The organism is Haloplanus rubicundus, assembly GCF_003342675.1.
In the GTDB taxonomy this organism is placed as follows: domain Archaea; phylum Halobacteriota; class Halobacteria; order Halobacteriales; family Haloferacaceae; genus Haloplanus; species Haloplanus rubicundus.
The window spans coordinates 500007-556086 of record NZ_CP031148.1 but is presented as its reverse complement, the minus strand read 5'-3'; the positions used below and the strand labels follow the sequence as shown (position 1 = coordinate 556086).

Sequence of the window (56080 nt, the reverse complement as noted above, 5' to 3'; positions counted from 1 at the left end):
GGCGTGATCACCTGCGTGACCGCGCGGTCGACGAGGCCCGACGCCGCCTCGGGTCGTTCGACCTGTTCCGCGACGGCGACGCGGTAGCCCGCGTCCAGCAAGCGTTCGACGTACGTGGCGGCGTTGTCGACGGGGATGCCCGCCATCGGGTAGGTGCCGGTGCTGTCCTCGCGCTGGGTAAGCGTGAGTTCGCACACCCGCGCCACCTCCTCGGCGGCGTCGCAGTAGGTCTGGTAGAAGTCGCCGTTCTGGAAGAGGAGGAGGGCGTCCTCGTACTCCGCACAGCGCTCGAAGTACTGACTCAACATCGGCGTCAGGTCGTCGCGGGCGTCGACCATGCCGTCGGGTGGGCCGGTGACGGCGCTCGCGTTCCCGTCGGCGTCGGCGTCCGTGTCGGCGTCCGCGTTCATACCCGCTACCGGGCGGTCGAGAGATAAAAACCGTCAGGGTCGGGGCGACTCCCCGCCGCCGCGAGTAATAAGTGCATGTACGTCTACGTGTAGACGTATGGGGACGAAGAGCCTCACCATCACCGACGAGGCGTACGAGCGGCTGAAGGAACACAAGCGGGACGGCGAGAGCTTCACCGACACCATTCTCCGCCTCACGGGGAGCGAGCGCGACCTGCTGAAGGGGTTCGGATCGATGGCGGGCACACCGGGATTCCGCGAGGCTGTCGAGGGGACGCGAGCGGAGTTGGACGACGACCTTCGGAACCGAGCCGAGCGATGATCGCCCTCGACACCAGTTTCCTACTGGACTACCTCGACGGTGTCCCTGCCGCCGCGGCGTATTTGCGCGAGAACGCCGACAAACCCTTCTTCGCGCCGTCGCTGGCGCTGTTCGAGGTGTATCGGGGCGCCGCACGCACCGACGGTCGAGAGGGAATCGACCGCGCTGCCTCCGGCCTCGACTGGATCGAACCGCTCCCGTTGACGGAGCCGGCGGCCCGTGAAGCGGCGCTCGTCGAGGCCGAACTCCTCGATGCGGGCGACCGAGTCAATCTCGGTGACACGCTCATCGCGGGCGTCTGTCGTCACAACGGCGCCAGCATCGTCACGCGCGACGATCACTTCGACCGCGTCGCCGACCTCGAAACGGTCGAGTACTGAGCTACCCGAACAGCCGTTCGAGCAGCCCCCGATCCCGTTTCCGCTCGGCCAGCAGGACCGAACAGTCCACGTCGTTCACCACGTCGAGGACGAGCGCCCCCCGGACCAGCCGGGAGAGCAGGCCGCGTTCGGTCGCGCCGATGATGAGCATCGTCGCGTCTTCGGCCTCCGCCTCGATGGCGGCCTCCACGTCGCCGGAGCGGACGACGAGTTCGGCGCCTTCGAGGTCGTTTGCGGCCGCCCACTCCTCGAGGAACGCCTCGCCCTCGGCCACGTCGTCGGCGACGTGGAGGACCCGCACCTCGGCGTCGTTGGTCAGACGGAGGAGCGCGGCCACCTCCGCGGCGAGTTCGGAGTCGGGACCGCCCGCGGTGGGAACGACGATCCGCGAGGGGTCGAACCCGCGGTCGTTCAACACCAGCATGTCGCAGGGCAGGGAGCGGACGAGTTCGTCCATCGTCCCCTCGACGCGGCCGGGGGCGCCGTGGGCGCCGGGACTCCAGCCCATCACCACGAGGTCGGCGTCGTGGGTGTGTGCCGCGTCGAAGATGGCCTCGTAGGAGCGGTGCGAGAGGATGGTGTGGGTCTCCACCTCGACGCCGAACGTCTCGGCGTCCTCGCGCGCCCGGTCGAGCAGGTGTTTCGAGGTTTCGTCGATTTCGTCGGAGCGGCCCTTCGCCCGCTCCAGCGCCGTCTGGTCCGGCACCGTGATGATGTGAGTGGCGACGACCTTGCCGCCGCGTTCCTTGGCGACGGTGCTCGCGAGCTCGATCAGGTCCCGCTCGTGTTCGGGGTTGGCGAGTGGCACCATCACCCGATACTCGCCGCCGTCGGGCTGAACGCTCGTCGCGGCGTCGACGGCGGCGGCGGGCATCCGCTCCGCGCGGTCGAGGATGTACTCGGAGAGCACGCCCTGCTTGGTGGCGCGGGAGCGAGCGTAGCCGAAGTACCAGACGACCGCGCCGGCGACGAGGACGGCGCTCAGTGCGATCACCAGCGGCGCGATGAAGACGATCAGCCCCAGCGCCGTGAGCGCCCCGAGGATCGGGACGACCGGGTAGAGCGGAATCGTGTAGTCCGGATCGTAGTCCGAGGGGTCGGCTTCGCGCATCACGATCAGGGCGACGTTGAGGAGGGCGTAGATGACCAGGTGGAGGACGCTACCCATCGCGGCCAGCGTCTCGACGGTCCCCGCGGCGATGAAGAGAACGATCAGGGCGCCGGTGATGGCGATGGCGCGGTAGGGCGTGACGAACCGGGGGTGGATCTCGTTGAGCGACTCGCTGACGATGCCGTCCCGCCCCATCGCGAAGTTGATGCGCGAGGAGGCGAGGATCGAGGCGTTGGCGCTGGAGGCTGTGGCCAGCAGGCCGCCGAGCAGCATGGCGATGGCGCCGGCGGGACCGAGGAGGAGCCGCGCAACCTCGACGACGGCGATCTGTTCGGTCGGGAGCGCGTTGATGAACCCCTGTTCCACCGCGGCGGCCATCGTCACCAGCACGAGCGCGTAGATGACCGTCACGAGGAGGACGCTCCCGATGACCGCTCGCGGGAGGTTCCGACCGGGGTCTTTGATCTCCTCGGCGACGCTCGTAATCTGGACGAAGCCGAGATAGGAGACGAAGATGATGCCGGTCACGGCCATCGTGTCCGTGAACGTCGCCGCCGGCGGTAGGTTCGCCGGATCGGCTCGGAGCGCGCCGTACGCGGTGAAGACGGCGAGGATGCCCACGAGGACGATGACGATGACGTTCTGGAGGCGGCCCGTCTCCTTCGCGCCGACGTAGTTGATGGCGATGAACAGCACGGCGCCGACGAGGGCGATGATCTTCACCGGATCGAGCGCGATCGGACCGATCCCCACCGTCCCTGTGAGACCGAATATCTGCTGGATGTACTGCCCGAAACCGACCATGTAGAACGCGGAGGCGAAGGCGAGACCGAGCCAGTTGGCCCACCCCGCGACGGAGCCAAAGAGCGGCCCGAGTGCGTGGTTGACGTAGTAGTACGCGCCGCCGGATTTGGGCATCGCCGTCCCGAGTTCGCTGGCCGAGAAGGCGGTCAACAGCGCGATGGCGCCGCCGAGGACGAACGCGACCACCGCGAAGGAGCCGGCCTGACTGATCGCCGTCCGGGGCAACACGAAGATGCCCGCGCCGATCATCGTCCCGACGCCGATGGTGAGGGCGGCGAGCGGGCCGAGGTCCTTGGCGAGTTCCTCGTCGCTCACTGGTCGTCCTCCGCGCCCGCGCCGTCGTCCGTCTCGTCCGGCAACACGACCACCGGCCGGTCGCTCTCCGCGATCAGCCTGTCGCGCACGTCGCCAGTCAGGAGGTCGAGCAGCCACGACACACCGCGAGGGTGGAAGACGATGGCGCTCGCGTCGGCGTCGGCTGCCGCCGCGACGATGGCGTCGACCACGTCCGTCCCGTATCGAACCTCCGTCTCGACGTCGAGGCCGTAGTCGGCCGCGCAGTCGCGGACGGCGGCGAACGCCTCCTCGGCCGCCGCTTTCCGCTGTTCGACCGACGCCTTGTCCGGGGCACCACCCGCCTTCTCGATGACGTGGACGACCACCGGCCGGCCGCCCGCGGCGGCGATCCGTGGGAAGGCGGTCCGACAGGTTTCGACGGCGTCGTCCTCGCTCGCCACCGGCACGAGCGGCCGCGACAGGATACCGGGCGGGTCTGTCGAGTCAGTCACGGGCCAGCCTCCCGATCGTTCGACGGAGCCGCGTCCAGTGCACGTTCATTATACGGCCTGTAACGGCGGACGACCATCACCCTTCCCCCTGACGCCCACGTTACACCTGTGTTACCCATGCTCGGTAGTCGTCGTCGAGACCGAACGTGACCTGCAGGGCACGGTCCGCGAACTGCCCCAGTCGGTTCGCGTCCGACCGGGCGGTGATCCGGACGTTCGCCCCCTCCGCCTCCTCGGGCCGTTCGATCCGCTCGATGCGACACTCGGGGAAGTCGTCGAGGAGGCCCTTGAGGCGGTCGAGCTCCGCGTCGGTGCAGTCGAGGTTGAACGTCTTCTCGGCGAACTGAATCCAGGGAACCGGCGCGGGCTCCTCGTCGTCGGCGTTCACCCCCGGTGCGTCCGCGGGGTCGACCTCGATGGTGCAGAACTGACTCCCGCGATTTCGGTGGGCGAGCACCGCCTCCGCGAACAGCTTGCGGCGCTCCGCGGTGTCGGCCGCGTCGAAGCGTGTCATGTGTCGGGCTTGGCGTCCAGCGGGAAAAAGCCGCGCGGCTTCGCGACGACGCCCATCGCGGGCCCTTTAGTCCTCACGGCCCAAGCCCCGCCGCATGCCATCCACACTGTTCGTCGTCAGCGAGGAAGGATACTGGGGAGAGGAGTGTATCGAGCCGCTGACCACGCTCGATTCGGCGGGCGTCGACGTGACCGTCGCGACGCCGACGGGCGAGCCGCCGGTCGTCGACGAGCGGTCGGTCGACCCCGCCAACGTCGGCGAGGAGATGGCCGAGCGCGTCCGCGAGGTCCACGAGTCCGACGAGCGGCTGAACGATCCGACCCAGATCACGGAAGTCGACGCCGCCGACTTCGACGCCGTCGTCTTCCCCGGCGGCCACGGCACCGAGTGGGACGTGAATCAGGACCGCCACGCCCGCGACCTGCTCCGCGAGGCCGTGGAGGGATCGGGGAAAGCGCTCGTCGTCTGTCACGCCGTCGGCATCCTCGCCTTTACCCGCGATTCGGCCGGCGATTTCCTCGTCGCCGGCCGGAACGTGACCGGCTTCCCGAACGCGTGGGAGGAGGGCATCGTCGACGAGCGGGATCTGATGCCCGACGGTCGGAAACTGCCGTACTGGGTCGAAGACGAGGTGAAAGCGGCCGGCGCGAACTGGGACGCCGAACTCGACGCCGACACCTCGGTCACGGTGGACGGTGACCTCGTAACCGCCCGCGGCCCCGGCTCCTCGGCCGCGGCGGCGCGGACGCTGCTTTCCGAACTCGGTGTCGAGCACCCCGAGGCGTAGACGGTATCCGAACGCCTTTTGCCGTCGCGGCCTTCGCTCGGGTAGATGAACACGCTGCTGTGGGTGCTCGTCGGCGTCCTCGTCTACTCCCTCGTGGCGAAGGCCCTCCAGATTCGCGGCTACCTCCCCGACGCCGTGCGACTACAGGGGCCGATTGCGACGATTCACACCCGTCGTGGGCGCGCCCTCCTCACCCGTCTCGCGCGGCCCAGACGCTTCTGGCGCGCGTACAGCAACGTCGGCGTCGGCGTCGCCCTGGTCATCATGGGCGGGATGTTCCTCCTGCTACTCGTGCAGGCGCTGAGCATTCTGCAGAATCCGCCGGCGCCGTCGGCGGTCAACCAGCCACAGAACTTCCTCGTCGTCCCCGGCGTCAACGACTTCCTCCCGCTGGCCGTCGCCCCCGAAATCGTCTTCGGCCTGCTCGTCGGCCTCGTCGTCCACGAGGGCGGCCACGGCCTCCTCTGTCGCGTCGAGGACATCGACATCGAATCGATGGGCCTCGTCTTTCTGGCCTTCATCCCCATCGGAGCGTTCGTCGAACCCGACGAGGAGAGTCAGCGGAACGCCAACCGCGGCGGTCGCACCCGGATGTTCGCGGCGGGCGTGACCAACAACTTCGTGCTCACGGCCGTCGCCTTCGCGCTCCTGTTCGGGCCGGTCATCGCCGCCGTCGGCGTCGCCCCCGGCGTCGCCGTCGACGGGGCGTACGCGGGGTCGCCCGCCTCGGCCGCCGGCGTCGACCACGGCGACCGCATCACGGCCGTCGCGGGCGCCAACGTCACGACCGAACGCGACCTAGACGACGCCCTCCTCGCTACGGAGGAGCGGACCGTCGCCGTCGAAATCGACGGGGAACGGACGGTTCGAGTCGAGCGCTCGCTCACGGTGGTCGGGAGCGTCGGCGGCAACCCCGCGAACCTGACCGTCGAGGACGACCCCATCGAGGTGACGGCGGTCAACGGCACGCCGGTCCACACCCGCGGCGAGTTCCGGGACGCGGTCGCCGGCGACGAGTTCGCCCGCATCGAGACGACGGCCGGCGAGCGCACGATTCCGGTGGGGGCGTACATCACCGGAGTCGCCCCCGACGGACCGCTCGCCAACGCCAGCGCGCCGACGAACGCCACGATGATCGTCACGGGCATCGACGGCGAGCGGGTCACGTCGTCGACGGACTTGGCGCGAGTACTCGACGGCTACCGAGAGGGTGACCGCGTCCCCGTCCGCGCCTACGTCGACGGCGAGTTCGAGACGTATCAGGTGACCCTCGGCGAGAACCCGCGGGACGGCAACGGCTTCATCGGCGTCGACATCTTCCCCGGCACCAGTGGGCTCCTGATCACCGACTTCGGCGTTCGATCCTACCCCGCCGGCACCTACCTCGAACTGCTCGGCGGGTCGGGCGGCGAGGGTGGCGCGGCCTTCGGCGGCCTGACCGACTCGGCGTTCGCGCTGGTCTACGTCGCGCTCGTCCTCCCGCTCGCCTCCATCGTCCTCGGGATTCCGAACTTCCCCGGATTCACGCCCGCCGTGACGAACTTCTACGTCGTGCAGGGACCGCTCGCTCCGCTCGGCGACGGCGTCTTCATCCTCGCGAACACGCTCTTCTGGGCGGCGTGGGTCAACCTCCAGCTCGGCCTGTTCAACTGCATCCCCGGCTATCCCCTCGACGGCGGGCGCATCCTGCGGATGGGCGCCGAGGCGGTGGTGTCCCGACTTCCCGTCTCCGACTCTCCCCGCGTGGTGCGGACCATCACCACCAGCATCGGGCTGACGATGCTCGTCTCGCTCATCCTGATGATCTTCGGGCCGCAGCTCCTGTAAACCGACCTTTTACTGCGGTCGCTCGCTCCGCTCGCTCCCTGGTAAAAGCTCGATCAAAAGCCGACGGGCCTCCCTGCGGTCGGCCCTCGGCCCGCTCGCCGTCCCCACACTCATCCCTCCGCACCGTCCTCCAGCGGTTCCTCGCAGTACTCGCACGTACTGTCGACGGGCGTCCGCGCTCCACACGACGGACAGTTGACGCGCTCGGCGGTCGACTCGCCGCCGTACAGCGCCCGTACCTTGGCGAACTGGAGGGCGATGGCCGCGAGGGCGAGGAGACAGACTGCGAGGAGGAGCGCGGCTTGGGTGACGGGGGTGAGGCCGACGCTCGGCAGTGACACGAAATCACGTGGGCCGTGATACCGCATAAAACGGCCGTGTGCATCGGCGACACGCAACTCCCATACCCCACCAGTCCCAACGAAGGGCCATGCGCGAACCACCCCAGACGGACGAAGGCTGGTACGCACTGCACGACTTCCGGCGGATCGACTGGGCGGCGTGGCGTGACGCCCCCGAACGGGAGCGCGACCGGGCCGTCGAGGAGGGGGTCGAGTATCTCGACACCCACGAGGCGGTTGCCGACGTCGAGGACGGCGCCTCCGCCGTCTTCGCCATGGTCGGGCACAAGGCGGACCTGCTGATCGTCCACCTGCGACCCACCCTCGACGCACTGTCGACGGCGGAACGGCGGTTCGACCGCACGGCCCTCGGCGCCTTCACCGAGCAGTCCACCTCCTACGTCTCGGTGACGGAGGTGAGCGGCTACGTCTCCGACGCCTACTTCGCCGAGGACGAGGAGGAGGTCGACACCGGTCTCAAACGGTACATCGAGGGGAAACTCGAACCATCGATTCCCGAGGACCAGTACGTCAGCTTCTACCCGATGAGCCGGAAGCGGGGCGAGCAGGACAACTGGTACGACCTCCCCTTCGAGCGCCGCCGGGAGATGATGGAGGAACACGGCGAACACGGCCGCGAGTTCGGCGGGCGAGTGAAACAGATCGTCGCCTCCTCTGTCGGCCTCGACGACTGGGAGTGGGGCGTGACGCTCTTCTCCGAGGACCCGACGGACCTGAAAGACATCGTCTACGAGATGCGCTACGACGAGGCGAGCGCCCGCTACAGCGAGTTCGGGCCGTTCTACGTCGGCCGCCGGTTCCCGCCGAGCGACCTGCCCGCCTTCCTCGCGGGCGAGTCGGTGCCGACCGACGAGGAAGGTGAGCATCCCCACGGCGAGGGTGGTGCACAGCACGGTGGCGACGCGCACGGCGGCGACGGTGACGCACATCACGGCGGCGAGGCGCACGGCGACGACGCGGACGACGACGCGGACGCCGACGCGGACGACGACATCCGCGGCGAACTCGCCGACCTGAACATCTACGCCGGAAAACCCCACGGCGAGGACGTGTACGCGACGGTGCTCTACTCCGAGGCCGACGCGGACGACCTGTTCGACGAGGTGGACGGCCTGCGGTCGAACTTCGATCACTACGACACGCACGTCAAGACGGCGGTGTACGACGCCCTGGAGCGGGACCGGCGGGCGGTCGTGAGCATCTGGGACACCGCGAGCGCGGCGGACACCGCCGCCGGCTTCCTCGCCGAACTCCCCGGCATCGTCAGCCGAGCGGGCGAAGAGTCCGGCTTCGGCACCATGGGCATGTTCTACACGGTCAAGCCGGAACACCGCGAGGACTTCGTCGAGAAGTTCGAGACGGTCGGCGGCCTGCTGGGCGAGATGGAGGGCCACGGCGAGACGGATCTGATGATCAACCGCGAGGACGAGAACGACATGTTCATCGCCAGCCAGTGGCGCTCGAAGGAGGACGCGATGAACTTCTTCCGCTCGGACGAGTTCTCGGAGACCGTCTCGTGGGGGCGTGACGTGCTCGCCGACCGGCCGCGGCACGTCTTCCTCGCGTAACTCTCGCGCGCGGACGACGCACACCCGAACCCATTTTGGTGCCCGTTGCCTAGCGGGGCTGCATGACGAAGCGACACGTCTCGCTCCCCGCGGAGGCCGAGGACGGCGTCGGGGAGTTCATCGACTACGTCGACGAGCGACTCTCCTCCGACGAGGATACGTGTAGGGTGGTACAGGACGTGCTGGTCGACCTGTTCGGGGACCGCGAGGCGTACGAGCGCTGGCAGGACGGCGGCGACGTGTCCCCTGCCGAACGCGTTCGCCTGCAGGGGTACGACCCCTGTAACGCGACGTTAGAGAGCGAGTACTACGCCGAAAAGGACGAAGAACGGTTCGAGGAGTCGAAGTACCTCCAGTGGCTCTGGCGGCAGTTCGACGCCACGCCCATGGCCGACAACGTCGAGTTCGCGCTCCGGTTCCGGCGGATGCTCGCCGACCACCTCTTCGCCGACTGCGGCGACGGCTGTCGCTTCTTCAAGGGGATCACCTTCACCTACGGCCACAACATCGCCGTCGGCGACAACGTCGTCGTCCACGACGACGTCCACCTCGACGACCGGGGGCAGTTGACCGTCGGCGACCGCGTCTCCATCTCCGACGGCGTCCACGTCTACAGCCACGACCACGACATCGTCGACCAGACCGAGGTGCGTAACTACCACACGATCATCGAGGACGACGCCCGCGTCACGTACGATTCGATGGTCAGCGCGGGGACGCGTGTCGGCACGAACGCCGTCGTCGGCGCCCGCGCCGTCGTTCAGGGCGACGTGCCGGACCACCACATCGCGGTCGGGATGCCGGCAAAGAGCGTCCGCGTCAAGCCCGGCTGGGACGCAGTGGCCGAACCGCTCGACGCCGGCGGCGAGAACCGGAAAGAATCCCGCCGACTCGACTACGACCTCCCCGAGGACCTCGACGTCTTCGACGAGTTCGGGCGGGACCGCTCCCCCCCGAAGTAGGCTTTTCACGCTCCAGTCCTACCCCCCAGTATGGACCGACGACGCTACCTCGCGGCCCTCGGGGCCGCGGCGGCGCTCGGCGGATGTGCCGGGCGGTCGGGGGGCGGCGACGGGGACGGGACCGCCGGTGCCGGCGAGGACGGAGACGGCGCTACCAGCACCGACGCCGCCGACGGCGGCGTCGCCGTCGAGACGCTCGCCACCGGGCTGGAGGTGCCGTGGGGCGCAGCCTTTCGCGACGGGATGCTCTATCTCACCGAGCGACCGGGACGGATCGTCCGCCTCGCCGACGGATCGGTCGAGACGGTCGTCGAATCCGTCGAGGGCGTCGAGGGCGTCGGCGAGGGCGGGTTGCTCGGCCTCGCCTTCCACCCCGCCGAACCCTACGCTTACACTCACCAGACCTACGAGACGAGCGACGGCCTCGCGAACCGCCTCGTCCGCCACGACCTGACGGACGGCTGGGCGGGCGAGCCACTCCTCACCGGGATTCCGGGGGCGCACATCCACGACGGCGGGCGCTTGCTCGTCCACGACGACGCGCTCTACGTGACCTGTGGGGACGCCGCGGAGGCGGCGAACGGGCAGGGACGGGACGTTCTCGCGGGGTCGGTACTGCGACTCACGCTCGACGGCGACGTCCACCCCGACAACCCGTTCGACTCGCCGGTCTACAGCTACGGCCACCGCAACCCGCAGGGCCTCGCCGTCCGCGACGGGCGCCTCTACAGCACCGAACACGGCCCGCACGTCGCCGACGAGATCAACGTCCTGCGGGCGGGCGAGAACTACGGCTGGCCCGAGGCAAAGGGACCGAGCGACGACGACCGGTTCACCGACCCGCTCGCCCACTACTCCCCCACCATCGCCCCCGGGAGCGCGGCGTTCTACGACGGTCCCATCGAGGCGTGGCAGGGCGACTTCTTCTTCGGGACGCTCAAGGCCGAACACCTCCACCGGGTACGGTTCGACGGCGAGAGCGTCGCCGACGAGGAACGCCTCTTCGAGGGGGCGTACGGCCGCCTCCGGACGGTGTTCACCGGGCCGAATGGTCACCTCCACGCGGTGACGAGCAACCGCGACGGCCGGGGGTCGCCCGTCGGCGCGGACGACCGGGTGTTCCGGTTTACGCCGGAATGAGCCGGGCCATCGCCATCAACGTCGGCGCCAACACCACGCTCCCCGGCTTCCGCGGCCCCGTCACCCCCGACGGTCGGTTCGCGTACGTCCCCATCCCCGAACGGGAGCCGACGGCCGAGTCGGTACCCACCTACGGCGACCTCTCGGTGCCGCTCGGCGTGGACGTGAGCGACGTGGCCGACCGGCGGGTCCACCTCGACCCGGAGTTCGCCGGCGTCTACGGGTCGACGACCTACACCTACGGCGACGAACACGGCGTGAAGGCGGGGCCGCTCTCGACGCTCGACCCCGGCGACTCGCTCTTTTTCTACGCGACGCTCTCGCTACGGGGCGACCCCGCCGAGGCGCCTGCCTTCCCGCCCGAGTGGGGCGCCTACCTGATCGGAGAGTTTCGGGTCGAACGCGCCATCACGGGCGAGACGTACCGCGAACTCGACGCCAGCGAGCGGGCACGGTTCGCGAGCAACGCCCACGTCAAACGCGCGGACTTCGACGCGAAGGTGCTGGTCGCCGGGGGTGAGGGCTCGCGACTGCTGGACCGGGCGGTGCCGCTGAGCGCACCCGAAGCCGGGGCGACGGCCGGGCCCCTCGTCACCGACCTGTCGAGCGACTCGGGGAAGGGACCGTGGTGGCGGCGGGTGCTCCGGTACGACGCGGACGCGACGGCGCGGCTACGGGCCGTCGTCGACGAGGGGCAACCGGATAGTAGCGATCGAAAGTCGGTACACAGCTGATCGCAGTGCGGCGTACGGTCGGCCGTGCAAACAGTTTCAATCGCCACGATAGCGCAGGCGGTCGATCCGGTCGCCGAGCGCGACGGTCGTCGAGAGCGGGTTCGGGACGCGACGCCGGGTCGGCTCCAGCGCGTGCACCTCGGCGTAGCGGTCGAGGGCGTCCGCGAGTGTGTCGGCGCCAACCCGGTCGGCGGCCCAGTCGTCGGCCGCCCGCACGCCGCGACGGGTGAGCCAGAAGCCGACGAGCAGCGTTCCGAACGCCGCCCCGAGGAGGAGCCATCGCCGTCCCGTACCGCTCACCGCGGCGACCAGCGGGACCGCCGTGGCGACGACGGTCACCACCCGGAGGGCGTCGACGCGCGCCCGAACGGTGCCGGCCTCGGCCGCAAGCAGGGCCGTCGCCGCCTCGTCGTCGAAGCGGTCGAGGAACGTCGTCGTGACGAACAGCCGGCGGTAGCCCGGCGGACCGCGGACGTAGACGGCCGCCGTCTCCTCGTCGTCAGTGTCGAACACCAACTCGTCGCGCACGTCGAGGCCCGCCCGGTCACGTCGGCGCTCGATGCGCTCCCGGGTCGACGCGTCGGGCGTCACCGTCGAGCGAAGCGCGGCGACGAGCCACGGCGCACCGACGAAGCCGGCGACGAGGAGGGCGGCGAAGACGCCCACCAGGCCGAGCGGCGTCACCCCCGGGCCGAGGCGGAGCGGCGCGAGGACGGCGGTGACGACGGCGCTCACGCCGACGACGTAGCGCGCCATCCGAGCGAGCGCCCGGCCGGTCGACAGGTCGACGCCGCGGACGGCCCGCACGCCGCGTATCGTCGGCGCGTAGGCCGCCAGCCCGACGACGCTCGCCCCGAGGAGGGCGGCGAAGTCGGTGAGGAGGGTCGCGGCCGGCCCGCTGGTGCGCCCGAGGACCGCGGCGGCGACGGCGCCCCCGAATCCGAGGAGCGCGAGGACGGCGAACGCGAGGAGGGCGAACGGGAAGAGGACGGCCGTATAGAGGAGCCGGTACTTGCCGACGGGGTTCGACAGGCGACGGGCGACGGCGCTCCCGACGGCACCGAGGGCGAAAGCGAAGACGACGAACGCACCGAGGGCGAAAAGCGCCGGGGCGAGGTCGGGCGGGGCTGACTGGAGGGCGGCGGCGAACACGTCCGGCGGTCGGTCGCGGCGGTACTAAAATCGTGGCGTCGGACGTCCGAGTGCGCTGTCCGGGAGTCCCGTGAGCGAAGCGAACGGGACGTCGGACGGCAAACGACCGCAGGGGGTGCGCTGTCCGGGAGTCCCGTGAGCGAACGGAGTGAGCGAGGGGGACTACGGACGGCAAACGACCGCAGGGAGTGCGCCGTCCGGGAATTGAACCACGGTCGTTCCGCTCGCGTTCGCTCGCTTCACTCCCTGATTCAATTCCCGGGGCGATGATGTCTCTCACTACGTTCGAGACAATCATGCGCCGTCCGGGAATTGAACCCGGGCTAGTGGCTTGGGAAGCCACTGTCCTACCACTGGACCAACGGCGCGCGTGGCGTTCGGACAAAGGCCCATGAATCGTATAAATACATCGGATACGAGGTGCCGACGGCCGCCCGCCACCGCTATCTTCGTCGACATGGTATCGTCTCACATGAAGCTGCGGCGCTGGACGCCGCTCACCTTCCTCGTTCCCGACCGGTACGTCGACCGGGACGAGTGGTGGCGGACGTTCGACTTCGAGGGGTGGTCGCGGTCGACGTACGAGTGGACCGCGGACCCGTGGAACGGGTTCCGCGACTTCGCCCGGCACCCCCGGGACTGCGTCGAATCGGGACGCGGTGACTGCGAGGATTACGCGCTCGTCGCCCTCGCCTGGGCGGTCGCCCGGGACCGCGACGGCGTCGGCATCGCCTTCTGCTGGGAGTTTCCGTACCCCTGGCCGACACACGTCATCGCGTTCGACGACGCGTGCGTCTACTCCTCGGGCGACATCGTCGAGACGAGCGTCGACGAGTGGGTGCGCGACTCGAAATACGACGGCGCCCTCCGGCGACGACTGCGGTCGTCACCCTGATACGGATTATTGTAACTGTGTACCGGTGGGTTGCCGGACCATCTCGGCGGCCCACCGGGACGGACTGACAGTAAACCGTACGAGCCGCCGTCGCCGAAGAATTATACTGCGCCCCGTCGTAGCTCGGAGTTGACATGAGCACCAACCAGTCATACGCGCTGTACCTGACCGACGAGGTGAGCGCCGACGTCGGCGGCGACCCACTCCGCGCCGACGCCGTCGACTTCTACGACTCGGGCGTCTGGGTGACCCACGCCGACGGCCGGGACTTCTTCCCCTACGAGCGCGTCCTCCGAATCCGGGAGGGCAGCGAGGACCCGGCCGGGGCGGCGACGGAGTCCCCCGAACACGAGCGGACGGGCGAGCGACGCGACGCGGCCAGCGGGACGACGGGCACCGTCGACGAGACGACACTCGACGTGGAGTGACGAACTGTCGGTTCGCGCGGTTTAGCCCTTCCTGCGCGAACGCGCGTTCACCGTACCCCGCGAACGGGAGGGTATTTCAAACTGGCAGCCGTACACGAGGTCGATGAGCGACGAATCCGTCATTCTGGAAGAGTCGGCCCCGCTCGACCTCCGCCTCTCGGAGGCGGAACTGGCTGCGACGCGGGAGCACGTTACGGCGTTCGTCGAGTCGGTCGTCGAGGACGCCGGCGCCGACGGGGCGGTGCTCGGCCTCTCGGGCGGCATCGACAGCACGCTGACGGCCCACCTCGCGGTCGAGGCGCTGGGGACCGAGCGCGTCCACGGCCTCGTGATGCCGAGCGACGTGAACACGGCCGACAACATGAGCGACGCCGAACGCGTCGCCCGTGACCTCGGCATCGACTACGACGTGATCGACATCGGCCCCATCTTCGACGCCCTCGTCGAGGCGTTCCCAGAGGAGGACGCCGGCGAGCGGATCGACACCGACCCGCTCCGAACCGCGGCGGGGAACGTCCGGGTCCGGATTCGGGGCGTCCTCAACTACTTCGTCGCCAACGCGGAGAACCGCATCGTCCTCGGGACGGGCAACCGGAGCGAGGCGCTCACCGGCTACTTCACGAAGTACGGCGATCAGGCGGTCGACTGCAACCCCATCGGCAACCTCTACAAACAGCAGGTGCGGCAGCTGGCGGCCCACGTCGGCGTCGACGACGACCTGGTGACCAAGACGCCGTCGGCGGAGATGTGGATCGGACAGACCGACGAGGCGGAGATGGGGCTGGGTTACGACACGCTCGACGCCATCCTCGCGCTCCACGTCGACGGCCCGCTCTCGAAGTCGGCGACGGTGCGACAGCTCGACGTGACGCCCGAACAGGTCGACCGCGTCGTCGACCTGTACGAACGGAGCGCCCACAAGCGCGCGATGCCGCCAGCGCCCGATCCACTGTATCGATAACCGACGGCGCGACGTCCGATCCGCCGCGCTGGGTGCCGTTTCCAAAGGCCTTTGCCCTTCCCACCGCTACCGATGAATAATGGACAACGCCGTACGGGCTCGGCGTGCCGCCCGCGACGCGCTCGCCGACATCGAACCCGAACGGCTCCGCGAGGTGCTTCGCGACCGGCTCGCGGACGCCTCGATGACGCCCAGCGTCCTGACGTTGGTGAGCGCCACGGCGCTCGATGCCGCCGTCGACGCCGACCCGCTCGCCGAGCGCGCCGCCGGTGTCCAGCTCATCTACGAGGGGCTCCGCCTCACGCGAACCCTCGCCCACGACGAACCCTGGGCCGAGGGCGAAGGCGAGGCCGCCCGAGGGGCCGACCTAGACATCCTCGCCGCCGACGTGCTCGTCTCCCGTGGCTTCTACCTCCTCGCGCGCACGGAGACGGCCGACCGCGCCGTCGAGGTGGTCCGGGCGTTCGGCCGGAATCAGACCCGGCGCCGCGAGGCCGACGCCGACCGGACAGCGCTCGACCGCGCCCTCGAAGCGGACGTGTTCGCCCTCGCCGTCGCCGCCGGTACCACCGCCGTCGACGTCGACCCGGGCGAGGATCTCCTCGACTACGCGGCCGACCTCGCCCGCGAGTTCGAGGGCGACCTCCCGCCACCCGACACCGCGCTTCCCGAAACGGCGGCCGACCGCATCCTCGCGCTCGCCGGCGGCGACGCGCCCTCCGCCGCCGACCCGTAAATCGAAACGCCTAAAGACGATTCCGGCCAAGCGGTGTACGCGTGCCTGGGTAGCTTAGCGGTAAAGCGCGTCCTTGGTAAGGACGAGACCCCGGGTTCAAATCCCGGCCTAGGCTTGCGCCTGCGGCGCAGACTGTCCTCGTTTCTACTGCTCGTCGTCAAGTAACTCTTTCACGCTCTCGACCGGCGCGTAGTATCCTCGATGTTTTCGCCATCCATCGAGCCAGTCGTCAGCCGTTTCGCTAGCAATCGTCCCGCGTTCGACACCCAGCACGAGCAGTCCGACCGAACCCGTGACGGGGACCTCCCTACTCTCGGCGACTCGACGGGCCGCCAGGTCATCCGTCGCTACCGTTCCGCCGTGTTCGAGCGCACCCAGTATCGACTCCGCTTCACCCGCGTCGAGTCGGTCGCGGATGTCCGAATGGTCGGCTTCGGACGGTACCTCTCGAACAGGTAGCGACTCGGCGAGCGCATCGACTACCGCATCGAGATACTCGTATCCGGCACGCTCCCCGCGTTCGATCTCCTCGCGAACGGCAGGCACGACGACCGGCGAGTCGAGCACCGTCGTGAGCAATCCGATTCCGTCCGTGCTGGCGAAGTTGCTGACGACGGTCGTGTCGAGAAACACCGGTTGCGGATGCCGTTCCGCCATTTACTCGCCGAGGTCCTGGGCGGTGTCGAGTTCCGCTTCCAGCTGGTCGTCCGTTCGCGGCCCGTACAGTGCCTCGAAACCGGCATCCCGAAGCACTTCCTCGAACTCCCAGCGGGACATCCCTGCCGCCTCGGCGGCCTTCCCGAGGGAGATCTCACCGAGGACGTACTGGCCGACGGCGGTCGCCAACTCGTCGGTGGGTTCGGAACTGGTGGACGACGCCATTACATCCCTATCTCCGGCCTCCCTACGTAAGAATGTACCCGCCCGGGCGTTGAACCGGGAATCGGCGTGAACAGCTCCCTTCTCAGTCGGTACAGCCCGCTAAACCACGACGTGTGACCGCCAGAGGCGGCGACGAGAGCCCCGGTGTTCCAAATCCCGCCTAGGCTTTCTGTGAACTCAACCACCGAGTAGCGATGGGTGCCGGGTGAACGAAAGACCCGTGGAGTCGAACCAGACGAAGGGGCTTGGTCGCGGGCACGCTCAGAGAACGTCGTCTTCGACCGTCTCCGGGACGACCTTCGCGTCAGCGAGCGGTCGAATGTTGATCTCGACGCCGTGTTTTCGGTTCGGTTGGTAGCCGGCGGTCGTGATCTCCGAGAGCGCTCGGTCCGCCCACTCGGCGGAGATGTCGCTCGCGACGGCGTCGCACGCCGCGGCGATGCCATCCGCGAGGTCCTCGTACTCGTCGAGTCCAGTCGCCAACTCGGAGAGTAAGCGTTCACGTTCCGAAACACCGCCGTCGCCGAGCCGATCCCGCCCGGTGTCCTCGAACGTTCCGAAGTAGTACGTCGTGAACAGAATCCCGTTGCTCGCGTAGTGTGTCGAACCGACGAGGTCGTCGTAGTACTCGAAGAGGTCGTAGCGGTGTGCCTCGACCGGCACGGACCCGTCGGCCGCGTAGGCCTCGAAGGCAGATTGGAGATCGTCGAGCGCGTCGAGCCACTCCTCTCGGTTCTCCTGCACCGTCTCGTAGAAGGACGGGCTGAACAGGGCGTCCATCTCGACGTCGTCGCGGTCGGCCAGTTCTTCCAGCGTCTCCAGACGTGCCGCCGTGTCCTCTCTGAACTCGGCCACCGACTGCACGGCGTCCGCCGCGATCCGCCGCTTCTCCTCGGGCCACTCGCGCGGCGACGGGCGAGCTAGCTCGGCCAGTCGCTCCTCGAAGACGGCAATCTGTTCGAGCCCGCTCTCACAGCGGGTGTACTCGTCTGCCGCGGCTTTCTCGCACGCCGAGAGCGAGTCGTCGCCACGCCGCCGGTTCGCGGCGCGCCGTCGCTCCCGAAGGAGCGCCTTGCGCGGTTCGAGGTATCGGTTCTGCAGGCGGTCGAAGACGCCCGAATCTAGCTGGTGGTAGTCGACGAGACAGGCGAATCCCTCACCCTCCGGGTCGGAGACGAGTCGCTCGGTCGTGAGTCGCCACAGGATCGGCGTGCGGTCGAACGTGGAGACGTGGGCGTCGAAGAGATCGTCTTCGAGCCACGCGCGGAGGTTCGGATACGCCGCTTCGTCCGCGGTTCGGCTGCCGAGGACTCGGTCGACCTCCGCGAGGCGAGTGGGGGCGTGGGGCCCCCAGATGCGCTCGAACTCGCGTTCGAGCCGAGCGAGGAGGTCCGGCTCCCCACCGACGTCCGAAATCGGGACGATGCCGTCGTCGGCCTCGTGGACGATTCGGTGCGTGAGATGGAGCAGGAGATGGGTGACCATCTCCGGAAGGTCCCCTCCGGGGTCGGTGATGGATTCCGGATCGGCCGTGTCCCGTTCACAAGGGGTCTCGTTCGTTCGAAGCGCGACTTCCGTGCGTATCTCGTCGACTGCCGCGTCACCGAGATCCAGCGCTCGCCGGATCGTTCGCTCGATGTCGTCGAACGAGGCCTCCATTCGGCCCCGGAGTCGGGCTTCGCGTCGTCTGTGTGCGGCCCCCAACTCCCTGATCGGCGTCTCGACCGAGACGCGTTCGACCCGGTCCGGGACGGCTATCTCTCGCGTGAGTCGACGATGGGGATGGGTCGTGTAGACGTCCGGGACCCAGCCGTCCCCGAGTCCGTCGAGAAGCGGGGGACCCTCGTAGTGCGGTGACGCCGGATCGTACTGCCGCGTCGCGAGCATCGCGCCCGCGATGTGTTCGACGGAGTCCACGATGCCGTCGGCCTCCGCGAGGCTACTGGGCCACGGGAGCTTCGAGACGTTCCCCACCTCCCAATGTCGCTCCGGCGTCTGGCAGAGCATGAGATACGTCACCAGATGACTGTTCGCGTACGCGAGCGCCTTCCAGGTCTCCCGGTTCGGGACGAACACGTTCCCCGCGTGGCCGAAAATCGAGGACGGATGCAGATAGCCGAACCGGCGCCCGCTCGATTTCATGTACGTGTAGGTGAGAGCTTCGCCGAAGTAGTACTGCGTATTCTGGGGTCTGGACCCACAGTATCGTTTGATTTCGGTGCCGTCATCACCCCACAGAACGCTCAGGTCGATCGACGGCAGCGTCCACGCGTCTTCACCACCCTTTGCGAACGGTCGCCACGAGTCGTCGTGAGTCTCCCAGAAGTGTCGGGTGAACCGCGCGTCGTCCGCCGTGGCGAGGCCCTGTTTGACGACCCCGAGACTGTCCCGGTCGACGTTCCCGTTTTCCGCGTCGAACACCGTCTCGGCCTCGTACAGTGACCGGAGTTCGGTGGAGGCCCAGTAGGAGAGCGGGCTGCCGGGGATGCGCTCGAACTCGCGTAGCTTGCGTCGGTACTGCCGCTGGATCTCCCCCGTCGTACTGGTGAACGCGGATCGAAGGAAGGCGTCCTGTTTCTCCCCGGGATCCGGATCGTGAAGGCGGTAAAACAATCCTTCCACATCCTCGGCGACGTTACGCCCCGTTCTGATGACGGTCCCGGCGGTTCGAACGGTCGCCTTGTCGAGGACACCGATCCCGTACTCCGCGAGGAAGTCGAACGCGCCGAGTTGGCCGATGAAGTCCTCGCGGAACTCCCGAAAACTGCGCTTGTACATGAACGACCGCTGTACGATCATCCCGAGACGACCGTTCCGCTTCGAGAGCCGATCACAGGCTTCGACGAAATTGACGTAGTATTCCGGACCGTATCTGTAGTGCTCCTCGACGTAGTCGGTGACGTCGCTCGGCATCCGGCCCCGCGCCCCGTAGGGCGGATTCATCAACGCGACGTCGTAGTCCTGCGTCAACACCACCAGCAGATGCAGGAAGCTCCGGAGGTGCTGCTCGTCGAAGGAATCGGCCGTCCGCTCGTCGACGGCGTCCCGGAGCTGTCGCAGGACCCCGTTCAACGGCTTCTGCGCGTCGCCGCCCCACTCCACGGCGTCCGTCCCCTGTGCGACGAACGCCTCCGAGAGGGTCCCCTGTACGTCCAGCAGACTCCCGAGCGCCGGCGTCGTCCGGAACGCCTCGACGATCTCGTCGAGTGCCTCGCGCACCGCCGTTCCGTCGCCCGCGATCCGGTCGAGGACGTCGATGGCCGCCTCGACGTCGGCGACCCGAGCGTCGGCACAGACGATGCCGACGTTCGGCATCTCGAACGCCCCGCCCTCTTTCTCGGCCCGGGTTCGCGCCTTCAGATAGAGGTTGAACGCCGAGAGCTTGCAGGACCGCAGGTCGATGTCGACCCCGTAGAGGTTGTGTTCGAGGATCTTCGCCGGAATCTCGCGTCGGTCGAGGTCGGTTTCGGCCCACCAGATCCGCTCCAGAATGTCGAAGGCGTAGAGCAGGAAATGCCCGCTCCCACAGGCGGGGTCGAGGACGCGAAGCTCGGAGGGGTGGTCGAACGACGGGGCGTCCCCGCCGTCCCCGTCGGGGATGAGATAAGTGCAGAGTTCGGCGACGGTCGGTGCGTCGTCGGGCGTGACGAGGCGTTCCTTTCGTGCCTCGGGCGAGAGGGCGTCGGGCTCCGGAACGGCGTCTTCCCGCCCGGTCGCCTCGAGATAGAGCTTCCCGAGGCTGTTGTCGGCGAGCATCCGAACGACCCAGTGAGGCGTGTAGAACTGGTTTGCCGGGCCGACATCGTCCGGTTCGAGGGTGTTCCTCGCGTCGATTGCTTCGACGACGGGACGGTTGTAATACTCGTAGACCCACCCGAGTACGTCGTCCGCGCGCCAGACTGCGTCCGGAACCTCGTCGAGCAGCCCACACAGTTCCTCGAACGTGTCGGCGTCGGGATCGACCAGGCTGTACGCCGACTCGCGGTCGAAGAGAATCCCGATCTCGTCGGCCAGATCGTCACAGGCGTCGTGGTACGCTTCGAGAGTCGCCTCGTCTGCCGGCAGGAACGCCTCGTGGACGAGCCGTTCGGCGGCGGGCGTCAGCCCGTTCGCTTTGAACACGGTCACCGCCTCGTCGACGAACTCGCGAACGTCCAGACAGCGCAACGCGGCCAGCCGGTTGACGACGGTGTACCCGACCCCCGTGACGTACTGCTCGAACGCCTCGGTCCACGTGTCGCCGTCGGCCCGCTCTAGCTCGATGGCCTCGACGAGCGGCGCCAGATCCGCGTCCAGCGATGCCGAATTCACCGGCTCGTCGTCCAGACCCTGCCGCGTCAGTTGATATCGGACGTTGTCCTCGGCCCGTTCGCGGAGCTTCTCGACGACTGCGTCGAGATGTTCACGTTCGGCCTTGTCCAGTTGTGCCGTCCGTCGGGAGCGTGAATCGCCTGCCATGGACCGTGATCCAGTATGCAAACATCGACCGACAGGAGCGTCTTTAATCTTGGCGAACGGCCGGCCTAGCTCTTGATCGGGACGGCTCGGTCGATGTCTTCGGTGAGCGTCGAGATGCCGGGATTCGACCGCGTCGACACCCCAGCCCGGTACCCGGCCCCGAGAGCGTGTCGCCGGACCGCCGGCTAACGCGTCGCCGAAGACGGCGCCGTGGGGGAACGGCGCCGAGCACCGAGGTGCCAGTGGGGTGTGCCGGGCGCGCGGGTGGGGAGGATGGGAACTGAAGCCGGTGGTGCGCGCCCAGGCGTATCCTGACCATGCCCGATTATAAAGGTGCGTCAGACAGGGGTATGCCGTCACGCGATATGCCTCGGGCAAGGCTCTTTGCTCGGCCCCGCGGACACCCCTCGTGACCTGGGCCGACCTCTTCGCGCGCGCCGAGCGCTACGACCGAACCGAGGCGGACGTGATCGACGCGCTCCGCCGGCACCGTGACGATGCCGACGACTGAGCCCTCGCCCGCACGGGTCACCGCCGACGCCGACGTCCTCGCCGCGGACCTCCTCGTCGGCGGCCCCGCCCGGACGGCGCTGGATCACGTCCGCGAACACTCGTGGGTGACCCTCGTCGCCAGCGACCCCCTCCTCGACGACGCCGCGGCCGTGATCCGGTCGCTCGGCGACGCCGACCTGGCGCGGGACTGGCGCGCCCGGGTCGTCGAGGAGTGTGAACTCGTCACCCACCCCGACGACGACCACCCGGCGCTCGCCGCCGCCTACCGCGGCGGCGCGATGCATCTCCTGACGCTCGACGACGCGCTCCTGTCGGCGTCGGCGGGCGCCGCGCTCCGGGGACGCGTCGAGACCAGCGCCCGGCATCCCCGGGCGTTCGCGTCGCTGTTCGACGCCGAGAGCCTCTATCGCGAGGTGGTGGACGGGGACTATCCGGGGCCGGACCGGGACCCGCGAAGCTAGCGCTGGGCGTACCACTCCGCGAACTTCCCGAGCGCCCGGCCGCGATGGGAGACGGCGTTTTTCTTCGCCGGCCCCATCTCCGCGAACGTCGTCCCCTCGTGTTCGAACACGGGATCGTAGCCGAACCCGGCGTCACCGCGCGGTTCGACGAGGCGCCCCCTGACGACGCCCTCGAAGAGTTTGACGGGGAGGTCGGCGTCCGAGTCCTCCTCGTCGACGGCCGCCGCCGCGCTCCGGTCGCCGCGGTCGATGGGGTCGGGACTGGCGTCGAACGGATCGCCGTCGCAGTACGCGAGAACGCACTGGAAGGCAGCGCGTGCCGGTTCGGGGTCGGCGACGTCGCGGGCGAGCGCACTCACCCGCTCGATGCCCAGTGTCTCCTCGGCGTACGCGGTGTACGGGCCGGGGAAGCCGTCGAGGCCGTCGACGAACAGGCCGGCGTCGTCGACGAGGACGGGTTCGCCGGCGTGGCGGTAGGCCTCGCGGGCGCCGCGGGCGGCGATGGGTTCGAGCGTCGGCGCCTGAATCTCGGTGTAGTCGAAATCGAGTTGCGAGACCGAGCCGTCGGAGAGGTACTCTTCGGCTTCGCGCACCTTCCCGGCGTTCGTCGTGACGTACCGGAGCATGGCGGGCGTGGGGTCGGTCGGGGCAAAGAGGCGTCGGTCCGGTCGTGACTCCGCGGACACTCCCACGGGCGTCCGGGCGGTCCCGACGCTCGAACGCGAGTATATGCGTCGGCAAACAGCAACTTTATCACCGGCAGGGAGCGAAATTCCTCCAAGATTACTCTCAATGGCGACGGAAACACACCAGCAACCGGAGGTGAACATCGGCCTCGTCGGCCACGTCGATCACGGCAAGACGACGCTGGTCCAAGCCCTCAGTGGGTCCTGGACCGACCAGCACTCCGAGGAGATGAAGCGCGGCATCTCAATCCGACTCGGGTACGCGGACGCGACGTTCCGGAAGTGCCCCGGCGTGGAGGAACCGGAGGCGTTCACCGTCGACGAGACCTGTCCGGACGGTTCGGAGAGCGACGTGCTCCGGACGGTCTCCTTCGTCGACGCACCGGGTCACGAGACACTGATGGCGACGATGCTCTCGGGCGCGGCGCTCATGGACGGGGCGGTGCTGGTCGTGAGCGCGACCGAGGACGTCCCGCAGGCCCAGACGGAAGAGCACCTGATGGCGCTCGACATCATCGGCGTCGAGAACATCGTCATCGCCCAGAACAAGATCGACCTCGTCGACCGCGATCAGGCGGTCCACAACTACGGGCAGATCGAGGAGTTCGTCGAGGGCACCGTCGCCGAGGACGCACCGATCGTCCCGATCAGCGCCCAGCAGGAGGTGAACATGGACCTCCTCATCGGCGCCATCGAGGAAGAGATTCCGACGCCCGACCGCGACGAGAGCAACGCCGCGCGCATGTTCGCCGCCCGGAGTTTCGACATCAATCGCCCGGGGACGACGTGGGAGGACCTCAACGGCGGCGTCGTCGGCGGGAGCCTCGTCGACGGGACCCTCGAGGTCGGCGACGAACTCGAACTGCGGCCCGGCCGCGAAGTCGAGGAGGAGGGCCAGACCGAGTGGCGCCCGATCACGACCGAGGTGCGGTCGCTGCAGGCCGGCGGCCGGTCGGTCGAAGTGGCCCGACCCGGCGGACTGCTCGGCGTCGGCACGGGGCTCGATCCCTCGCTGACGAAGGGTGACGCGCTCGCGGGGCAGGTCGCCGGCGACCCCGGCACCCTCCCGCCGACCTACGAGTCCTTCGAGATGGACGTCGAACTCCTCGACCGCGTCGTCGGCGAGGAGGGCGAGGAGATCGAGGAGATTTCGACGGGCGAGCCGCTGATGCTCACCGTCGGCACCGCGACGACGGTCGGCGCGGTGACGAGCGCTCGCTCCGGCGAGTGTGAGGTGTCGCTCAAACGTCCCGTCTGCGCGGAGACGGGGGATCAGATCGCCATCAACCGCCGTGTCGGCGCGCGCTGGCGACTCATCGGTATCGGCACCCTCAAGTGACAGGACCACCCGTCGCCATGGACACCAGCGCGCTCATGATGCCGGTCGAATGCGACGTGCGCGTGTTCGACGAGCTCGACCGCCTGCTCGGTGACGTCGAGTTCGTGACGCCCGCCGCGGTGATCGCGGAACTCGACCGGCTGGCGACGGGAGCGGGCGAGGAGGCCACCGCCGCGAGCGTGGGCCGGGACCTCGCCGACCGATGTCGTGTGGTGGAGACCGACACGTCGTACGCCGACGACGCGCTCGTCGAACTCGCCGACCGGGGCGAGTGTGCGTACGTCGTGACGAACGACCGCCCCCTGCGTGACCGCCTGCTCGAACGCGGCGTTCGGGTAATCGGTTTAAGGGGTCGGAACACACTGACCATAACACAACCTTAACATGTACAAACGGGTTCGACTCAAGGATACGGTCGAAGTGCCGCCGAGGCACCTCGCCGACGTGACGCCCGAGCGGGTGAAGCGCCTGCTCCAGGACAAGCTCGAAGGACGGATGGACGAAGAGGTGGGAAGCGTCGTGAGCGTCATCAACGTCCACGACATCGGCGACGGCGCCGTGTTGCCCAACCGCCCCGGCGTCTACTACGAGGCCGAGTTCGACGCCATCACCTTCGATCCACAGATGCAGGAAGTCGTCGACGGGACGGTCGTCGAAGTCGTGGAGTTCGGGGCGTTCATCGGCATCGGTCCCGTCGACGGCCTGCTCCACGTCTCACAGATCTCCGACGAGTATCTCGCCTACGACGGCGAGAACCAGCAACTCGCCTCGACGGAGACGAACCGAACCCTCGGCGTCGGCGACGAAATTCGGGTGCGCATCGTCACCAAGAGCGTCGACGAGCGCAACCCGCGTGACAGCAAGATCGGGTTGACGGCGAAACAGCCCGGCCTCGGCAAGCACGGCTGGCTCGAAGAGGAGCGCCAGAAACGCGAGGCACAGATGGAGGGTAACTGATGGCCGAGGACCGCCTCGCCTGCCGTGAGTGTCACTTCATCAACGATCCCGACACGCAGACGTGTGCGAACTGCGGATCGTCGAGCCTCACGGAGGACTGGGCGGGCTACGTCATCATCACTCATCCCGAACGCTCGGAGGTCGCCGAGGAGATGAACGTCTCCGCACCCGGCGGCTACGCGCTCAAGGTCCGCTGACCGTGCTCGAACTCCCCGACGACCTGCGGGGAGCGTTCAAGGACCCACTGGGACCGGTCTTCACCGATCCAGACTCGTTGCTCGCGGCCGACGACGCCGGGCGACCCCTGATCGCCGTCGGCGACGTGGTCACCGCTCACCTCCGCGACGCCGGTCACCCGCCGGACGTGGCGGTTATCGACGGCAAGACCGAGCGCCACGCCGTCGACGAATCGATCAGCCGCTCGCTCCCCGCCCCCGACATCGAGGTGACGAACCCGGCCGCCACCCTCTCGCGTGCCCTCCTCGATGCGCTCGTCGAGGCGCTCGGCCGCGACGGCCCGACGACGGTCGGCGTCGACGGCGAGGAGGACCTCGCGGCGCTCCCGGCCATCCTCGCCGCGCCACTCGGCGGCTGCGTCGTCTACGGCCAGCCCGGCGAGGGGATGGTGCTCGTGCCCGTGACCGACGAGACGCGCTCGCTCGCCCGCGATCTCCTCGGTCGGATGGACGGCGACACCGACGCCGCGTTCGCGCTGCTCGGCGGCCGCTGATCCCGCGTTCCGCGCTTCGTAATCCTTTTGTCCAGTTCGAGACCACGTATGGGTAACTGAACGATGGATATCGATATCATCGCGGAAGACGAGAACCCCATGTTGCACCGGACGGACGTTCGATTCGAGATCACGCACGACGAGGCGACGCCCTCGCGGCTCTCCGTGCGCGACAGTCTCGCGGCCAAACTGAACAAGGACTCCGCCGAAGTCGTCGTCCACGAACTCGACACGAAGTTCGGGATGCGAAAGACCGTCGGCTACGCCAAGGTGTACGAGAGTCCGGACCACGCCCGCGACGTGGAACAGGAGCACATGCTCGACCGGAACAAGATCAGCGCCGACGGCGAGGACGCGGACGAAGCCGACGCGGAAGCCGAAGAAGCGTAACGCCGGATGCGAGTTCTCGGCATCGAGGGCACCGCGTGGGCGGCCAGCGCCGCGGTCTTCGAGTACGACCCCGACGACCCCGCGCCCCTCGACGCCAACCCACCAGTCATCGAAACCGACGCCTACCAGCCCGAGAGCGGCGGCATTCACCCGCGCGAGGCCGCCGAACACATGGGCGAGGCCATCCCCGCGGTGATCGAGTCGGTCCTCGACGCCACCGACGGCCCGGTCGACGCCGTCGCCTTCTCCCGCGGGCCGGGGCTCGGTCCCTGTCTCCGCATCGTCGGTACCGCCGCCCGCGCCCTCGCGGGCACCCTCGACGTGCCCCTCGTCGGCGTCAACCACATGGTCGCCCACCTCGAAATCGGCCGGTACGGCGCCGGCTTCGACTCGCCGGTCTGTCTCAACGCCAGCGGCGCCAACGCCCACCTCCTGGGCTATCACGACGGCCGGTATCGCGTCCTCGGCGAGACGATGGACACGGGCGTCGGCAACGCCATCGACAAGTTCACCCGCCACGTCGGCTGGTCACACCCCGGCGGGCCGAAAGTCGAGGACGCGGCGAAAGAGGGGGAGTACGTCGACCTCCCCTACGTCGTCAAGGGGATGGACTTCTCGTTCTCCGGCCTCATGAGCGCCGCCAAGGACGCCTACGACGCGGGGACACCCGTCGAGGACGTCTGTTTCGCCCTGCAGGAGACGATATTCGCCATGCTGACCGAGGTGAGCGAACGCGCCCTCTCCCTGACGGGGGCGGACGAACTCGTCCTCGGCGGTGGCGTCGGGCAGAACGCGCGCCTGCGGGAGATGCTGGCGACGATGTGTGCCGACCGCGGCGCGCAGTTTTACGCGCCCGACCCGCGCTACCTCCGCGACAACGCGGGCATGATCGCCGTCCTCGGCGCGAAGATGCTCGCCGCGGGCGAGACGCTCGCCATCGACGAGTCGGCGGTCGACCCCAACTTCCGCCCGGACGAGGTGGCCGTGACGTGGCGGGCGGGGGAGGCGTCCGTCTCCTTCGCCCCCGAGGAGACGGCCGAACGGCAGGGCGCGGAGGCGGTGGTCACCGTCGGGAGCGACCGCGTGATCAAGCGGCGGCTACCCAAGGCGTACCGCCATCCGGCCCTCGATGCCCGCCTGCGCCGCGAGCGAACCGTCGCCGAGGCACGCCTCACGAGCGACGCGCGGCGGGCGGGGGTGCCGACGCCCGTCGTCCGTGACGTGGACGTGGCCGAGGCGACGCTCACGTTCGATACGGTGGGGAAGCGTGACCTCGCCGCCGCGCTCACACCCGAGCGCGCCCGGACCGTCGGCGAACACCTCGCACGCCTCCACCGTGCGGGCATCGTCCACGGCGACCCCACGGTCCGGAACGTCCGGGTCGGCGACCGGGTCTCCCTCGTCGACTTCGGCCTCGGCTACCACAGCGGTCACGTCGAGGACCACGCGATGGACTGTCACGTCTTCGGCGGGAGCGTCCGCGGGACGGTGGCCGAGGCGGACGCCGACGCGACGCTCTCGGCGTTCGAAGCCGGCTACGCCGCCGTCGGCGACGACGACGTGCTCGGGCGGTTGCGGGAGATAGAGGGACGGGGACGGTACGCTTAACAGTCGGCGCGCGATCCGTCGTCGAGCAGCGTCGTCCACGCCGACCAGTAGCGGTGCCAAGCGTCGACGTAACGCTGGACCGGCGGCGAGGGGCAGTCGTCGGGCACGCGTCGCTCGTCGACGACGCTCCGGCAGTCGGGACAGCGGAGGCGTCGGCGGTCGCCGACGGTGCGGACGGTCCAGTCGCCGTCGGCGGGGCTGGCGTGGCCACAGGCCTGACAGAACAGGGTGGCCTTGCGCTCGCTCGCGTCGTCGGTCGACGGGGACGAAACGGGGGCGGAACTCATGGGTTCTCTCTACGTGGCCGAACGGGATAATTCTGGCGTTAGACAGTCTGAACCGGACGATAATGAACGATACGAGTCAGCACACGTCGGGGAGTCCCACCGAAGACCTATGTGCGAACGCGCCCTGTCCGACGCCGTGAGCGAACCGATGGACGTCGAGGCGGCGGCGGGGGTCTGTAGCGACATCGTCGACCGGGTGAGCGAAGCCGTCGTCGCCGACCGGACCTTTCTGGAGACGGTACTGGCCGGGATGCTGGCCCGCGGGCACGTCCTCGTCGAGGACGTTCCCGGCACCGGCAAGACCCTGACCGCCATCGCCTTCGCGGACGCCCTCGGCCTGGAGTTCAACCGCATCCAGTTCACCCCCGACCTCCTCCCCAGCGACATCACGGGCACCCACGTCTACGACGAACACGAGGGGACCTTTCGGTTCCAGCGCGGCCCCGTCTTCGCCAACGTCGTCCTCGCGGACGAAATAAACCGCGCGCCGCCGAAGACCCAGTCCGCCCTGCTGGAGGCGATGGACGAGGGGCAGGTGAGCGCCGACGGCGAGACGTTCCCCCTCCCCGACCCCTTCTTCGTCATCGCGACGCAGAACCCCGTCGAACAGGAGGGGACGTTCCGCCTGCCGGAGGCCCAGCGCGACCGCTTCGTCGTCGAAGTGTCGATGGGCTACCCCGACCGCGCGGGCGAACTCGAACTCCTCGAACGCCGGAGCAACCGGACGACGACGAAACCACAGGTCGACGCCGTCGTCGACGCCGCGACGGTGAGCGACCTCCGGGCAGTGCCGGAGACGGTGACCGTCGAGCCCGCGGTGCGGGAGTATCTCGTCGACCTGGCGCGGGCGACCCGCGAGGACGACCGGGTGGCGGTCGGCGTCTCGCCCCGCGGCATCCAGCGGTTCTACGAGGCGGCCCGCGCCCGCGCCGTCGTCGCCGGGCGGTCGTACGTCGCGCCCGACGACGTGAAGGCCGTCGCGCCGGTGGTACTGACCCACCGCCTCGTGTTGACCGACGAGGCGTCCATCCGCGGGATCGACCCCGCGGCCGTCGTCTCGGCCGTCCTCGACACGGTCGAGGTGCCGGCGGCGACGGCCGACTAGGCCCGCACCACCCCGAGCAGGATCACCGCCGCCGCGACGGCCGTCACCGCCCCCACGAGTACCCCGTCGGAGAGCGCCACCGCGCCGACGAGGCCGAGCGACGCCCACGCTACCCCGACGCCGACCGTCGCCGTGGCGACGCTCCCGACGGCGTGGACGGCTTCGAGACGCCCCGCCGAGCCCGAACCGAGATCCGCCCGCACCGCCGCCCCCTGATCGCTCACGTCCCACGCTACGACCCCGAGACCGACGAGGACGAACGTCGCGAGCGACGACGCCGATCCGACGCCCAGAACGACCGCGCACGTCGACAGCCCCGCGCCGGCCAGCGCGCCACCTCGCTCGCGAGCCGGGACGAGGTCGATCCGGAGGGCGACGAAAAGCGCCGTCAGCGCGACCAGCAGCGCCACGAGGGCGGCGACCGCGGCACCGAGGGCGACTCCGGTCGGCGACAGGGCGTCGAGCAGCTCGACCGCGACGGGACGAACCGTCGGCGGAAGCCCCGCGACGGCGGTCCGGATCTGGCCGCTCGCACCGACGGCGACGAGGACGACGAGGACCCCCCCGGCCGTCGCGGGGAGCAGGCGGCCGAGCGTCGACGCGGTCGTCCCCGCCATGGCCCGGAGGAGGCGGGCGGCGAGCGCGAGCGCCGCGGCGACGGCCGCGACGGAGAGCAGGAGGAGTCGCGGGCCGGTCGGGGTGAGAAGCGCCGCGACGCCGACGACCGGCAGCGCCTCGCGGACGGCCGGAATCGCCGTCGGGAGGCTCGCACTCGCGGCGATCACGCCGTATTTCATCGCCACACGGCAGTCGGCGTCGAGGCGGTCGACCGCCCGCTCGGCCGCCTCGCGCCGCGCCCGCGGGAGCAGTTCCGTGATCGGAAGGGTCGACAGCGCCCACCGACAGGCGAGCGCCGCGGCGACGACGAGGCCGAAGAAGGTCACCAGCGCCACCGTCGGCCCGCCGGGCGACAGCACCGGATCGAGGAGCGCACCCGGCGACAGCGTGGGGACGGAGACGGCGTCGAACCGCGCGGCGAGAAGCGCCACGAACGCCAGTCCGACGACCGTCAGCGTCGCGGCCGCGGACCGGAACACCCGCCGGACCGCCCGCTCGTCGATCCCCTCGCCGAGCGTGCCGGTCGCCCCGACGGCCGCCACGCCGGCACCGACCGCGAGGGCGACGGCGGGGAGGGCCGCCACGAGTCCGCCGCCGAGGACGCCGCGCTCGGCGGCGACGAGGACGACGCCCGCGACACCGCCGAGGGCGACGAGTGGCGCCAGCGCCGCGCCCGTGGCCGCCGCGGCGGGACCGTCTCGCGACCGGACGAGCGCCGCGGCACCGAGGGCGATGCCCGCCGCCGCCGTCAGCGCGATGCCCGCCGCGGTCCCACCCGTCACGCCCGCGACGATCAGGCCGACGCCGACGGCGAGGGCAACGGTCAGGCTCGCCGGGCGAGCGAGACGGTCGGCGAGCGACGCGCCCGTCATCACCGCCGCCCTCCCCGAAGCACCCGCGACAGCGCCACCGGCAACTCCTCCTCCCGATCCCAGTCCACGACGGCCGCGCCGACCGACGCGCCCGTCGATCCCGTCATCGGTAGCTCCCTCCCCGAAGCACCCGCCCCAGCGCCACCGGCAACTCCTCCTCCCGGTCCCAGTCCACGACGGCCGCGCCGACCCCCCGCATCCGGTCGAGTCGAACCGCCCGCTCCAGCGCGAGCACCCGACCGCCGACGGAGTTCGGCGGCACCGACGGCGAGAGGACCGTCGTCTCGTGGCCGTGGGCGCGGATCGACTCGACCATCGACGCCGCGGCGTCGTCGAGGGCGGGCGTGCAGTGGATCACCTGTGCCGTCGCGGGGAGGCCGGCGAGCAGGCGGCGGCAGTCGGCACCGCCGCCGTCGGCGCGGGCGTCCTCAGCGGCCGTCGCCGTCACCGACTCGCCGGAGCCAGTCGCGGCGGCGTTGCAGACGGCGGCCGCGTGGGTCGCGAAGGCGTCGGCGTCCGGCGGCACCCACGCCGGCCGCCGGTCGGTGAGCGGGTCGGCCACCCCGAAGGCACCGACGCCGACGTGGTGCCCGTCGTCGCGGAGGACGCGGGTCGCGAGCGTGGCGGCGTACGCACACAGCGTCGCACCGGTCGGGAGCGACGCCGCGCCGGCGACGTGGCTCGGCTCCCGGGCGTCGATCAGCACCGCCACCCGCGCGGCGCGCTGTTCGCGGTACTCGACCGTCGAGAGTTCGCCGGTCTTGGCGTAGCGCCGCCAGTTGATCCGGTTGACCGGGTCGCCCGCGCGGTAGTCGCGGGTGGCGTGGAACTCGACGCCGACGCCGCCGGTGTCGGTCGCCAGCGACCCCGAAAACGCCGTGGTCCGTCGCCGGAGCGGCACGTCCGCGGCGTCGATGCGGCACTCGAACCCGTCGGCGCCGTCGGCTTCGCGGGTCGTCTCGGCGACGACCGTTCCGCTCACGGTCGACGCGCGGAGCCGAACCGGACGGAAGGCGTAGCGCCCCCGGTTCGCAGTGAGCGTGTACGTCGCCGTCGCCGACTCGCCAGGGCGGAGCGCGGTGCCGACGCTCGACGCTCCGTCCCGGACCGACAGCTCCTCGGGCACGCCGTCGCGCATTCGGAGGTCCGGGAGCACCGAGGCGCCGACGTTCGTGGCCGTCAGCGTCACCTCGACGGACTGGCCCGGCAGCGGCGCCTCCGGCCGCAGCTCGCGTTCGACCCGTACCCGGTCGTCGAGGGGGGCGAGCGTCGACAGCGCCCCGTGGACGACGAAGGCGAGCGGGACGACGCCCGCGAGCAGGAGCGCCGGCGTCCCCGACGCGACGCCGACGGCGACGAGCAGGACGGCCGCCGCCGCGAGCCCACCGTACCGCCGGACGCGACGGGTCACGACGATCCCTCCAGCGCCGCGCGGAGGGCGTGGAGGCGCCCTCGGGGCGACGACGACGGCGGCGGCTCGTACCCCGACAGCCGGTCGGCGCACGTCCGCTCGACGGCGGCGAGCGTCCGGTGCACCCGGCGCTCGTAGGCGCGGCCGGGGTAGAGCCACGCGTACAGCCGATGGTACCACGGATAGTCCACGTCGGCGGTGGTCGATAGGAAGGCCGCCGCGTACCGGTCGTCGGTCCACGCCCCCCGGTCGACGTAGTCCGCGGGGTCGTCGGCTGCGACGCTCTCGACGACGACGGCACGAAGCCGTCGCCGGATCGGATCGGCGGCCACGTCGTCGGGACCGCCGCTCTCGACCGACCGCTCGTACCGCGCGGAGAGGTCGGTGCCGGCAATCGGCGGGCGCCCCCCCGACTCCCCGGCCGACCGCTCCGACAGCGGCGCCGCGGTGTCGGGCTGTGTGAGCCACGAGTAGAGCAGGCCGATCACTCCGGCGACGGCACCGGCGAACGCCAGCGCGAGACCCGAGTCGGTATCGAGAGCGTCGAGGGCATCCCGAATCGGAGCCGGGAACGTCGCCGGCGCGTAACCGTACCAGACCGCGAACCCGACGCCAGCGAGTGCGAGGCCGACCGCCGCCCGGCGCCAAGTGAGACGGCTCACTCCGTCCCTCCCCCCATCGCCTCGCGGACCGTCCGAAGCGCCTCGCGGGCGCGAGCGAGGCGGTCCGCGTCGGGGGCGAGCCGTCCGTACTCGGCGTCGCGATACGCCTCGGTCAGCGCGTGAATCGGGGGCGCCGGCAGCCCGCGCTCGATGGCGTAGCGGGCGATCTCCCCCGGCGTCCGGGTCGTCACCCGTGGTGGCGCGACGACGGCGACGAACTCGCGCCAGAGGTCGCGGATCGTCGCCGTCGACGCCTCGTCGTCGTCGGCGGTACCGGTCGCGCTCGGTGGATTGACCCCGGTCGAGTCCGCGGTTGCCGTCGCCGCCGACTCGGCACGCGCAAGCAGGCCGGCGAGCCACCGCCGGAGCCACCCGACGAGCGCACGGGGATCGAGCGCCGCGAGGGCGGCGAGTCCGCTGGTCGCCAGCCGCCCGGGGAGGCCAGCGAGGTGTCGAAGCCCGCGTCGGAGCGCCCGACCGGCGGCGACGAGGCGGTCGGCGGCGCGGACGCAGGCGGCCGCCGTCCACGCGACGAGTCGGGACAGCCACGTCGCCGCCGCCCGCCCCGCGCTCCGGGGCGTGAGGCCGCGCCGTCGCGCCGCACGGCCGAGGAGGGCGAGGCCACCCAACGCGACGGCGCCGACGACGCCGGCGTTGCGCGCGAGCGGGAGGGTCGTCCGCGCGCTCGCCCCGTCCGGGGCACGGGCGACGACGGCGGCCGACCCCGCGACCGGCAGCGACACGCCGAGCGTGCCGTTCTCGGCCGTTTGACCCGACTCGGCGCCGCCGACGGTCACCCGCGCGTCCGCGACGGGCGTCCCGTTTCGCGTCGTCGTCACCGTCGCCGACCCGCCGGGCAGCGGGAGCAGCGGCGCCGACACCGAGAGGTTCACCGGCGGCGGCGCGGCGGGCGTCGGGGTGGTGCCCGCGGCGTAGACGCGAATCGTCGTCGTCGCATTGACGGCCTCGCGACGCGCCGCGAGTCGGTAGGTGCCGGGAGAGACGTCGGCGAGCGAGACGCCGAGGCGGCCGTCCGGTCCCGTCCGGCCGACGCGCTCGCCGTCGAGGGTCACCGTCGCCCCGCGAACGGGCACGTCACGGATCGTCGCCCGGACGGTCGTCCCGCCGCCCGCGACGGGCGTCCCCTCGACGGCGAGCGTGACGTTCGTGTCGCTCCGGTAGGTCCGCGAGGAGCCGTTGGGTGCCGGGGCGGCGCGCTGTGGGAGGGCCGGCGACGCGGCGCGGTCGGCGTGGCCCGCCGTCTCGCCACGAGCCGGGAGCATCGGACCGCCGGCCCACCGGTCGGCAGTCGTCTCGTTCGCCCCGCCGTCGTACTTCGTCGCCGCGTCCGGGGGTCGCGCAGTGACCGTGAACTCGGCGGCGTATGGGAGTCGCGTCGTCACGGTGCCCTCGGCGCCCGTCCAGCCGACGCGCTCGCCGTTGATCTCGACCGGCGCGCCGACGACCGGCGATCCGTTCTTGGCGACGCTGATGGAGACGGGCGCCCCCGCCACCGCCGAGCGGTTGAGCGAGATGTCGTACGGCGGCTGTGGGTTCTGCACCGGGAGCCGCCCCGAGCCGGTCGGATCGAAGCGCACCCAGCCGGTCCCGGGGAAGAACACCTCGACCCACGCGTGTCCCCGGTCGGCGGTGACGAGATACTCCTCCTCGCCCACCCGCTCGCCCGGCGCGTAGCCGACGACGTAGCGGGCCGGAATCCCCTGCGTCCGCAGCATGGCGACCATCGAGGTGGCGTAGTACTGGCAGTAGCCCGACTCCATCTCGAAGATGAACTGGTCGGCGACCGGCTCGCCCGCCTCGTGGCTGGCGTTCAGGGAATACGGCTTCTTTTTGAGCCAGTCGCGAACCGTGACCGCCTCGTCGTACGGCGTCTCGTCGCCCGCGGTCAGGTCGTCGGTGAACGCGCCCACCCGATCCGGCGTCGCCTCGGGCAGTTGCGTGTACCGCTCCGCGATGCGGTCGGGGTAGTCGGTGCCGGCGGCCCGGAGCGTCGACGGGTCCGAGGGCGGCGCCGCGCTCCGGGCGAGGTAGTCCGTCCCCGCGGGGAGTCGGGTCGTCGCGCGGACGCCGCCGACCGTCGACGCCTCGACGCCCGCGCTCGCGTTCGGCAGTTCGACGCCGCTCGGTTGCCAGGCGGTCGGGAGCGACGACGACGGCACCAGGAGAGTGACGCGGTAGTCCATCGCCCGCCCGTCGACCGTCCGGGCGTCGTTGGGGACGCCCTCGGCGATGGACCGCCACCGCGGCGAACTCGCCCACGACGACCCGGTGTACGTGGCGTACGCCGTCTGTCGCCAGTAGGTGTTCTCCGGGCCCTCGACGACGAACTGCGGGGTCTGGGCGAGTTCACCTTCGAACCCCTGCGTGGAGCCGATTCGCGTCCGTTCGGGGGGCTGTGAGAGCGGGACGCCGCTCGGCGAGCCGCCGGGTAGCTGGCCGCCGGCGGAGGCACCCCCCGGACGCTCGCCGCCGCCCTCGGGCGTCGCCATCGCTCCGGGCGTTCCGGTCGCCGCTGGCGTCCCCCGCTCGCCGTCGTCCATCCCGCCGCCGCCGAGGCCGGCGCCGGGGAGGAGCGCCGCGGCGACGACGAGCGCCGCGACGGCCGCGAGCGCGAGCGCCACCTCGCCGTACTCGGCGCCGCCGGAGCCGTCGGACTCACTCATTGCGGATAATGTGAATCGGCCGTCAGCAACAATAACGCTGTTCCCGCGAGCGATACCTCGGAGTCGAAACCCACCTGCCGGCGGCGTCCGTACGGGTCGTATGGACAAGGCGACGCTCCGGGAGCGCATCTGGGACGACCTGGAGGCGAGCGGCGAAGCGCGGTTCCCGTTTCCACCGCACGACCGCATCCCCAACTTCGCGGGTGCGAGCGAGGCGGCCGACCGCCTCGCCGAAACCGACGAGTGGAAGCGTGCAGAGACGATCAAGGCGAACCCCGACGCCCCGCAGTTGCCGGTGCGGCGGGCCGCGCTCCGGGCGGGCAAGGCGCTGTACGTGGCCGTCCCGCGCCTGCGCGACGAGCGGTGTTTCCGGCGGCTCGACCCCGACGAGGTGGATGATGTCGACGCTTCGACGACGGTCGGCGGCATCGACGAGTACGGGACGCCGGTCGGTCCCGACGAGATGGAACGGATCGACCTGATCGTCAGTGGGAGCGTCGCTGTGAGTGAAGGTGGCAGCCGAGTCGGGAAAGGCGAGGGGTACAGCGACCTGGAGTTCGCCGTCCTCCGGGAGTTCGGCCTCGTGGACGACGGCACGACGACGGCGACGACGGTCCACGAGCGACAGGTCGTCGACGACGCCCCGCCGCCGGACGACCACGACGTGCCGATGGCTCTGGTCGTGACGCCCGAACGGGGCGTGCGGACGGGGGCGGCGGGGAAACCGTCGGGGATCGACTGGGCGAAACTGGGCGAACGGGTCGCGGAGATGCCGGTGCTGGAGCGACTGCGGTCGGAGTGATCGACGCAGGCTATTTGCCGGCGCGGGTGGATGTGCGTCCGTGCGACTCGTACAGGTCATGGTCCCCGCGGGCAAGCGCGAGTCGATCCTGCGGGCGCTCGACGACGAGGGCATCGACTACGTCGTCACCGACGAGACCAGCAGCCGCGAGTACACCGCGACGGTGACCTTCCCCCTGCCGTCGGCGGCGGTCGAACCGGTGTTGGAGCGGCTCCGGGAAGCCGGTCTCGACCGGGACGCGTACACCGTCGTCCTCGACGCCGAGACGGTGATCTCGCGGCGGTTCGACGACCTCGTCGAGCGCTACGAGGAAGGGGAGGAGAACGGTGACCGGATCGCCCGCGAGGAACTCGCGGCGCGGGCACGTTCGCTCGCGCCGACGTGGCGGACGTTCGTCGTCATGACGGCGGTGAGCGCCATCGTCGCCACCGCGGGCCTCCTGCTCGACTCCGCCGCAGTGGTGGTGGGCTCGATGGTCATCGCGCCGTTGATCGGCCCCGCGATGGCGACGAGCACCGGGTCGGTCGTCGACGACCGCGAACTCCTGCTCCGCGGGGTGAAACTCCAGGTCGCCGGCGGGGTGTTGGCCGTCGTCGCCGCCGCGGGCTTCGCCGCGCTCCTGCGGACCGCCCACATCGTCCCCCTCGAAGCGGCCGACGTGTTCGCCATCGACGAGGTGCGCGAACGCCTCGTCCCCGACGTGCTCTCCCTGGTCATCGCGCTCGGCGCGGGCGCCGCGGGGGCGCTCTCCCTCTCGACCGGCGTCTCGACGGCGCTCGTCGGCGTCATGATCGCCGCGGCGCTCGTTCCGCCGACGGCCGTCGTCGGCATCGGCCTCGCGTGGGGGTCGCCCCGCACCGTCTCCGGGGCCTTCGTGCTCGTGCTCGTCAACTTCCTCTCGATCAACTTCGCGGCGCTGGCCGTGCTGTGGCTCACGGGCTACCGACCCGAGAGCTGGTTCCGGCGCGAGGAGGCGCGGACGGCGACGCTCAAGCGCATCGCCACCCTCGGCGTCGCCCTGCTCGTCCTCTCGACCCTACTCGCGGGCGTCACCTACGGCACCTACCGGACCGCGACGTTCGAGGAGGACACCCGACTGGCCGTCGACGACGCCCTCGCCGACTACGAGGACCTGGAGCGCCTCTCGCTCACCGTCGTCTACGAGGAGACGTTTCCCTTCTCCCGCCCGGAACGCGTGACGGTCACCGTCGGCCACCCACCCGGCCGGGAGACACCCGAACTCGCCGGCCGCCTCGCCGAACGGATCGAAGCCATCGACGACTCGCTGCTCCGCGACGACGGCCCCATCACCGTCGAAGTCCGGTACGTCGCCGTCGACGTGGGAACGAGCGCCGACCGCACGGCGGCCGCAGCGAGCGTCGGCCCCAGTTCACCATCCACGGCATCGGGTCGCGTTACCACTCGACATACGGCGTAATTCATATCCTCGGCCGTCCTCTCTCTTCCCCTATGAAACGTGTGATTTCTCTGACACTCGTTGCCGTCGTCCTCCTCGCCGGCTGTACCACCCCGCTCCAGACCGCCGCGAGCGACGGCGGGGCGACCGGTCCGACCATCTCGGTGTCCGCGACCGGATCGGCCAGCGCCGAGCCCGATCTGGCGGTCGTCCACGTCGGCGTCGAGTCGACGGCCGACACCGCGAACGCGGCCCGCGGGCAGGTCGCCCGGGGCGTCGAGCGCGTGCGGACGGCCCTCTCGGACGCCGACGTTCCCGACGCGGCCGTGACGACGACGACGTTCGGCATCGCGCCCGTCTACAACTACAGCCGCAGCGAGCGCGAACTCGTCGGCTACCGCGCGGTCCACGCACTCGCCGTCGAGACGGGTCCCGACCGCGCCGGCGAGGTGATCGACCTCGCCGTCGGCGCCGGTGCGACGAGCGTCGACGGCGTCCGCTTCACGCTGAGCGACGAGCGCAGGGCCGAACTGCGGGCGACGGCGCTCGACCGGGCGATGGACGCCGCGCGCGCCGACGCGGACGGCATCGCCGACGCGGCGGACCTCTCGGTGACCGGCGTCCGGCAGGCCTCGACCGGCGCGGCGTTCGCTCCCTTCCCGACCGCCCGGTTCGAGGATACCGCGGGCGGCGGCGAGACGGTCATCCAGCCCGCACCCGTGACGGTCACCGCCACCGTCGACGTGACGTATTCGGGCCGTTAACGCGACGGCAGGTCGGGCTCCCAGTCGACCGTCTCGACCGCCAGGTCGAGTACCGCGTCGACGTTCTCCCCCTCGCTGACGCTCATGTAGGCGTCGGCGTCCACGTCGCGGGAGCGGTCGCTCTTGTTACACACCGTCAGCACGGGGGCGTCGAAGCGCTCGGCGACGGCGTTCCGCAGGTCGAGTTGGGCGTCGAGCGGGTAGCCACACGCCTCGCTCGCGTCGACGACGAAGAGGACGGCGTCGGCGAGGTGGGCGAGCGCGCTCGCTGCCTGGCTCTCGATGTCGTTGCGCTCCGCTTCCGGCCGGTCCAGCAGTCCGGGCGTGTCGATGATCTGATAGCGGATGTGGTCCCGTTCGAAGTGACCGATCTGGATGCCGCGGGTGGTGAACGGATACCGGGCGATTTCGTTGTCGGCGCGGGTGACCGCGTTCACGAACGACGACTTGCCGACGTTGGGGTAGCCCGCGACGACGATGGTCGGTTCGTCCGGGCGAATGTCGGGCAGGTCACGGAGGGCGTCGCGGGCCTCGCCCACCCGCAACAGATCGGCCTCGATTTCCTCCACCACGTCCGCCATCCGGGCGAACGCCTGCTTGCGGTGCTTTCTGGCCGTCTCGGCGTCCGTCTTCCGGAGTTTCGCGTTGTACTCGCGCTGAATCTCCTCGACCTGACGGCTCGCCCACGTCACCTCCGAGAGGCTGGCCCGCAGGGCGTCGACCCCCGTCTGTTCGGTGCCGTCGTCGGCGGTTCTGGTCCCCATCTCCCGGCGCAACACCGCGTCGGCGAGTTCGCGATAGAACGGGTCGACGACGCCGAAATCCGGCCACTCGGTCACCACGTTCTCCAGGTTGTCCGAGAGGATGTTGCCCGCCGTCTGCAGCATGGACTGCTGGGCCTCCACCCCGGACTTCGCGCGCCCGGTCCGGGCGGCCCGCGAGAACGCCTTGTCGATAAGTTCCTCCGACCGGGGCGTGGTCGGCAGGGCTTCGAAAATCATTGTCGGCGTTTCGACACGGGCGAATAAAAGGTCGTCCGTTCGCGACGGCACCGAACTACCGCTTCGACGGCGATGCGGCGGCTGACGCGCCGTCGTCGGTCCCAGCGGGGCGCACGCCCCACCCGACGACGCCGGCAGCGACGAGAAGCGCCCCGCCGGCGACGAGCAGGAACGGTTCGGCGCCGAGGACGAACCGCACCGATGCCCCGCCGAAGGCCGTGACCGGCGCGTAGAGCCCCGGGTCCTGCGCGTAGTGCAGAACGGCCCGGAAGGCGTAGGACAGGACGACGACGCCCGTCGCGGCGGGCACGACGGCGAGGCGTCGCCACCGGAACGCGGCGCCGGCGCCGACGACGCCGACGAGTCCCAGACGGGCGAGCAACACTTCCTCGTGACTGAGTGCCCCGTCCCAGCCCGTCGTGATCGTGCCCTCGTAGCCGGGGGCGACGTGGACGAGACCCTGGTGGACGCCGACGGCGATGGTCACGAACCCGGCGAGGGCGAGCACGGCGGGAATCGCTCGTTTCGGACGCATGCGTCCGGCTTCGCGAACATCGCCAATCAAAACTGGGGCCCAGTTATCGGTCCAGATACTCCCCTTGCACCGCCACCACGTCCGCCGAGTCGTCGCAGGCGGCGTACCGCCGCAGGGGTTCGTCGTTGAGTTCGAGGAACGTCTCGCCCCACGTGAACTTCGACAGCACCCGCTCGGCCGCGGGCCGGTCACCGAGGATGACCAGCCCCGCCGCCAGTGCCTCCACCGTCGTCAGCCGGAACGGCTTGCCGAAGTTGACCGGGTTGGCGGCGACGAGGTAGGGGAGCGCGCGATGCTCGCCGGGAAGCGAGAAGCGGGCCTCGCCGGCCGACTCCCACGAACAGTCGAGGGCCACGAGGGTATCCGTTTCGTCGGCGGGCGAGAGCGCCCGCTCCGCGTGGGGGTTGAGCACGACCCCGTACGGCGTCGCCCGGTCCGACCGGTGGAGTTCGACGAGGTCGAACCGCGCGAGTTTGCGGGCGGTGCATTTGTCGGGGTCGTCGTCGCCCGCGTAGCGCACGTGCAGGTCCACAGCGAGAGCAGGCGGGCGGCCGATAAAGGGGTTCGGACCTCACGCCGGCCCGAGCAGGTGGTAGGCGTCGCGGTCGGCGAGGAAGTCGTCGGCCTGTCGCTCGCCCAGCGCCAGCAAGTCCTCGATGAAGCCCGCGCGCCGGTCGAGTTTCGACGCCGTGCGGAGGGGCCGCTCGCCGTCGAGGCGGCTCTCGTCGAGTGCGAGTTCGCGGACGGTGACGGGTTTGTACCGCTCCCGCGGCAGGACGCCGTCGTCGATCCAGTCGTTCACCCGATCGACGAAGTGGAGTTCCTGTGCGAGTGAGAGACTGCCAGCGAGTTCGTTGCGCCGGTCGGCGATTGCCGCGAGCGTGGAGAAGTCGCCGCGCTGGGTCCGTGGGTTGATGCGCACAAGCCAGATTTCGTCCGGCTTCGCCCCCGCCCGATCCGGACCGTCGAGCAGGTTCCGGATCGGCGGGTTCTGGGAGAAGAGGCCGTCCCAGTACTCGTGGACCGGGCCACCGGGTTCGTCGGGCATCCGGACGCCCTCGAACACCGTCGGCACCGACGCCGAGGCGAGGACGGCGTCGACGGAGAGGGGTTTGGGGTGCTCGTCGAGCCACGCGGTGGATCGATCGACGTCGCCGTCGTCCACCTCGACCGGCCGATCCGTGAATATCTCGAAGGTCCCGTCCGTCGCGTCGACGGCGCTCACGAGGAGTTTCGGCGCCGACGGGTCGGCCTCGGCCACGAGGTCCGCGAGGACCGCGGGGTCGACCTGCGCCTCGACGGCGTCCCGGAGGCGACGCTTCGCCATCCGGGCGCCGGCGTTGTACGCTGGGCTGATCTGCGCGACCGGAAACCCGCCGTCGAGGAGGCGCGCGAGACCCACGACGCCGAAGTTGACGAGCGAGTCGACGGGACCGCGCGTCTCGATGTCGGCCCAGAACTCCGCGAGGTCGCGCCGCGCCGTCGCCGCGTCGGCGGTCCGCAGCCCGTACCACGCCACGAGCGCACAGAGCGCGCCGCCCGACGTGCCGGTGAAGGCCGTCAGGTCGTAGTCGGCGTCCGGTTCGGCGAGCAGCCGCCGCAGGACGCCCGCGGTGAAGGCCGTATGACTCCCCCCGCCCTGACAGGCGACCGCCACGCTCGTCTGGTCGTCGCTCATACGAACCCTCACGCGCCGTTCGTGCTAAACAGTTGTCATTAGAGATCGAACGGTTCATCCACCCGGGGACGGGAGGATCGGTATGGACCGCCGCGACGCCGTGCGGTACTACTACGACGCCATCGACGCCGGCGACTACGACCGCCTGCGCGACCTTCTCGCACCCGGATTCGTCCAGCGCCGACCGGATCGGACGTTCGACGGCCGGGATCGGTTCGTCCAGTTCATGCGGGAGGATCGACCGCGAACCGACACCGAACACGTCGTCGAGGCGGTTGGTGTCGACGACGGCGACGGGGTGTCGACCGTCTTCGTGGAAGGCCGCCTCCGAACCGCCGACGGCGACGACCTGTTCGGGTTCGTCGACGTCCACCGCGTCGGCGACGCGGGCATCGAGTCGCTGCGGACGTACACGGCCTAGCCGAGCGACGGCGGCGAGTCGCTCCCGTCCGCGGCGGACAGTTCGAGTTCGATTTCGAGTTCCGCGTCGTCGCCGCCGACGTGTTCCACCTCCAGTTCGACGGGGTCGCGGTACGCGAACTCCAAGTCCCAGTCGTCGCCGGAGAGGCTCACGTCCTCGCCCGCCTGCAGGCACTCGCCGACGGCGATCAGGAACTCGCCGGCCTCGGCCGCGCTGACGTGATACTCCTGCTGGAAGTAGTCGCCGGTGCGGGTCGTCGAGTCGTCGTCAGGGGTGGGCGTCTCGGTCATCCCGTCTATTTTGACGGGGCAACACCGTAAGTAAGGGGTCGCTACGCGGGGAGGCCCCGACACACCACCGACCGCCGCTCACTCCCGCTCGCCCGCGCCGACGGCCACCGCCGTCGCCGCGGGGAGGCCCCGACACACCACCGACCGCCGCTCACTCCCGCTCGCCCGCGCCGACGGCCACCGCCGTCGCCGCGGGGAGGCCCCGACACACCACCGACCGCCACTCACTCCCGCTCGCCCGCGCCGACGGCGCTCTCCCCCACCTTCTCGTGACCCTCGATGACCTCCGTGCCGCTCATGTAGGGTCGGAGCGCCTCGGGGACGGTGACAGTACCGTCCTCGTTCTGGTAGTATTCGAGGATGGCGACCATCACGCGCCCGACGGCGGTGCCCGACGCGTTGAGCGTGTGGAGGTACTCCGCCGACTCGTGTCGCTCGGGGCGGTAGCGCAGGCCCGCCCGCCGCGACTGAAAGTCCTCGAAGTTCGAGGCGCTGGAGACTTCGAGCCACCGGCCGCCCCGTTCGGGGCCGTCCTCGGCCTCCGTGCCCGGCGCCCACACCTCGATGTCGTAGGTCTTCGCGGACGCGAAGGTCAGGTCGCCGGTACAGAGCGTGAGGATGCGGTAGGGGAGACCGAGTCGCCGCAGGACCTCCTCGGCCTCGTCGACCAGCGATTCGAGGCGGTCGTAACTGTCCTCCGGTTCGACGAAGTTGACGAGTTCCACCTTGTTGAACTGGTGGACGCGGACGATGCCGCGGGTTTCCGTGCCGTGTTCGCCCGCCTCGCGCCGAAAGTTGGGGGTGTACGCCTGGTGTTTCAGCGGCAGGTCCTCCCGGAGGAGGATGTCGTCGGCGTACATGTTGGTGACGGGTACCTCGGCGGTGGGACAGAGCCACAGGTCGTCGTCGTCGTAGTCCTCGGTCTCCGCGCCGCCGATGCGGTAGGCGTCCTCCGCGAACTTCGGGAGCTGGCCGGTCCCCTCCATCGACGTGGACTTGACCGGAATCGGGGGGAAGAGGTCGACGTAACCCTGCTCGCGGTGGACGTCCATCATGAACTGGATGAGCGCGTGTTCGAGGCGGGCGCCGTCGCCTTTCAGGAAGTAAAAGCCCGCGCCGGTCGTCTTCGCGCCCCGGGCCTCGTCGATGACGTCGAGGTCCTCGCCGAGGTCGTAGTGCGGGGTGACCGTCTCGGGCAGGTCGCGCAGGTCGTCGAAGCCGTGGCGACGCTCCTCGACGTTGTCGCTCTCGTCGTCGCCGACGGGCACGTCGTCGTCGGGGACGTTCGGAATCTCCATCAGCTTGGCCTCCAGTTCGGCCTCCAGTTCGTCGGCGCGGTCCTCCACCTCCTCCAGTCGCTCTTTGAGCTCCTGCGAGCGCTCGATGGCTTCCTCGGCCTCCTCGTCTTTGCCCTCGGCTTTGAGGCGGCCGATCCGGTCGCTCACTTCGTTGCGCTCGTGGCGCAGGTCGTCGCCCTCGCTTTTGAGCGACCGCCACTCGTCGTCGATCTCCAGCAGTCGGTCGAGATCGACGTCGTCTGCCATCCCCCGGTCCTCCAGGTTCCGGCGAACCGCGTCGGGGTTCTCACGGAGATACTGCCTGCTGAGCATTTGGCCGGTTTTCTCGCGGCCGCGACAAAACCGTGTCGGGACGGGGTGGGAAGGCTTTTCACCGACGCCGACGGGCTTGGACCATGGCTATCGGCGATCTCACTGCGGTCGACGGCACCGATCTCTACTACGTCGACGTGGGCGCCTACGACGTACAGGGCTACGGGTCGGTCTACATCCTCGACGCGGACCGGCCGGCGGTCGTCGACACCGGCCTCGGCACGAACGTCGACCGCCTGCTCGACGCCATCGGCGAGGTGGGGATCGACTCGCTGGACGCCGTCCTGACGACGCACATCCACCTCGATCACGCGGGCGGCGCGGGATTCCTGGCCGAGGAGTTTCCCGACGCGACGGTGTACGTCCACGACATCGGCGTCCGCCACCTGGTCGACCCCTCCAGACTCGTCGCGGGGACGAAGGCAGCCGTCGGCGACCAGTGGCAGTACTACGTCGACCCGAAACCGGTGCCCGAAGAGCGCATCGAGTCGGTCGACGGCGGCGACGAGATCGACCTCGGTGACCGGAGCGTCGACGTGATCCACGCCCCGGGCCACGCTCCCCATCAGGTCGTCTTCCACGACCGGGGCGACGACGTCCTCTTCTCCGGCGACGCCGGCGGCATCCGCCCCGAGGGCGCCGACGACCTCTTCCCCACCTCGCCGCCGGTCAACTTCGATCTGGAGGCCTGTCTCGCGGACGCCGAAACCATCGCCGAGCGGAACCCCGCGTACATCTGTTTCGGCCACTTCGGCCACGCCGCCTTCAGCCCCGATCTGATGGCCGAGTACGAGGACGTACTCACCGGGTGGGTCGACCGAGTGCGCGAGAAACGGACAGAACTCGACGACGACGAGGCCGTGATCGAGTACTTCGCCGAGACGGCCGAGACGGTCGAGCCGTGGGGCGAGCGCAAGAGCCGAGCGGAGAACCGCCTCAACGTCAAGGGCGTCCTCGGCTACCTCGACGAACAGGACTGAACGGCCGTCGGCGCCGTGGCCGAGCGAGCGATTTTTCGGCGGACGCCGGGGGGGCGAAAAGGCTGCTTTTATCGGTGTCGCCCTCCTCGTCGCGCACACATGGAGGTGGATTGAGTGGCCGCCGGCGGCGGGAATCTCATCACGCTGGTCGCAGCCCTGATCGGAGTGGGCGTCGTCGCCCAGATCCTCTCCGACCGATTCCAGATCCCGAGCGTCGTCTTCCTGCTCGCCTCTGGCGTCATCCTCGGTCCGGAAGTGCTCGGCGTCGTCGGTCCCGACTCCTTCGGGAACGCGCTCTCGGCCATCGTCGGCCTCTCGGTAGCGATCATCGTCTTCGAGGGGGCCTTCCACCTGCGGATCGACCGGCTCCGCCAAGCGCCGACGGCGACGGTCAAACTCGTGACCGTCGGGGCGGCCATCGCCTTCGTCGGAACGACCGCCGTCGTCCACTACGCCCTCGGGACGGGATGGGCCGTCGCCGCGCTGATCGGTGCGTTGTTGGTCGCCACCGGTCCGACCGTGATCACGCCGATTCTCGAAGTCGTCCCGGTCCGGAACCGGGTCGGTGCCGCCCTCGAAACCGAGGGCATCGTCAACGACGTGACGGCGGCCATCCTCGCGGTCGTCATCTTCGAGGCGATCATCCAGGACGTGCGCGCGCCGGGCGAACTGTTCGCGCTCTTCACCGAGCGACTCGGGACGGGCATCGTCGTCGGTCTCGCCGTCGCGGCCGTCGTCTTCTACGCGCTCCGCTACGTCGACCTCTCGCCGGGGAACGCCCCGCAGAACGCCAGACTGCTCGTCCTCGGCGGGGCGCTCGTCGCCTACGGAGCCGCCGACGCGGTGGCCACGGAAGCCGGCATCGCCGCCGTCGCCACCGCGGGCATCCTGCTCGGCAACGCGGACGTCCCCTACGAGGACGAGATCACGGATTTCAAAGGCGACGTGACGCTGATCGTCCTCTCCTTCGTCTTCATCGCGCTCGCGGCCCTGCTCCAGTTCGAGTATCTGCTCGGCCTGGGCCTGGGCGGCCTGATCGTCGCCGCCGTCGTCGCGCTCGTACTGCGACCGTTGCTCGTGTTCGTCAGCACCCGGGGTGACCGCTTCACCCAGGAGGAGCGACTGTTCATGAGTTTCGTCGGCCCGCGCGGGATCATCCCCGCCTCGGTCGCGACGCTTTTCGCCGTCGAGTTCCGGGCCGAAGGGATGCCCGAGGCCGCGAGCATCCTCGTCGGAACCGTCTTTCTCGTCATCTTCCTGACGGTCGCGCTCGAAGCCGGACTCGCCAGACAGATCGCCGAATTCCTCGACGTGATACCCATGCGTGTGATCATCATCGGCGCCGGGAACGTGGGCCGAACCCTCGCCCGTCGCCTCGAAGGCCGCGGAGAGAACGTCGTCCTGATCGAACGGGACGTGAACAACGTGGAGCAGGCCCGCAACGCGGGGCTGACCGTCCATCACGGTGACGGGACCGACACCGAAGTGCTCAGATCGGCGGGCGCGGAGAACGCCAAGATCGTCGCCACGACGACCGGCGACGACGACGTGAACCTGCTCGTGGCACAGCTGGCCGAGTCGAAGTTCGCCCCCGAGATGATCCTCGCCCGCGTGAACAACCCCGACAACGTGGACGCGTTCGAGGACCTCGGGGTCCGGGCCATCTCCTCGGTGGACGCGACGGCGATGGCCTTCGACGACTACATCGAGCGGCCGTCGCTCGTCAACTGGATGAGCGAGATGGGCCACGAGGGCGAAGTCCAGGAAATCGAGGTCACCTCCGACGAACTCGTCGGCAAGAGCATCTCGGAAATCGGCCCGAAGCTGCCACCGCGGTGTCTCATCGCGCTGGTCTCCCGCAACGGCCAGACCATCGTCCCCGACGGGAGCTGTACGCTCGAACACGGCGACCGAATCACGTTCATCGGCGACAACGAGTCGGTCGCCGAGGCGCTCGACTTCGCGCACCCCGAGAAAAACTGATCGGGGGACGGCAACGGTGGGGAATCCGACGGTCTTAAACGGATGCCACGAGAATACGGGAGGGATGAGTGACCCGGCTCTCGAAGTCGTCGAGTTTCTGCTGACGGCCCACGTCTACACGGACGATCGGAGCCTCGACGAGAACGATCTCCCGCCGCGCTACCGACGCGTGTTCTGGGGCGACACGGACGACGGTGAGGACGACGGCGACGGCGACGTCACGGGCGGGATCGAACGCCCGCTCGTCGTGACCGAGCGGACCGCACGCCAGGCGACGGGGGTCGAACACCCGTGGGAGGCGGTCTCCGAACTGCTGTTTACCGAGAAGGAGAACTTCTCCGGTCGCATCTCGCTCACGCAGTCGGACATGGCGGTCGACTGGCTCGTCGAACGGGCCGACCGCGACCGGATCGCGACCAACCCCACGCTCGCCTCGGTCGTCGCCGACCGCGACGACGTGGACGTGACCCTCGCCGAAGCGCGGGAACAGACTCGCCCGATCCACGCCGACCGCGTGTGGATCGACAGCCTGCTCGACGCCTACTTCGACGAGGACGACGACGCCGAAATGCTCGATCTGGTGCAGGTGCGGGCGCCCGAAGAGATCGAGATGACGCTCGACGATCTCGTCCTCACCGCGGATCAGGAAGGCGAGATTCAGAAGATCGTCAAAGCGATCGAACACCGCGAGTATCTCGCGGAGATCGGCCTGCGCGAGATCGGCAAACTCCTCTTCGTCGGCCCGCCGGGGACCGGCAAGACGACCGCCTCGCGGGCGCTCGCCCACGAACTCGGCCAACCGTTCGTCGAGGTGAAACTGTCGATGATCACCAGTCAGTATCTCGGCGAGACGGCCAAAAACGTCGAGAAGACCTTCGAGGTCGCCAAGCGGCTCTCGCCCTGTATCCTCTTTATCGACGAGTTCGACTCCGTGGCCAAGACCCGCCGCTCCGACGAACACGCGGCGCTCAAGCGGGCGGTCAACACCCTGCTCAAGAGCATCGACGACATCAGCCTCATCCGGGACGAGGTGCTCCTGATCGGCGCGACGAACCACCCCGACCAACTCGACGCCGCGGCGTGGCGTCGCTTCGACGAGATCGTCAACTTCCCCAAACCGGACGTGCAGATGCGGGCGGAGATCCTCGAGGTGATCACCCGGCGCATGGACATCGCCGAGTTCGATCCGCAGTCGGTGGCCGAACGCACCGAGGGACTCACCGGGAGCGACCTCCGGATGGTGCTCCGGGAAGCCGTCCTCGAAGCGCTCACCGAGGAGCGCACGGCGCTCACCCAGGAGGACATCCTCGACGCCGTCGAGGACTTCGAGGAGCGGGACAACCTGAAGAACATGGACATGATCGACGGCGACTCGGACGCACTGGTCGCGGGCGACGGCGGGCACGCGGACCACGACCACGATCACTGAGCGAACCGGGATTTTTGTCGACCGCGGCCGACGACTGCGGTATGTGCGAACACGACCTCGTGACGCGCGTCGACGGCCTCCTCCACGAGGAGACGCAGGTCCACGACCACGGCGTCGACCTCACCGTCGACGAGGTGTTCGTCGTCGACGGGGCGGGGCGCGTCGACTTCGGGGGTGGCGAGTTGGAACCGGCGCGGACGCGACCCCACGAGACCGAAAAACGGCGCCCGGACGACGACTACGAGTGGTGGCACCTCGACGGCGGCACCTACCTGATCGCGTACAACGAGTCCCTCTCGACCGACCGACCACTGCTCCTCCAGACCCGCGAGGCGGTCCTCGAACGCGGCGCCGCGCACCCGACGCGGGTCGTCACGTCGCTGCCGCGGCTCCCCCTCTCGGTGAGCGACGGCGGCCTCTACCTGAAGGAGAACGCGCGGGTGTCGACGCTCCGTCCTCACTCCGCCCAGTCCGGGCGGTAGGAGGGTTCGGGCGTCTCCGCGTCCGGTCGAACGAGCGCCGAGACGGCGGCTGCGACGGCGATGAAGGGGAGCACCGGCAGGACGATCAGGAAACACAGCGCGCCGACGGCGTGACCGATCCGTACCATCACCAGTTCCGAAAACGACATACCGAGTGTCGCTCTGCGGTCCATAGGCAGTCGTTCGTGACGGCGCGCGGACGATAAATTCGTTTCGGCTCAGACCGAGTCGCCGCGCAGTTGGCCGACGCTACGTTCTATTTCCGCCACCTTCTCGGTCTGGCGCTCGGCCGCGCGGGCGACCTCGCGAACCTCGTCGGCGACCTGGTTGGCGCGGTCACGGGCGTCGTCGACCATGGCCGCGATCTCCTCGGCGCTCGCGGCCTGTTCGTCCGTCGCCGTCGACACCTCCTGAATGCCGGCGACCGCCTCGCCCACGGCGTCGACGATGTCGTCGAGTTTCTCCATGCCCGCCTCGACCTCCCGCACCCCGTCGTCGATCCGCTCCTCGGTGGTCTCCAGGCTGTCGACCGTGCCCGCCGTACGTTCCTGTACGTCGACGATCATGGACTCGATTTCGCCCGCCTGCTCCTGGGCCTGCTGGGCGAGCGACTTGACCTCGTTGGCGACGACGGCGAAGCCCTCGCTGTCCCGGTCGGCGCGGGCCGCCTCGATGTTGGCGTTCAGCGCGAGCAGGTTCGTCTGGTCGGCGATGTCGTTGATCACCTCGATCACCGCGTCGATGTCGTCGACGGTGTCGCTGAGTTCGTCCACGTCCACGCGGACCTCGCGACTCGATTCGCGGACCGACGACATGGTGTCGCGGGCCTCCTGGCTGAGTTCGCGGCCGCCTTCGGCGTGGTCCCGCGCCTGCCGGCTGGTGTCGGCCACCGAGTCGGCCGTCGAGGCAACCTCCTCGACCGTCGCGCTGAGGCTCGATACCTCGCCCGCGACCTCCTCGGTGCGGTCGGCCTGTTCGTCCGCCAGCTCCTCCATCCGGACGGCGCTGTCCGCGACTTCCTGGGTGATCTCGCGGAGTTCGCGGGTCTGCTCGTCCACGTCCGCGACGAGGCCGTCGAGCGTCGCCCCCATCTCGTTCAGGGAGTCGACGACGGTGAGCAACTCCTCGTCGACGTACTCGTCGGCTTCGAACTCCGCGCGGGCACCGAGGTCACCGTCCTGGATGGCGTGCATCGCGTCCGTGACCTCCTCGACGAGGCTCTCGACGCGCTTCCGGCGACGGACGTCCTCGGTCCGATCCTTGACGAGTTCCACGACGCCGACGAGTTCGCCGTCGTCGTACAGCGGCGACGCGCTGAACGTGATGTGGCGGGTGTCGCCGCGGGTGTCGGTGAACGTGCTCCGGTCCCGGTACTCGGGGTGGTCGCCGTCGTCGATGCGCTCGACGTCGAACTGACGGTGGGCGTCTTGGGGGGCGTCGAGCACCTTGTCCGCGAGCGTCTTCGCCCGGCGACCGTCCTGGTACCAGGCCTCGCCGACGGACTCGGCCGCCCGAGCGTCGGCCTCGCTGCTGCCGGTCAACGCCTCCATACCCCCGTTCCACAGGACCACCTCGTGGTCCGCGTCGAGAATGAAGATGGGCGCGCCGATGCGGCCGACGATCCGGTCGAACGACAGAGGGAACTCGGCCGCCGGGCGTCCGGACTCTTGAGAGACGGTCATGGTTGTCGTGACTACCGCCGAAAATCGAGTTCTCGAATATATATCTGGTGGACAAATTATCTCGGTTGATACCGTATGGCGGGGGAACGAGCGCCGTACGGCGGGTCGAAGTCGTTTCGCGCTCCGGGAGACGACCACATCGGTCGGAAAGCCGATAATTTTCGACCGCTACGTGAGATCGAGCACGGCCCGGAAGCGTGTCTCGTTTTCGACCATCCGGTCGTAGGCCGCGTCCACCTCGTCGAGGGGGAACGTCTCGACGACGGGCGTAATATCGCGGAGGTCGCTGAACTCGAGGGTGTCCTGGGAGTCGCGGGCGTGACCGGAGCCCCACCCGGAGACGGCGCCGCGCGTGCCCACGAGATGCTGGGCGTCGACCGGAACCGGTTTTCCGGGGATGCCGACGACGACGACTTCGCCGTCCGCGCCGAGACCACCTACGACGGACTCGGCGGCGTCGGCCGACGGCGCCGTCGAGAGGACGACCCGTGCGCCACCGAGAGCCTGTAACGCCTCTGCGGGGTCGGTCTCGCTCGCGTCGACGAAGTGATCGGCGCCGAGGTCGAGAGCGAGGTCACGCTTGTCGGGGCTCCGCGAGACGGCGACGGTCTCGAAGCCCGCCGCGTGGGCGTACTGGACGCCGAGGTGGCCGAGGCCGCCGACGCCGACGACGGCGACCACGTCGCCGGGTCGGGCATCGCTGTTGCGCAGGGCGTTGTAGGTCGTCACGCCCGCACAGAGGAGGGGCGCGGCGTCGACGGCGTCCAGATCGTCGGGGACCGCCGCCAGCGCCTCGCTCGGGACGGTCGCGTACTCGGCGTAGCCGCCGTCGAAGGTGAGTCCCGTGATCTCGGCGTTCTCACACAGGAGGAAGTCGCCGCGGCGACACGGCTCGCAGGTGAAACAGTGGCCGCCGTGCCACCCGGCGCCGACGCGGTCGCCCTCGCTCCAGGCCGTCACGTCCGCTCCGACGGCGTCGATCCGGCCGACCACCTCGTGACCCGGCGTCCGGGGGTAGGAGACGCCGGGGAAGGTGCCCTCTTTGACGAAGACGTCGCTGTGACAGATGCCGCAGGCGTCGACCGCGATCCGAACCTCGGTGGGGTCGGGGTCCGGAATCGGTCGGTCGACGAGTTCGAAGTCGGCACCCGCCTCGGGGACTACCGCCGCACGCATCGTGTCGGTCATACGTACCGAACCAACGGGTCACGGGCCAAAAGCCCGGGCATTCACCGGGGTCGACACCACCTCCCACGGCGCGGACGCGAGCGAACAGGTCTATTACGGAGGGCATCCAGAGGAAGGTCGTGACGACACCAGTATGCCCACGGGGCTGACCGACGCGGTACTGGATACGCTCCCGGCCCGCATCGCGGTGATCGACGAGTCGGGGCGGATCGTGGAGACCAACGCCGCGTGGCGCGCGTTCACGGCCGAGCACGACCACCCGCTCGTCCCCGACGACGAGGGACCGTATCTCGACACACTCCGGCGGTCGGGGAACGACCAGGCCGTGGCCGTCGCCGGCCGACTGCAGGGCCTGACCGACGGCGAGGGCGAGGCGAGCGGGGAGTACCCCTACCACGCCAACGCCGACGGCGAGGCGCTGATCGTGCGGTACGCCGCCGTCGACCACGACGGCGACCGCTACGTGGTCGTGACCCACGTCGGGCGGGCCGCTCGGAGCGAGACGGCCGCGGACCTCCGGCTCAAGGAACGGGCGATGGACGAGGCGCCGGTTGGCATCACCGTCTCCGACCCGTCGCTCCCGGACAACCCGGTCATCTACGCCAACGCCGCCTTCGAGCGGATCACGGGCTACCCGGTCGCGGAAGTCGTCGGCCGGAACTGCCGGTTCCTGCAGGGCGAGGACACCGATCCCGAGACGGTCGCACGGATGCGGCGGGCGGTCGACAACTGGGAACCGGTGACGGTGGAGGTGCGCAACTACCGCCGCAACGGCGAGGAGTTCTGGAACCAGGTGACCATCGCACCCATCTACGACGCGGACGGCGAACCGTCCCACTACGTCGGCTTCCAACAGGACGTGACCGACCGCAAGCGCGCCGAGGAGACCCTCGAAACCGAACGGGACCGACTCGCCCTCCTCAACCAGATCGTCCGCCACGACATCCGCAACGACATGGCCGTCGCCCTCGGCTGGGGCGGCGAACTCGCGGATCGCCTCGGCGACGACGACGCGGACGCCTTCGAGCGGATCATGACCGCCGCGACACACACCAAGGAACTCACCGAGGCGGTGGGTGATCTCGCCAAGATCCTGGGGACGACCGACCCGGAACTCGAACCGGTCGCACTCGACGACGTGCTCCGGACGGAAATCGAGCGCGTGCGCTCGAACTTCGACTACCGTTCCGAGGGGATCGACATCCGCGGCGACGACGACCTGCCCGCCGTGACCGTCACGGCGACCTCCATCCTGTCGTCGGTGTTCGGCAACATCCTCGATAACGCCGTCTTCCACAACGACGAGGCCGACGTGCGGATCGACGTGGACGTGACGGTGACCGACGAGACGGTCGTCGTCCGCATCGCCGACAACGGACCGGGGGTCCCCGACTCGCGCAAGCGCGAGGTATTCGGCCGCGGGGAGAAAGGGCTGGAGAGCCCCGGGAGCGGCCTCGGTCTCTACCTCGTCGACAACCTCGTCGAGACGTACGGGGGGCGGGTCTGGATCGAGGACAACGAGCCGAAAGGCGCCGTCTTCTGTGTCGAACTGCGACGGGGCGACGCCGAGTAGCGAGACGTAAGGTACGTTACGCGCTGCCGACTAGTACCGTCGAATGCCGGACGACGACGGCGGCTTCGAGGACGTCCGCGAGACGCTCGACGGCCACCCGATGGTGAGCCTGCTTTCCTACGCCCGACCGTACTGGCCGCGACTCACGCTCGGCGTCGTCGCCGCGTTCTGTACGCGCTTTGCCCGACTCCTCCCGCCGATTCTCGTCGCGACGGCTATCGACCGGGTCATCCTCGGGCCGTCCGACCCCGGCCTGCTCGCACGGGTCGGCCTCCTGCCGAGCGAGGTCATCGTCGGCACCGCGGCGCGGACGGCGCTGCTCGAACGCCTCGTCGCCATCGCGGCGCTCGCGTACGTCGTCCGGTCGCTCACCCGCTTCGGCTCGCGATACCTCCTCCAGTCGGCCGCCCAGAAGATCCAGCGTGACCTCCGCAACGACACCTACGACCACCTCCAGCACCTGTCGATGGACTTCTTCGTCGACCACCAGACCGGCGGCATGATGTCCATCCTGAACAGCGACGTCAACAGATTGGAGCAGTTCCTCAACACCGAGTTCCGACAGCTCATACGGGTGGTCGCCACCGTCGGCGGCATCGCCGTCGTCCTCTGGACGTACTCGCCGAAGCTCGCCGCCATCGCGCTCGCGCCCGTCCCCGTCATCGGCGTCGCGAGCGGATACTTCCTGACGTGGATCGAGCCCCGGTACAAGTCGATTCGCGAGTCCGTCTCCCGGCTCAACACCCGACTGGAGAACAACCTCGGCGGCGCGGCGGTGATCAAGACGTTCAACCGCTACGCCTTCGAGCGCGACCGCGTCGCCGAGCGAAGTCAGGACTACCACGACGAGAAGGTGGCCGCGTTGCGCATCCGGCGGGCCTTCTTCGCCGCGCTCCGCCTGCTCACCGGCGTCGTGTTCGTCCTCGTCCTCTACGTCGGCGGCATGGACAACATCACCGGCGCCGAGGGGGCGCTCACCGCGGGCAGTTTCGCACTCTTCTTTCTCTACCTGCGCCGTCTCTACTCCCCGATGCGCCGGGTCGGGAAGTCCGCGAACAAGTATCAGCTGGCGAAATCGAGCGCCGAGCGCGTCTTCGGCCTGCTGGGCCGGGAGCCGACGATCACGTCCCCCGACGACCCCCATCGACCCGAGACCGTCGACGGCGCGGTGACGTTCGACGACGTGACCTTCAGCTACGGTGACCGGGAGCCGGTGCTCCGGAACGTCTCCCTCGACGTGCCCGCGGGGACGACCGTCGGCCTCGCCGGCCCGACCGGCGCCGGCAAGTCGACGCTCGTGAAACTCGTCGCACGGTTCCACGATACGGATGCGGGCGCGGTCCGCGTCGACGGCGTCGACGTCCGCGAGTACGACCTCGACGCCCTCCGGGAGGAGATCGCCGTCGTCGAACAGAACCCCTACCTCTTCTCGGGGACCGTCGCCGAGAACATCGCGTACGGGGATCGGACGGCGTTGGCGGCCGAACGGAGCGAGGACGGAGCGGCGCGTGACCGCGTGATCGAGGCCGCGAAAGCGGCCGAGGCCCACGCGTTCGTCAGCGACCTGCCCGCCGGCTACGACACCTTCGTCGGCGAGCGTGGCGTCAAACTCTCCGGCGGCCAGCGCCAACGTCTCGCCATCGCCCGCGCGCTCCTCAACGACCCCGCGATCATCGTCTTCGACGAGGCGACCAGTGACGTGGACACCGAGACGGAGGAACTGATCCAAGAGAGCCTCGACCGCCTCATCGAGGACCGCACCGCGTTCGTCATCGCCCACCGACTCTCGACGATTCGGGACGCCGACCGCATCGTCGTCCTCGACGACGGCGAAATCGTCGAGACGGGGAGCCACGCCGACCTGCTGGCCGCCGACGGCGACTACGCCGCCCTCTGGGACGCACAGGCCGACGTGCAGACGGTCGCCGACGACTGACCGCTCCGCCCGTCGCGACTCACCGCTCCGTCGTCGCGACTCACCCGACGAACAACCTTATTTCGATCACCGACGGAGTAGCGGTCATGAGCCGAGCAGTTCCAGACGGCTGGCTGAAAACCGGGCGCCGCGAGTACGAGAACCTGAGCGTCGAGGTCGAGGTGAAGTTCCAGCCCACGCCGGACCGGGACGGCAACTTCGAGGTGTGGATCGTAAACGAGGACCGCGAGGCGTCGACCCGCGTCGAGAACGTCCAGCCGGACGAAACCGAGAGCCGCGAACTCGCCAAAGAGGTGATGGACGCCTTCACGGCGGCGTTCGAGGCGGCCGTCGACGACGGCGCCGACGAGGACGACGCCGTCGCCGACGCCATCGAGCAGGCCGCAGCCGAAAACCGCGCCTGAACGGTCGGCCGGGCCGTCGAAACGGACAGTTAACTATCCTCCCTCCTCACTCGGCATCCATGTCCGACGACCAGGCACGGCCGTTTCGGGTCGACGTCGCTCCCGGAGAGAAACGCCAGTTTCGGGTCGAGGTGAGCGAGACGTATCTCGGCGACCCCGTCGAGATTCCCGTGACCATCATCAACGGCGAACAGGACGGGCCGCGGGTCTGCCTGACCGCGGCGCTCCACGGCGACGAACTCAACGGCGTCAAAGTGCTCCAGGAAGTCGCCGCACGCTACCGGCCGGCCGATGTCCACGGCACCCTCGTCTGTCTCCACGTCGTGAACGTCCCGGGTATCAGGCCCAACAGCGGTATCTC

General features: G+C 69.7%; 57 protein-coding genes, 2 tRNA genes and 1 pseudogene (2 of these 60 only partly in view). 34 read left to right on the top strand and 26 right to left on the bottom strand.

Annotated features, from left to right (window positions below):
• Window positions 1-410: the start of a DNA mismatch repair protein MutS gene (gene mutS / locus DU484_RS03630; protein WP_114605137.1), read on the bottom strand. It extends 2296 nt beyond the left edge of the window; the window shows 410 of its 2706 coding nt (coding positions 1-410); its start codon is at window positions 408-410; the stop codon falls past the left edge of the window.
• 97 nt (window positions 411-507) lie between these two features.
• On the opposite strand from mutS, the gene DU484_RS03625 reads away from it, so the two are divergent.
• Both DU484_RS03625 and DU484_RS03620 read left to right on the top strand, forming a co-directional pair.
• A complete protein-coding gene (locus DU484_RS03625) occupies window positions 508-732 on the top strand; it encodes an antitoxin VapB family protein (RefSeq protein WP_114584833.1) in 225 nt (74 codons plus the stop codon).
• Window positions 729-1112, top strand: a complete 384-nt coding sequence (locus tag DU484_RS03620) for a type II toxin-antitoxin system VapC family toxin (protein ID WP_114584832.1) — start codon at window positions 729-731, stop codon at window positions 1110-1112. The genes DU484_RS03625 and DU484_RS03620 overlap by 4 nt, the downstream gene beginning before the upstream one ends.
• Before the next feature lies 1 nt (window position 1113).
• On the opposite strand, the gene DU484_RS03615 is transcribed toward DU484_RS03620, so the two are convergent.
• The 3 genes from DU484_RS03615 to DU484_RS03605 form a co-directional block, all read right to left on the bottom strand.
• Window positions 1114-3342 carry an amino acid permease gene (locus tag DU484_RS03615; RefSeq protein ID WP_114605136.1) on the bottom strand — a complete coding sequence of 743 codons (2229 nt, stop codon included), beginning with the start codon at window positions 3340-3342 and terminating at the stop codon, window positions 1114-1116.
• Entirely contained in the window at window positions 3339-3815 is a 477-nt protein-coding gene (locus tag DU484_RS03610; RefSeq protein ID WP_114605135.1) for a universal stress protein, read from the bottom strand. Before DU484_RS03610 ends, DU484_RS03615 begins: the two co-directional genes overlap by 4 nt.
• Before the next feature lie 100 nt (window positions 3816-3915).
• On the bottom strand, window positions 3916-4329 hold the full coding sequence (locus DU484_RS03605) for a hypothetical protein (RefSeq protein ID WP_114605134.1): 414 nt from the start codon (window positions 4327-4329) through the stop codon (window positions 3916-3918).
• Window positions 4330-4423: 94 nt separating this feature from the next.
• Between DU484_RS03605 and DU484_RS03600 the strand changes: the two genes are divergently transcribed.
• Together DU484_RS03600 and DU484_RS03595 are read left to right on the top strand one after the other, a co-directional pair.
• Window positions 4424-5116 carry a type 1 glutamine amidotransferase domain-containing protein gene (locus tag DU484_RS03600; RefSeq protein ID WP_114605133.1) on the top strand — a complete coding sequence of 231 codons (693 nt, stop codon included), beginning with the start codon at window positions 4424-4426 and terminating at the stop codon, window positions 5114-5116.
• Window positions 5117-5161: 45 nt separating this feature from the next.
• Entirely contained in the window at window positions 5162-6943 is a 1782-nt protein-coding gene (locus DU484_RS03595) for a site-2 protease family protein (protein ID WP_114605132.1), read from the top strand.
• Between the two features lie 110 nt (window positions 6944-7053).
• Here DU484_RS03595 and DU484_RS03590 read toward each other — a convergent pair whose 3' ends face one another.
• Complete coding sequence (locus DU484_RS03590; protein ID WP_114584826.1) at window positions 7054-7284, bottom strand: hypothetical protein; 231 nt, start codon at window positions 7282-7284, stop codon at window positions 7054-7056.
• Window positions 7285-7373: 89 nt separating this feature from the next.
• On the opposite strand from DU484_RS03590, the gene DU484_RS03585 reads away from it, so the two are divergent.
• The 4 genes from DU484_RS03585 to DU484_RS03570 all read left to right on the top strand — a co-directional run bounded on the left by DU484_RS03585 (window position 7374) and on the right by DU484_RS03570 (window position 11709).
• Window positions 7374-8873, top strand: a complete 1500-nt coding sequence (locus DU484_RS03585; protein WP_114605131.1) for a heme-binding protein — start codon at window positions 7374-7376, stop codon at window positions 8871-8873.
• A 62-nt stretch (window positions 8874-8935) separates the two neighbouring features.
• On the top strand, window positions 8936-9835 hold the full coding sequence (locus DU484_RS03580; protein WP_114605130.1) for an acyltransferase: 900 nt from the start codon (window positions 8936-8938) through the stop codon (window positions 9833-9835).
• 30 nt (window positions 9836-9865) lie between these two features.
• A complete protein-coding gene (locus DU484_RS03575) occupies window positions 9866-10975 on the top strand; it encodes a PQQ-dependent sugar dehydrogenase (RefSeq protein WP_114605129.1) in 1110 nt (369 codons plus the stop codon).
• Complete coding sequence (locus DU484_RS03570; RefSeq protein ID WP_114605128.1) at window positions 10972-11709, top strand: Nmad3 family putative nucleotide modification protein; 738 nt, start codon at window positions 10972-10974, stop codon at window positions 11707-11709. Before DU484_RS03575 ends, DU484_RS03570 begins: the two co-directional genes overlap by 4 nt.
• Window positions 11710-11745: 36 nt before the next feature.
• Here the strand turns inward: DU484_RS03570 and DU484_RS03565 are convergent, their stop codons facing one another.
• Window positions 11746-12861 carry a peptidase gene (locus DU484_RS03565; RefSeq protein WP_114605127.1) on the bottom strand — a complete coding sequence of 372 codons (1116 nt, stop codon included), beginning with the start codon at window positions 12859-12861 and terminating at the stop codon, window positions 11746-11748.
• A 297-nt stretch (window positions 12862-13158) separates the two neighbouring features.
• Window positions 13159-13229 (bottom strand) — tRNA-Gly (locus DU484_RS03560).
• Window positions 13230-13333: 104 nt separating this feature from the next.
• On the opposite strand from DU484_RS03560, the gene DU484_RS03555 reads away from it, so the two are divergent.
• The 5 genes from DU484_RS03555 to DU484_RS03535 all read left to right on the top strand — a co-directional run bounded on the left by DU484_RS03555 (window position 13334) and on the right by DU484_RS03535 (window position 15996).
• Window positions 13334-13756, top strand: a complete 423-nt coding sequence (locus DU484_RS03555; RefSeq protein ID WP_114584820.1) for a hypothetical protein — start codon at window positions 13334-13336, stop codon at window positions 13754-13756.
• A gap of 134 nt (window positions 13757-13890) precedes the next feature.
• Window positions 13891-14184, top strand: coding sequence for a hypothetical protein (locus DU484_RS03550; protein ID WP_114584819.1), 294 nt, complete (start codon window positions 13891-13893; stop codon window positions 14182-14184).
• Between the two features lie 103 nt (window positions 14185-14287).
• A complete protein-coding gene (locus DU484_RS03545) occupies window positions 14288-15145 on the top strand; it encodes an NAD+ synthase (protein WP_114605126.1) in 858 nt (285 codons plus the stop codon).
• Between the two features lie 79 nt (window positions 15146-15224).
• Complete coding sequence (locus DU484_RS03540; RefSeq protein WP_114605125.1) at window positions 15225-15881, top strand: DUF7114 family protein; 657 nt, start codon at window positions 15225-15227, stop codon at window positions 15879-15881.
• A 43-nt stretch (window positions 15882-15924) separates the two neighbouring features.
• Window positions 15925-15996, top strand: a tRNA-Thr gene (locus DU484_RS03535).
• Between the two features lie 29 nt (window positions 15997-16025).
• Here the strand turns inward: DU484_RS03535 and DU484_RS03530 are convergent.
• The 3 genes from DU484_RS03530 to pglX all read right to left on the bottom strand — a co-directional run bounded on the left by DU484_RS03530 (window position 16026) and on the right by pglX (window position 21221).
• On the bottom strand, window positions 16026-16538 hold the full coding sequence (locus tag DU484_RS03530; protein ID WP_114584811.1) for a hypothetical protein: 513 nt from the start codon (window positions 16536-16538) through the stop codon (window positions 16026-16028).
• On the bottom strand, window positions 16539-16763 hold the full coding sequence (locus DU484_RS03525; RefSeq protein ID WP_114584810.1) for a UPF0175 family protein: 225 nt from the start codon (window positions 16761-16763) through the stop codon (window positions 16539-16541).
• Window positions 16764-17024: 261 nt separating this feature from the next.
• Window positions 17025-21221 (bottom strand): BREX-5 system adenine-specific DNA-methyltransferase PglX, encoded by a 4197-nt coding sequence (pglX, locus tag DU484_RS03520; RefSeq protein ID WP_114605124.1) that lies wholly within the window; start codon window positions 21219-21221, stop codon window positions 17025-17027.
• Window positions 21222-21718: 497 nt separating this feature from the next.
• On the opposite strand from pglX, the gene DU484_RS03515 reads away from it, so the two are divergent.
• Complete coding sequence (locus tag DU484_RS03515) at window positions 21719-22195, top strand: DUF7384 family protein (protein WP_114584807.1); 477 nt, start codon at window positions 21719-21721, stop codon at window positions 22193-22195.
• On the opposite strand, the gene DU484_RS03510 is transcribed toward DU484_RS03515, so the two are convergent.
• Window positions 22192-22821 carry a non-canonical purine NTP pyrophosphatase gene (locus DU484_RS03510; RefSeq protein ID WP_114584806.1) on the bottom strand — a complete coding sequence of 210 codons (630 nt, stop codon included), beginning with the start codon at window positions 22819-22821 and terminating at the stop codon, window positions 22192-22194. The two genes, DU484_RS03515 and DU484_RS03510, sit on opposite strands and share 4 nt — an antisense overlap.
• A gap of 166 nt (window positions 22822-22987) precedes the next feature.
• On the opposite strand from DU484_RS03510, the gene DU484_RS03505 reads away from it, so the two are divergent.
• The 7 genes from DU484_RS03505 to DU484_RS03475 all read left to right on the top strand — a co-directional run bounded on the left by DU484_RS03505 (window position 22988) and on the right by DU484_RS03475 (window position 27905).
• On the top strand, window positions 22988-24220 hold the full coding sequence (locus DU484_RS03505; protein WP_114584805.1) for a translation initiation factor IF-2 subunit gamma: 1233 nt from the start codon (window positions 22988-22990) through the stop codon (window positions 24218-24220).
• 17 nt (window positions 24221-24237) lie between these two features.
• The gene (locus DU484_RS03500) at window positions 24238-24603 is read left to right on the top strand and encodes a PIN domain-containing protein (protein WP_114584804.1); all 366 of its coding nucleotides are present in this window, start codon (window positions 24238-24240) and stop codon (window positions 24601-24603) included.
• A gap of 1 nt (window position 24604) precedes the next feature.
• Window positions 24605-25177: a DNA-directed RNA polymerase gene (locus DU484_RS03495; RefSeq protein WP_114584803.1), complete on the top strand. Its 573-nt coding sequence runs from the start codon at window positions 24605-24607 to the stop codon at window positions 25175-25177.
• Entirely contained in the window at window positions 25177-25374 is a 198-nt protein-coding gene (gene spt4, locus DU484_RS03490; protein ID WP_114584802.1) for a transcription elongation factor subunit Spt4, read from the top strand. The genes DU484_RS03495 and spt4 overlap by 1 nt, the downstream gene beginning before the upstream one ends.
• Window positions 25375-25376: 2 nt before the next feature.
• On the top strand, window positions 25377-25907 hold the full coding sequence (locus DU484_RS03485; RefSeq protein ID WP_114584801.1) for a GTP-dependent dephospho-CoA kinase family protein: 531 nt from the start codon (window positions 25377-25379) through the stop codon (window positions 25905-25907).
• A 63-nt stretch (window positions 25908-25970) separates the two neighbouring features.
• Entirely contained in the window at window positions 25971-26297 is a 327-nt protein-coding gene (locus DU484_RS03480; protein WP_114584800.1) for a 30S ribosomal protein S24e, read from the top strand.
• A gap of 6 nt (window positions 26298-26303) precedes the next feature.
• Window positions 26304-27905 carry a bifunctional N(6)-L-threonylcarbamoyladenine synthase/serine/threonine protein kinase gene (locus DU484_RS03475; protein WP_114605123.1) on the top strand — a complete coding sequence of 534 codons (1602 nt, stop codon included), beginning with the start codon at window positions 26304-26306 and terminating at the stop codon, window positions 27903-27905.
• Here DU484_RS03475 and DU484_RS03470 read toward each other — a convergent pair.
• Window positions 27902-28192 (bottom strand): hypothetical protein, encoded by a 291-nt coding sequence (locus DU484_RS03470; protein ID WP_114584798.1) that lies wholly within the window; start codon window positions 28190-28192, stop codon window positions 27902-27904. The two genes, DU484_RS03475 and DU484_RS03470, sit on opposite strands and share 4 nt — an antisense overlap.
• Window positions 28193-28340: 148 nt before the next feature.
• Here DU484_RS03470 and DU484_RS03465 point away from each other — a divergent pair, with 148 nt between their 5' ends.
• A complete protein-coding gene (locus DU484_RS03465; protein ID WP_114606706.1) occupies window positions 28341-29297 on the top strand; it encodes an AAA family ATPase in 957 nt (318 codons plus the stop codon).
• Here DU484_RS03465 and DU484_RS03460 read toward each other — a convergent pair.
• The 4 genes from DU484_RS03460 to DU484_RS03450 all read right to left on the bottom strand — a co-directional run bounded on the left by DU484_RS03460 (window position 29294) and on the right by DU484_RS03450 (window position 35544).
• On the bottom strand, window positions 29294-30787 hold the full coding sequence (locus DU484_RS03460; RefSeq protein ID WP_114605122.1) for a hypothetical protein: 1494 nt from the start codon (window positions 30785-30787) through the stop codon (window positions 29294-29296). The two genes, DU484_RS03465 and DU484_RS03460, sit on opposite strands and share 4 nt — an antisense overlap.
• Window positions 30788-30890: 103 nt before the next feature.
• Complete coding sequence (locus tag DU484_RS03455; RefSeq protein WP_187347758.1) at window positions 30891-32198, bottom strand: DUF58 domain-containing protein; 1308 nt, start codon at window positions 32196-32198, stop codon at window positions 30891-30893.
• Window positions 32195-32860 (bottom strand): DUF7269 family protein, encoded by a 666-nt coding sequence (locus DU484_RS19905; protein WP_187347757.1) that lies wholly within the window; start codon window positions 32858-32860, stop codon window positions 32195-32197. Before DU484_RS19905 ends, DU484_RS03455 begins: the two co-directional genes overlap by 4 nt.
• Complete coding sequence (locus tag DU484_RS03450) at window positions 32857-35544, bottom strand: transglutaminase domain-containing protein (protein ID WP_114605120.1); 2688 nt, start codon at window positions 35542-35544, stop codon at window positions 32857-32859. The genes DU484_RS19905 and DU484_RS03450 overlap by 4 nt, the downstream gene beginning before the upstream one ends.
• Before the next feature lie 100 nt (window positions 35545-35644).
• On the opposite strand from DU484_RS03450, the gene DU484_RS03445 reads away from it, so the two are divergent.
• Genes DU484_RS03445 through DU484_RS03435 form a run of 3 tightly spaced genes read left to right on the top strand, consistent with a single transcriptional unit; the run spans window position 35645 to window position 38527 of the window.
• A complete protein-coding gene (locus tag DU484_RS03445) occupies window positions 35645-36346 on the top strand; it encodes a 5-formyltetrahydrofolate cyclo-ligase (protein ID WP_114605119.1) in 702 nt (233 codons plus the stop codon).
• A 40-nt stretch (window positions 36347-36386) separates the two neighbouring features.
• Window positions 36387-37784: a TIGR00341 family protein gene (locus tag DU484_RS03440; protein WP_187347756.1), complete on the top strand. Its 1398-nt coding sequence runs from the start codon at window positions 36387-36389 to the stop codon at window positions 37782-37784.
• A 32-nt stretch (window positions 37785-37816) separates the two neighbouring features.
• A complete protein-coding gene (locus DU484_RS03435) occupies window positions 37817-38527 on the top strand; it encodes an SIMPL domain-containing protein (protein ID WP_114584793.1) in 711 nt (236 codons plus the stop codon).
• Here the strand turns inward: DU484_RS03435 and DU484_RS03430 are convergent.
• The 4 genes from DU484_RS03430 to DU484_RS03415 are packed head-to-tail and all read right to left on the bottom strand — an operon-like array spanning window position 38524 to window position 41741.
• Window positions 38524-39528 carry an NOG1 family protein gene (locus tag DU484_RS03430; RefSeq protein ID WP_114605118.1) on the bottom strand — a complete coding sequence of 335 codons (1005 nt, stop codon included), beginning with the start codon at window positions 39526-39528 and terminating at the stop codon, window positions 38524-38526. The genes DU484_RS03435 and DU484_RS03430 overlap by 4 nt on opposite strands.
• A 55-nt stretch (window positions 39529-39583) precedes the next feature.
• Window positions 39584-40063, bottom strand: coding sequence for a hypothetical protein (locus DU484_RS03425; RefSeq protein WP_114605117.1), 480 nt, complete (start codon window positions 40061-40063; stop codon window positions 39584-39586).
• 43 nt (window positions 40064-40106) lie between these two features.
• On the bottom strand, window positions 40107-40595 hold the full coding sequence (locus tag DU484_RS03420) for a DUF367 family protein (RefSeq protein WP_114605116.1): 489 nt from the start codon (window positions 40593-40595) through the stop codon (window positions 40107-40109).
• A 39-nt stretch (window positions 40596-40634) separates the two neighbouring features.
• On the bottom strand, window positions 40635-41741 hold the full coding sequence (locus tag DU484_RS03415) for a patatin-like phospholipase family protein (RefSeq protein WP_114605115.1): 1107 nt from the start codon (window positions 41739-41741) through the stop codon (window positions 40635-40637).
• Between the two features lie 82 nt (window positions 41742-41823).
• Between DU484_RS03415 and DU484_RS03410 the strand changes: the two genes are divergently transcribed.
• Window positions 41824-42162, top strand: coding sequence for a nuclear transport factor 2 family protein (locus DU484_RS03410; RefSeq protein ID WP_114605114.1), 339 nt, complete (start codon window positions 41824-41826; stop codon window positions 42160-42162).
• Here DU484_RS03410 and DU484_RS03405 read toward each other — a convergent pair.
• From DU484_RS03405 to serS, 3 genes are all read right to left on the bottom strand, one after another.
• A complete protein-coding gene (locus DU484_RS03405; protein ID WP_114605113.1) occupies window positions 42159-42452 on the bottom strand; it encodes an amphi-Trp domain-containing protein in 294 nt (97 codons plus the stop codon). The two genes, DU484_RS03410 and DU484_RS03405, sit on opposite strands and share 4 nt — an antisense overlap.
• A 78-nt stretch (window positions 42453-42530) precedes the next feature.
• Entirely contained in the window at window positions 42531-42680 is a 150-nt protein-coding gene (locus DU484_RS19380; RefSeq protein ID WP_157969493.1) for a hypothetical protein, read from the bottom strand.
• The gene (gene serS, locus DU484_RS03400) at window positions 42677-44062 is read right to left on the bottom strand and encodes a serine--tRNA ligase (protein ID WP_114605112.1); all 1386 of its coding nucleotides are present in this window, start codon (window positions 44060-44062) and stop codon (window positions 42677-42679) included. Before serS ends, DU484_RS19380 begins: the two co-directional genes overlap by 4 nt.
• Before the next feature lie 83 nt (window positions 44063-44145).
• Between serS and DU484_RS03395 the strand changes: the two genes are divergently transcribed.
• From DU484_RS03395 to DU484_RS03380, 4 genes are all read left to right on the top strand, one after another.
• Window positions 44146-45042: an MBL fold metallo-hydrolase gene (locus DU484_RS03395; RefSeq protein ID WP_114605111.1), complete on the top strand. Its 897-nt coding sequence runs from the start codon at window positions 44146-44148 to the stop codon at window positions 45040-45042.
• Between the two features lie 114 nt (window positions 45043-45156).
• Complete coding sequence (locus tag DU484_RS03390; RefSeq protein ID WP_114605110.1) at window positions 45157-47025, top strand: cation:proton antiporter domain-containing protein; 1869 nt, start codon at window positions 45157-45159, stop codon at window positions 47023-47025.
• A gap of 64 nt (window positions 47026-47089) precedes the next feature.
• Complete coding sequence (locus DU484_RS03385; RefSeq protein WP_114584783.1) at window positions 47090-48454, top strand: ATP-binding protein; 1365 nt, start codon at window positions 47090-47092, stop codon at window positions 48452-48454.
• 41 nt (window positions 48455-48495) lie between these two features.
• A complete protein-coding gene (locus DU484_RS03380; RefSeq protein ID WP_114584782.1) occupies window positions 48496-48936 on the top strand; it encodes a dCTP deaminase/dUTPase family protein in 441 nt (146 codons plus the stop codon).
• On the opposite strand, the gene DU484_RS03375 is transcribed toward DU484_RS03380, so the two are convergent.
• The 3 genes from DU484_RS03375 to DU484_RS03365 form a co-directional block, all read right to left on the bottom strand.
• Window positions 48912-49085 carry a hypothetical protein gene (locus tag DU484_RS03375; RefSeq protein WP_157969243.1) on the bottom strand — a complete coding sequence of 58 codons (174 nt, stop codon included), beginning with the start codon at window positions 49083-49085 and terminating at the stop codon, window positions 48912-48914. The genes DU484_RS03380 and DU484_RS03375 overlap by 25 nt on opposite strands.
• 69 nt (window positions 49086-49154) lie before the next feature.
• A complete protein-coding gene (locus DU484_RS03370; RefSeq protein WP_114605109.1) occupies window positions 49155-50618 on the bottom strand; it encodes a methyl-accepting chemotaxis protein in 1464 nt (487 codons plus the stop codon).
• 168 nt (window positions 50619-50786) lie between these two features.
• The gene (locus tag DU484_RS03365; protein ID WP_114606704.1) at window positions 50787-51794 is read right to left on the bottom strand and encodes an alcohol dehydrogenase; all 1008 of its coding nucleotides are present in this window, start codon (window positions 51792-51794) and stop codon (window positions 50787-50789) included.
• Window positions 51795-51939: 145 nt separating this feature from the next.
• Between DU484_RS03365 and DU484_RS03360 the strand changes: the two genes are divergently transcribed.
• The 4 genes and pseudogenes from DU484_RS03360 to DU484_RS03345 form a co-directional block, all read left to right on the top strand.
• Window positions 51940-53379: a PAS domain S-box protein gene (locus DU484_RS03360; protein WP_114605108.1), complete on the top strand. Its 1440-nt coding sequence runs from the start codon at window positions 51940-51942 to the stop codon at window positions 53377-53379.
• 43 nt (window positions 53380-53422) lie between these two features.
• Complete coding sequence (locus DU484_RS03355) at window positions 53423-55315, top strand: ABC transporter ATP-binding protein (RefSeq protein ID WP_114605107.1); 1893 nt, start codon at window positions 53423-53425, stop codon at window positions 55313-55315.
• Between the two features lie 86 nt (window positions 55316-55401).
• Entirely contained in the window at window positions 55402-55719 is a 318-nt protein-coding gene (locus tag DU484_RS03350; protein ID WP_114605106.1) for a hypothetical protein, read from the top strand.
• A 59-nt stretch (window positions 55720-55778) separates the two neighbouring features.
• Window positions 55779-56080, top strand: a pseudogene (locus DU484_RS03345) (succinylglutamate desuccinylase/aspartoacylase family protein) (it continues 765 nt past the right edge of the window).

Bases quoted from the DNA above. Each gene is read 5' to 3' on its own strand.
- DU484_RS03575 (WP_114605129.1), top strand. From the start codon at position 9,866: ATGGACCGACGACGCTACCTCGCGGCCCTCGGGGCCGCGGCGGCGCTC.
- DU484_RS03600 (WP_114605133.1), top strand. From the start codon at position 4,424: ATGCCATCCACACTGTTCGTCGTCAGCGAGGAAGGATACTGGGGAGAG.
- DU484_RS03555 (WP_114584820.1), top strand. From the start codon at position 13,334: ATGAAGCTGCGGCGCTGGACGCCGCTCACCTTCCTCGTTCCCGACCGG.
- DU484_RS03620 (WP_114584832.1), top strand. From the start codon at position 729: ATGATCGCCCTCGACACCAGTTTCCTACTGGACTACCTCGACGGTGTC.
- DU484_RS03570 (WP_114605128.1), top strand. From the start codon at position 10,972: ATGAGCCGGGCCATCGCCATCAACGTCGGCGCCAACACCACGCTCCCC.
- DU484_RS03585 (WP_114605131.1), top strand. From the start codon at position 7,374: ATGCGCGAACCACCCCAGACGGACGAAGGCTGGTACGCACTGCACGAC.
- DU484_RS03525 (WP_114584810.1), bottom strand. From the start codon at position 16,763: ATGGCGTCGTCCACCAGTTCCGAACCCACCGACGAGTTGGCGACCGCC.
- DU484_RS03605 (WP_114605134.1), bottom strand. From the start codon at position 4,329: ATGACACGCTTCGACGCGGCCGACACCGCGGAGCGCCGCAAGCTGTTC.
- pglX (WP_114605124.1), bottom strand. From the start codon at position 21,221: ATGGCAGGCGATTCACGCTCCCGACGGACGGCACAACTGGACAAGGCC.
- DU484_RS03530 (WP_114584811.1), bottom strand. From the start codon at position 16,538: ATGGCGGAACGGCATCCGCAACCGGTGTTTCTCGACACGACCGTCGTC.
- serS (WP_114605112.1), bottom strand. From the start codon at position 44,062: ATGCTCAGCAGGCAGTATCTCCGTGAGAACCCCGACGCGGTTCGCCGG.
- DU484_RS03450 (WP_114605120.1), bottom strand. From the start codon at position 35,544: ATGAGTGAGTCCGACGGCTCCGGCGGCGCCGAGTACGGCGAGGTGGCG.
- spt4 (WP_114584802.1), top strand. From the start codon at position 25,177: ATGGCCGAGGACCGCCTCGCCTGCCGTGAGTGTCACTTCATCAACGAT.
- DU484_RS03515 (WP_114584807.1), top strand. From the start codon at position 21,719: ATGCCGACGACTGAGCCCTCGCCCGCACGGGTCACCGCCGACGCCGAC.
- DU484_RS03415 (WP_114605115.1), bottom strand. From the start codon at position 41,741: ATGAGCGACGACCAGACGAGCGTGGCGGTCGCCTGTCAGGGCGGGGGG.
- DU484_RS03495 (WP_114584803.1), top strand. From the start codon at position 24,605: ATGTACAAACGGGTTCGACTCAAGGATACGGTCGAAGTGCCGCCGAGG.
- DU484_RS03475 (WP_114605123.1), top strand. From the start codon at position 26,304: ATGCGAGTTCTCGGCATCGAGGGCACCGCGTGGGCGGCCAGCGCCGCG.
- DU484_RS03505 (WP_114584805.1), top strand. From the start codon at position 22,988: ATGGCGACGGAAACACACCAGCAACCGGAGGTGAACATCGGCCTCGTC.
- DU484_RS03365 (WP_114606704.1), bottom strand. From the start codon at position 51,794: ATGCGTGCGGCGGTAGTCCCCGAGGCGGGTGCCGACTTCGAACTCGTC.
- DU484_RS03470 (WP_114584798.1), bottom strand. From the start codon at position 28,192: ATGAGTTCCGCCCCCGTTTCGTCCCCGTCGACCGACGACGCGAGCGAG.
- DU484_RS03370 (WP_114605109.1), bottom strand. From the start codon at position 50,618: ATGACCGTCTCTCAAGAGTCCGGACGCCCGGCGGCCGAGTTCCCTCTG.
- DU484_RS03425 (WP_114605117.1), bottom strand. From the start codon at position 40,063: ATGCGTCCGAAACGAGCGATTCCCGCCGTGCTCGCCCTCGCCGGGTTC.
- DU484_RS03395 (WP_114605111.1), top strand. From the start codon at position 44,146: ATGGCTATCGGCGATCTCACTGCGGTCGACGGCACCGATCTCTACTAC.
- DU484_RS03385 (WP_114584783.1), top strand. From the start codon at position 47,090: ATGAGTGACCCGGCTCTCGAAGTCGTCGAGTTTCTGCTGACGGCCCAC.
- DU484_RS03510 (WP_114584806.1), bottom strand. From the start codon at position 22,821: ATGCTCCGGTACGTCACGACGAACGCCGGGAAGGTGCGCGAAGCCGAA.
- DU484_RS03625 (WP_114584833.1), top strand. From the start codon at position 508: ATGGGGACGAAGAGCCTCACCATCACCGACGAGGCGTACGAGCGGCTG.
- DU484_RS03360 (WP_114605108.1), top strand. From the start codon at position 51,940: ATGCCCACGGGGCTGACCGACGCGGTACTGGATACGCTCCCGGCCCGC.
- DU484_RS03375 (WP_157969243.1), bottom strand. From the start codon at position 49,085: ATGTCGTTTTCGGAACTGGTGATGGTACGGATCGGTCACGCCGTCGGC.
- DU484_RS03405 (WP_114605113.1), bottom strand. From the start codon at position 42,452: ATGACCGAGACGCCCACCCCTGACGACGACTCGACGACCCGCACCGGC.
- DU484_RS03435 (WP_114584793.1), top strand. From the start codon at position 37,817: ATGAAACGTGTGATTTCTCTGACACTCGTTGCCGTCGTCCTCCTCGCC.
- DU484_RS03550 (WP_114584819.1), top strand. From the start codon at position 13,891: ATGAGCACCAACCAGTCATACGCGCTGTACCTGACCGACGAGGTGAGC.
- DU484_RS03380 (WP_114584782.1), top strand. From the start codon at position 48,496: ATGTGCGAACACGACCTCGTGACGCGCGTCGACGGCCTCCTCCACGAG.
- DU484_RS03540 (WP_114605125.1), top strand. From the start codon at position 15,225: ATGGACAACGCCGTACGGGCTCGGCGTGCCGCCCGCGACGCGCTCGCC.
- DU484_RS03355 (WP_114605107.1), top strand. From the start codon at position 53,423: ATGCCGGACGACGACGGCGGCTTCGAGGACGTCCGCGAGACGCTCGAC.
- DU484_RS03480 (WP_114584800.1), top strand. From the start codon at position 25,971: ATGGATATCGATATCATCGCGGAAGACGAGAACCCCATGTTGCACCGG.
- DU484_RS03500 (WP_114584804.1), top strand. From the start codon at position 24,238: ATGGACACCAGCGCGCTCATGATGCCGGTCGAATGCGACGTGCGCGTG.
- DU484_RS03445 (WP_114605119.1), top strand. From the start codon at position 35,645: ATGGACAAGGCGACGCTCCGGGAGCGCATCTGGGACGACCTGGAGGCG.
- DU484_RS03410 (WP_114605114.1), top strand. From the start codon at position 41,824: ATGGACCGCCGCGACGCCGTGCGGTACTACTACGACGCCATCGACGCC.
- DU484_RS03465 (WP_114606706.1), top strand. From the start codon at position 28,341: ATGGACGTCGAGGCGGCGGCGGGGGTCTGTAGCGACATCGTCGACCGG.
- DU484_RS03595 (WP_114605132.1), top strand. From the start codon at position 5,162: ATGAACACGCTGCTGTGGGTGCTCGTCGGCGTCCTCGTCTACTCCCTC.
- DU484_RS03580 (WP_114605130.1), top strand. From the start codon at position 8,936: ATGACGAAGCGACACGTCTCGCTCCCCGCGGAGGCCGAGGACGGCGTC.
- DU484_RS03430 (WP_114605118.1), bottom strand. From the start codon at position 39,528: ATGATTTTCGAAGCCCTGCCGACCACGCCCCGGTCGGAGGAACTTATC.
- DU484_RS03545 (WP_114605126.1), top strand. From the start codon at position 14,288: ATGAGCGACGAATCCGTCATTCTGGAAGAGTCGGCCCCGCTCGACCTC.
- DU484_RS03460 (WP_114605122.1), bottom strand. From the start codon at position 30,787: ATGACGGGCGCGTCGCTCGCCGACCGTCTCGCTCGCCCGGCGAGCCTG.
- DU484_RS03350 (WP_114605106.1), top strand. From the start codon at position 55,402: ATGAGCCGAGCAGTTCCAGACGGCTGGCTGAAAACCGGGCGCCGCGAG.